Annotated in this window: 52 protein-coding genes (2 of these 52 only partly in view); 22 read left to right on the top strand and 30 right to left on the bottom strand. The window is 73.8% G+C overall.

From position 1 onward, the window contains the following. Positions 1-615, top strand: the 3' portion of a protein-coding gene (locus VQH23_RS09405; RefSeq protein ID WP_338666080.1) for an ABC transporter ATP-binding protein. 225 nt of this gene lie to the left of the window's left edge; the window shows 615 of its 840 coding nt (coding positions 226-840); the start codon falls outside the window, past its left edge; the stop codon is at positions 613-615. Further along, a complete protein-coding gene (locus VQH23_RS09400) occupies positions 612-1,847 on the top strand; it encodes an AMP-binding protein (RefSeq protein ID WP_338665376.1) in 1,236 nt (411 codons plus the stop codon). Before VQH23_RS09405 ends, VQH23_RS09400 begins: the two co-directional genes overlap by 4 nt. 276 nt (positions 1,848-2,123) lie before the next feature. Here VQH23_RS09400 and rpoD read toward each other — a convergent pair whose 3' ends face one another. Next, the gene (gene rpoD, locus VQH23_RS09395) at positions 2,124-4,043 is read right to left on the bottom strand and encodes an RNA polymerase sigma factor RpoD (protein WP_338665375.1); all 1,920 of its coding nucleotides are present in this window, start codon (positions 4,041-4,043) and stop codon (positions 2,124-2,126) included. A 306-nt stretch (positions 4,044-4,349) separates the two neighbouring features. On the opposite strand from rpoD, the gene VQH23_RS09390 reads away from it, so the two are divergent. After that, the gene (locus VQH23_RS09390; protein WP_338665374.1) at positions 4,350-6,674 is read left to right on the top strand and encodes a DNA topoisomerase; all 2,325 of its coding nucleotides are present in this window, start codon (positions 4,350-4,352) and stop codon (positions 6,672-6,674) included. Positions 6,675-6,774: 100 nt separating this feature from the next. Here VQH23_RS09390 and VQH23_RS09385 read toward each other — a convergent pair whose 3' ends face one another. The 7 genes from VQH23_RS09385 to VQH23_RS09355 form a co-directional block, all read right to left on the bottom strand. Next, positions 6,775-7,887 carry an SDR family oxidoreductase gene (locus VQH23_RS09385; RefSeq protein ID WP_338665373.1) on the bottom strand — a complete coding sequence of 371 codons (1,113 nt, stop codon included), beginning with the start codon at positions 7,885-7,887 and terminating at the stop codon, positions 6,775-6,777. Between the two features lie 131 nt (positions 7,888-8,018). Then, positions 8,019-9,377, bottom strand: coding sequence for an MFS transporter (locus tag VQH23_RS09380; protein WP_338665372.1), 1,359 nt, complete (start codon positions 9,375-9,377; stop codon positions 8,019-8,021). A gap of 103 nt (positions 9,378-9,480) precedes the next feature. Further along, positions 9,481-10,497, bottom strand: coding sequence for an SDR family oxidoreductase (locus VQH23_RS09375; RefSeq protein WP_338665371.1), 1,017 nt, complete (start codon positions 10,495-10,497; stop codon positions 9,481-9,483). Between the two features lie 150 nt (positions 10,498-10,647). Beyond that, the gene (locus VQH23_RS09370; protein WP_338665370.1) at positions 10,648-11,301 is read right to left on the bottom strand and encodes a hypothetical protein; all 654 of its coding nucleotides are present in this window, start codon (positions 11,299-11,301) and stop codon (positions 10,648-10,650) included. After that, complete coding sequence (locus VQH23_RS09365) at positions 11,298-11,636, bottom strand: hypothetical protein (RefSeq protein ID WP_338665369.1); 339 nt, start codon at positions 11,634-11,636, stop codon at positions 11,298-11,300. Before VQH23_RS09365 ends, VQH23_RS09370 begins: the two co-directional genes overlap by 4 nt. After that, a complete protein-coding gene (locus tag VQH23_RS09360; RefSeq protein ID WP_338665368.1) occupies positions 11,637-11,945 on the bottom strand; it encodes a hypothetical protein in 309 nt (102 codons plus the stop codon). 2 nt (positions 11,946-11,947) lie between these two features. Beyond that, complete coding sequence (locus VQH23_RS09355) at positions 11,948-12,184, bottom strand: hypothetical protein (RefSeq protein ID WP_338665367.1); 237 nt, start codon at positions 12,182-12,184, stop codon at positions 11,948-11,950. A 154-nt stretch (positions 12,185-12,338) separates the two neighbouring features. Here VQH23_RS09355 and VQH23_RS09350 point away from each other — a divergent pair, with 154 nt between their 5' ends. From VQH23_RS09350 to VQH23_RS09340, 3 genes are read left to right on the top strand one after another with little or no spacing between them, the layout of a single operon-like run. Then, positions 12,339-13,058: a response regulator gene (locus VQH23_RS09350; protein WP_338665366.1), complete on the top strand. Its 720-nt coding sequence runs from the start codon at positions 12,339-12,341 to the stop codon at positions 13,056-13,058. Then, positions 13,055-14,419, top strand: coding sequence for an ATP-binding protein (locus tag VQH23_RS09345; protein WP_338665365.1), 1,365 nt, complete (start codon positions 13,055-13,057; stop codon positions 14,417-14,419). Before VQH23_RS09350 ends, VQH23_RS09345 begins: the two co-directional genes overlap by 4 nt. 19 nt (positions 14,420-14,438) lie before the next feature. Continuing rightward, the gene (locus VQH23_RS09340) at positions 14,439-14,666 is read left to right on the top strand and encodes a hypothetical protein (protein ID WP_338665364.1); all 228 of its coding nucleotides are present in this window, start codon (positions 14,439-14,441) and stop codon (positions 14,664-14,666) included. A 33-nt stretch (positions 14,667-14,699) separates the two neighbouring features. On the opposite strand, the gene VQH23_RS09335 is transcribed toward VQH23_RS09340, so the two are convergent. Genes VQH23_RS09335 through VQH23_RS09320 form a run of 4 tightly spaced genes read right to left on the bottom strand, consistent with a single transcriptional unit; the run spans position 14,700 to position 19,571 of the window. Continuing rightward, positions 14,700-16,769, bottom strand: a complete 2,070-nt coding sequence (locus VQH23_RS09335) for an acetate--CoA ligase family protein (RefSeq protein WP_338665363.1) — start codon at positions 16,767-16,769, stop codon at positions 14,700-14,702. Continuing rightward, positions 16,766-17,599 (bottom strand): enoyl-CoA hydratase/isomerase family protein, encoded by an 834-nt coding sequence (locus tag VQH23_RS09330; protein ID WP_338665362.1) that lies wholly within the window; start codon positions 17,597-17,599, stop codon positions 16,766-16,768. Before VQH23_RS09330 ends, VQH23_RS09335 begins: the two co-directional genes overlap by 4 nt. Continuing rightward, the gene (locus VQH23_RS09325) at positions 17,596-18,585 is read right to left on the bottom strand and encodes a D-2-hydroxyacid dehydrogenase family protein (RefSeq protein ID WP_338665361.1); all 990 of its coding nucleotides are present in this window, start codon (positions 18,583-18,585) and stop codon (positions 17,596-17,598) included. Before VQH23_RS09325 ends, VQH23_RS09330 begins: the two co-directional genes overlap by 4 nt. Continuing rightward, the gene (locus tag VQH23_RS09320; RefSeq protein ID WP_338665360.1) at positions 18,582-19,571 is read right to left on the bottom strand and encodes a tripartite tricarboxylate transporter substrate-binding protein; all 990 of its coding nucleotides are present in this window, start codon (positions 19,569-19,571) and stop codon (positions 18,582-18,584) included. The genes VQH23_RS09325 and VQH23_RS09320 overlap by 4 nt, the downstream gene beginning before the upstream one ends. A 135-nt stretch (positions 19,572-19,706) precedes the next feature. On the opposite strand from VQH23_RS09320, the gene VQH23_RS09315 reads away from it, so the two are divergent. Further along, positions 19,707-20,585 (top strand): LysR substrate-binding domain-containing protein, encoded by an 879-nt coding sequence (locus VQH23_RS09315; RefSeq protein ID WP_338665359.1) that lies wholly within the window; start codon positions 19,707-19,709, stop codon positions 20,583-20,585. Between the two features lie 5 nt (positions 20,586-20,590). Here VQH23_RS09315 and VQH23_RS09310 read toward each other — a convergent pair whose 3' ends face one another. Then, positions 20,591-23,746 (bottom strand): efflux RND transporter permease subunit, encoded by a 3,156-nt coding sequence (locus VQH23_RS09310; protein ID WP_338665358.1) that lies wholly within the window; start codon positions 23,744-23,746, stop codon positions 20,591-20,593. Next, the gene (locus VQH23_RS09305) at positions 23,743-24,891 is read right to left on the bottom strand and encodes an efflux RND transporter periplasmic adaptor subunit (protein ID WP_338665357.1); all 1,149 of its coding nucleotides are present in this window, start codon (positions 24,889-24,891) and stop codon (positions 23,743-23,745) included. The genes VQH23_RS09310 and VQH23_RS09305 overlap by 4 nt, the downstream gene beginning before the upstream one ends. Positions 24,892-25,019: 128 nt before the next feature. On the opposite strand from VQH23_RS09305, the gene VQH23_RS09300 reads away from it, so the two are divergent. Then, positions 25,020-25,682 (top strand): TetR family transcriptional regulator, encoded by a 663-nt coding sequence (locus tag VQH23_RS09300; RefSeq protein ID WP_338665356.1) that lies wholly within the window; start codon positions 25,020-25,022, stop codon positions 25,680-25,682. Positions 25,683-25,981: 299 nt separating this feature from the next. On the opposite strand, the gene VQH23_RS09295 is transcribed toward VQH23_RS09300, so the two are convergent. From VQH23_RS09295 to VQH23_RS09270, 6 genes are all read right to left on the bottom strand, one after another. Further along, positions 25,982-26,962, bottom strand: a complete 981-nt coding sequence (locus VQH23_RS09295; RefSeq protein ID WP_338665355.1) for an ABC transporter substrate-binding protein — start codon at positions 26,960-26,962, stop codon at positions 25,982-25,984. Between the two features lies 1 nt (position 26,963). Beyond that, positions 26,964-29,111 carry a molybdopterin cofactor-binding domain-containing protein gene (locus VQH23_RS09290; RefSeq protein WP_338665354.1) on the bottom strand — a complete coding sequence of 716 codons (2,148 nt, stop codon included), beginning with the start codon at positions 29,109-29,111 and terminating at the stop codon, positions 26,964-26,966. Beyond that, the gene (locus tag VQH23_RS09285; RefSeq protein ID WP_338665353.1) at positions 29,108-29,599 is read right to left on the bottom strand and encodes a (2Fe-2S)-binding protein; all 492 of its coding nucleotides are present in this window, start codon (positions 29,597-29,599) and stop codon (positions 29,108-29,110) included. The genes VQH23_RS09290 and VQH23_RS09285 overlap by 4 nt, the downstream gene beginning before the upstream one ends. Continuing rightward, a complete protein-coding gene (locus VQH23_RS09280; RefSeq protein WP_338665352.1) occupies positions 29,599-30,576 on the bottom strand; it encodes a tripartite tricarboxylate transporter substrate binding protein in 978 nt (325 codons plus the stop codon). The genes VQH23_RS09285 and VQH23_RS09280 overlap by 1 nt, the downstream gene beginning before the upstream one ends. A gap of 22 nt (positions 30,577-30,598) precedes the next feature. Continuing rightward, complete coding sequence (locus VQH23_RS09275) at positions 30,599-31,597, bottom strand: tripartite tricarboxylate transporter substrate binding protein (protein WP_338665351.1); 999 nt, start codon at positions 31,595-31,597, stop codon at positions 30,599-30,601. Between the two features lie 114 nt (positions 31,598-31,711). Next, positions 31,712-32,635, bottom strand: coding sequence for a fumarylacetoacetate hydrolase family protein (locus tag VQH23_RS09270; RefSeq protein ID WP_338665350.1), 924 nt, complete (start codon positions 32,633-32,635; stop codon positions 31,712-31,714). Between the two features lie 94 nt (positions 32,636-32,729). Here VQH23_RS09270 and VQH23_RS09265 point away from each other — a divergent pair, with 94 nt between their 5' ends. Together VQH23_RS09265 and VQH23_RS09260 are read left to right on the top strand one after the other, a co-directional pair. Next, complete coding sequence (locus tag VQH23_RS09265; protein ID WP_338665349.1) at positions 32,730-33,404, top strand: FCD domain-containing protein; 675 nt, start codon at positions 32,730-32,732, stop codon at positions 33,402-33,404. 96 nt (positions 33,405-33,500) lie between these two features. Continuing rightward, entirely contained in the window at positions 33,501-33,746 is a 246-nt protein-coding gene (locus VQH23_RS09260; RefSeq protein ID WP_338665347.1) for a hypothetical protein, read from the top strand. A 342-nt stretch (positions 33,747-34,088) separates the two neighbouring features. On the opposite strand, the gene glk is transcribed toward VQH23_RS09260, so the two are convergent. After that, positions 34,089-35,030: a glucokinase gene (gene glk, locus VQH23_RS09255; RefSeq protein WP_338665346.1), complete on the bottom strand. Its 942-nt coding sequence runs from the start codon at positions 35,028-35,030 to the stop codon at positions 34,089-34,091. Then, a complete protein-coding gene (locus VQH23_RS09250; RefSeq protein WP_338665345.1) occupies positions 35,027-35,980 on the bottom strand; it encodes a 1-phosphofructokinase family hexose kinase in 954 nt (317 codons plus the stop codon). The genes glk and VQH23_RS09250 overlap by 4 nt, the downstream gene beginning before the upstream one ends. Positions 35,981-36,132: 152 nt before the next feature. Between VQH23_RS09250 and VQH23_RS09245 the strand changes: the two genes are divergently transcribed. The 3 genes from VQH23_RS09245 to VQH23_RS09235 all read left to right on the top strand — a co-directional run bounded on the left by VQH23_RS09245 (position 36,133) and on the right by VQH23_RS09235 (position 39,399). Continuing rightward, positions 36,133-37,761, top strand: a complete 1,629-nt coding sequence (locus VQH23_RS09245; protein ID WP_338665344.1) for an NAD(P)/FAD-dependent oxidoreductase — start codon at positions 36,133-36,135, stop codon at positions 37,759-37,761. Positions 37,762-37,936: 175 nt separating this feature from the next. Continuing rightward, on the top strand, positions 37,937-38,146 hold the full coding sequence (locus VQH23_RS09240; protein ID WP_338665343.1) for a hypothetical protein: 210 nt from the start codon (positions 37,937-37,939) through the stop codon (positions 38,144-38,146). A gap of 221 nt (positions 38,147-38,367) precedes the next feature. Further along, complete coding sequence (locus VQH23_RS09235) at positions 38,368-39,399, top strand: LLM class flavin-dependent oxidoreductase (RefSeq protein ID WP_338665342.1); 1,032 nt, start codon at positions 38,368-38,370, stop codon at positions 39,397-39,399. A 114-nt stretch (positions 39,400-39,513) separates the two neighbouring features. Here the strand turns inward: VQH23_RS09235 and VQH23_RS09230 are convergent, their stop codons facing one another. Both VQH23_RS09230 and VQH23_RS09225 read right to left on the bottom strand, forming a co-directional pair. After that, positions 39,514-40,524 (bottom strand): amino acid ABC transporter substrate-binding protein, encoded by a 1,011-nt coding sequence (locus VQH23_RS09230; protein ID WP_338665341.1) that lies wholly within the window; start codon positions 40,522-40,524, stop codon positions 39,514-39,516. 11 nt (positions 40,525-40,535) lie between these two features. Next, positions 40,536-40,922 carry an MAPEG family protein gene (locus VQH23_RS09225; RefSeq protein ID WP_338665340.1) on the bottom strand — a complete coding sequence of 129 codons (387 nt, stop codon included), beginning with the start codon at positions 40,920-40,922 and terminating at the stop codon, positions 40,536-40,538. A gap of 80 nt (positions 40,923-41,002) precedes the next feature. Here VQH23_RS09225 and VQH23_RS09220 point away from each other — a divergent pair, with 80 nt between their 5' ends. Beyond that, a complete protein-coding gene (locus tag VQH23_RS09220) occupies positions 41,003-41,596 on the top strand; it encodes a hypothetical protein (protein ID WP_338665339.1) in 594 nt (197 codons plus the stop codon). Between the two features lie 96 nt (positions 41,597-41,692). Here the strand turns inward: VQH23_RS09220 and VQH23_RS09215 are convergent, their stop codons facing one another. After that, entirely contained in the window at positions 41,693-42,823 is a 1,131-nt protein-coding gene (locus tag VQH23_RS09215) for an NADH:flavin oxidoreductase (protein ID WP_338665338.1), read from the bottom strand. Between the two features lies 1 nt (position 42,824). Then, a complete protein-coding gene (locus tag VQH23_RS09210; RefSeq protein WP_338665337.1) occupies positions 42,825-43,220 on the bottom strand; it encodes a RidA family protein in 396 nt (131 codons plus the stop codon). 132 nt (positions 43,221-43,352) lie between these two features. Here VQH23_RS09210 and VQH23_RS09205 point away from each other — a divergent pair, with 132 nt between their 5' ends. Together VQH23_RS09205 and VQH23_RS09200 are read left to right on the top strand one after the other, a co-directional pair. Then, a complete protein-coding gene (locus VQH23_RS09205; RefSeq protein WP_338665336.1) occupies positions 43,353-44,246 on the top strand; it encodes a LysR substrate-binding domain-containing protein in 894 nt (297 codons plus the stop codon). A 313-nt stretch (positions 44,247-44,559) separates the two neighbouring features. Further along, complete coding sequence (locus tag VQH23_RS09200; RefSeq protein WP_338665335.1) at positions 44,560-45,306, top strand: tetratricopeptide repeat protein; 747 nt, start codon at positions 44,560-44,562, stop codon at positions 45,304-45,306. 159 nt (positions 45,307-45,465) lie between these two features. Here the strand turns inward: VQH23_RS09200 and VQH23_RS09195 are convergent, their stop codons facing one another. Then, entirely contained in the window at positions 45,466-46,116 is a 651-nt protein-coding gene (locus VQH23_RS09195; protein WP_338665334.1) for a TetR/AcrR family transcriptional regulator, read from the bottom strand. Positions 46,117-46,279: 163 nt separating this feature from the next. Here VQH23_RS09195 and VQH23_RS09190 point away from each other — a divergent pair, with 163 nt between their 5' ends. The 3 genes from VQH23_RS09190 to VQH23_RS09180 are packed head-to-tail and all read left to right on the top strand — an operon-like array spanning position 46,280 to position 50,564. Further along, complete coding sequence (locus VQH23_RS09190) at positions 46,280-47,473, top strand: HlyD family secretion protein (protein ID WP_338665333.1); 1,194 nt, start codon at positions 46,280-46,282, stop codon at positions 47,471-47,473. Further along, the gene (locus VQH23_RS09185) at positions 47,470-49,080 is read left to right on the top strand and encodes a DHA2 family efflux MFS transporter permease subunit (RefSeq protein WP_338665332.1); all 1,611 of its coding nucleotides are present in this window, start codon (positions 47,470-47,472) and stop codon (positions 49,078-49,080) included. Before VQH23_RS09190 ends, VQH23_RS09185 begins: the two co-directional genes overlap by 4 nt. Then, positions 49,077-50,564, top strand: coding sequence for an efflux transporter outer membrane subunit (locus tag VQH23_RS09180; RefSeq protein ID WP_338665331.1), 1,488 nt, complete (start codon positions 49,077-49,079; stop codon positions 50,562-50,564). The genes VQH23_RS09185 and VQH23_RS09180 overlap by 4 nt, the downstream gene beginning before the upstream one ends. Before the next feature lie 62 nt (positions 50,565-50,626). On the opposite strand, the gene VQH23_RS09175 is transcribed toward VQH23_RS09180, so the two are convergent. Further along, a complete protein-coding gene (locus tag VQH23_RS09175; RefSeq protein WP_338665330.1) occupies positions 50,627-51,145 on the bottom strand; it encodes a hypothetical protein in 519 nt (172 codons plus the stop codon). A gap of 105 nt (positions 51,146-51,250) precedes the next feature. On the opposite strand from VQH23_RS09175, the gene VQH23_RS09170 reads away from it, so the two are divergent. After that, positions 51,251-51,793, top strand: coding sequence for a hypothetical protein (locus VQH23_RS09170; protein WP_338665329.1), 543 nt, complete (start codon positions 51,251-51,253; stop codon positions 51,791-51,793). Then, positions 51,790-52,332: a hypothetical protein gene (locus tag VQH23_RS09165; protein WP_338665328.1), complete on the top strand. Its 543-nt coding sequence runs from the start codon at positions 51,790-51,792 to the stop codon at positions 52,330-52,332. Before VQH23_RS09170 ends, VQH23_RS09165 begins: the two co-directional genes overlap by 4 nt. Before the next feature lie 66 nt (positions 52,333-52,398). Here VQH23_RS09165 and VQH23_RS09160 read toward each other — a convergent pair whose 3' ends face one another. Next, complete coding sequence (locus VQH23_RS09160; protein ID WP_338665327.1) at positions 52,399-52,683, bottom strand: hypothetical protein; 285 nt, start codon at positions 52,681-52,683, stop codon at positions 52,399-52,401. Between the two features lie 192 nt (positions 52,684-52,875). Further along, a complete protein-coding gene (locus tag VQH23_RS09155) occupies positions 52,876-53,421 on the bottom strand; it encodes a hypothetical protein (protein WP_338665326.1) in 546 nt (181 codons plus the stop codon). A gap of 274 nt (positions 53,422-53,695) precedes the next feature. On the opposite strand from VQH23_RS09155, the gene VQH23_RS09150 reads away from it, so the two are divergent. Then, positions 53,696-54,998: the 5' portion of a di-heme-cytochrome C peroxidase gene (locus VQH23_RS09150; RefSeq protein WP_338665325.1), read on the top strand. It continues 389 nt past the right edge of the window; the window shows 1,303 of its 1,692 coding nt (coding positions 1-1,303); it begins with the start codon at positions 53,696-53,698; the stop codon falls past the right edge of the window.

Here is a 54,998-nt window from a genome sequence, read left to right as displayed (position 1 = left end):
GGCGAGGTCACGCGCGGCGAGGTGCGCTTCGCCGGCGAGCGGATCGACGGCATCGACCCGCATGAGATCGTCCGGCGCGGCATCTTTCAGGTGATGGAGGGGCGCCGGATCATCTCCGACATGACCTGCCTGGAGAACCTCCGCCTCGGCGCCTACACGCGCCGGGACAACGAGGTGCGGCAGGACATCGAGAGGGTTTACGAGTTCTTCCCCCGCCTGAAGGAGCGCACCGGCCTCGCCGGCTATCTCTCCGGCGGGGAGCAGCAGATGCTGGCGATCGGGCGCGCGCTGATGGCGCGCCCGAAGCTCATCCTGATGGACGAGCCCTCCATGGGCCTCTCCCCCCTGCTGGTGAAGGAGGTGTTCGGCATCATTCGCCGCATCAACGCCGAGCTCGGGGTGACGATCCTGCTGGTGGAGCAGAACGCGCGCATGGCCCTCTCCGTCGCGGATTTCGGCTACGTCATGGAAGGGGGCAAGGTCGTGCTGGACGGCACGGCGGCCGACCTCGCCTCGAACGAGGACGTGAAGGAGTTCTACCTCGGCGGCCACGGCAAGGACCGTCGCTCCTTCCGGGGCCTGAAATCCTACAAGCGCCGGAAGCGCTGGCTGTGACCGGGCACTTCGACGACCTGGAGACCCGCCCGCCGGAGCGGCGCGAGGCAGAGCTGATGGAAAGCCTGCCCTTCCTGCTGGCCCGCGCCGCCGCCGGCTCCGCTCACGCGGCGCGCACGCTCTCCGGCTTCGCGCCGGAGGACATCGCCTCACGCGCGGCGCTGGCGGAACTGCCCGTCACCCGCAAGTCGGACCTGATCGCGGCGCAGGCGGCAGACCCGCCCTTCGCCGGGCTGAACGGCGTGCCAATCGGCAACCTCGCCCGCATCTTCGTCTCCCCCGGCCCGATCCACGAGCCGCAGGGGCGCGGCGCCGACACTTTCCGCTTCGCCCGCGCCCTGCACGCCACGGGGCTGCGGGCCGGCGACGTGATGCAGAACTGCTTCGCCTACCACTTCACCCCCGCCGGCTTCATGCTGGAAGGCGGGGCGATGGCGCTGGGCTGCCCCGTCATCCCCGCCGGTACCGGCAACACGGAAGCCCAGGCGGGCGCGATGGCCCGCCTGCGCCCCCGCGCCTGGTGCGGCACGCCGGACTTCCTGCGGATCGTCCTGGAGCGGGCGGACGCGATGGGGCTGGACACCTCCTCCCTCCGCTACGGCCACGTCTCCGGCGGCGCCTACCTGCCCGCCCTGCGGCAGTGGTACGGGGACCGCGGCCTCACCGTGCTGCAATCCTACGCCACCGCCGAGTGCGGCGTGATCGCCTACGAGAGCGAGGCGCGCGAAGGCCTGATCCTCGACGAGGAGGTGATCGTCGAGATCGTCCGCCCCGGCACCGGCGACCCCGTGCCGGAGGGCGAGGTGGGCGAGGTGGTCGTCACCGTCCTGAGCGAGGCCTACCCCCTCATCCGCTTCGCCACCGGCGATCTCTCCGCGATCATGCCGGGCCCCAGCCCCTGCGGCCGCACCAACACCCGCATCCGCGGCTGGATGGGCCGCGCCGACCAGGCCGCGAAGGTCCGCGGCCTCTTCGTGCGGCCTGAGATGGCGGCGGCACTGGCGCGGCAATTCCCGGGCCTCGGGCGGCTGCGCCTCGTCATCTCGGCGGGGGAGGACGGGGACCGGCTGGAGCTGCGGGCCGAGGCACCCGAGGACCCGGCGCTGCGGGAGGCGCTGTCCACGGCCCTCCGCACCGTCGCCGGGCTGCGCGGCGAGGTGTCGCTGGTCCCGCCGGGAACGCTGCCGAACGATGGGCGCGCGGTGGACGACACGCGGCCGGTTCCGGCCTGATCCTGCCGCGTCCGGTCCGTGGCCAGGGAGAGGAAGAAGGAATTCTTCCTCTCCCCGGACCCCTCACCATCATCTTTCTCTAGGAGTTGGTCTCTCTCGGCTGACGGTGCGCCTCGGGTCGATGACCCGAGGCGACTGCAAAGGCAGGAAGAGGCCCGTCACGCAGAGACCCCGTATCAGGACGGCGCGGCGGCAGCCGGATGGGGGTCCAGGGGCCTCAGGCCCTTGGCGGGGGGTTCCAGGGGGCAGCGCCCCCTGGTCCCGGACAGCGCCGTATCAGACCCCGTCGAGGAAGCTGCGGAGCTGCTTGGAGCGGGTGGGGTGCTGCAGCTTCTTCAGCGCCTTCGCCTCGATCTGGCGGATGCGCTCGCGGGTCACGTTGAACTGCTGCCCCACCTCTTCCAGGGTGTGGTCGGAGTTCACGCCGATGCCGAAGCGCATCCGCAGCACGCGCTCCTCGCGCGGGCTCAGCTCGGACAGCGCGCGGGTCGCCGCGTCGCGCAGGCCGGCATGGACCGCGACGTCGAGCGGCATGACGGCGTTGTCGTCCCGGATGAAGTCGCCGAGGTGGCTGTCCTCCTCGTCGCCGATCGGGGTTTCCAGGCTGATCGGCTCGCGCGCGATCTTCTGCGCCTTCACCACCTTGTCCACGGGCAGGCCCAGCTTGGCGGCCAGCTCGGCCGGCGTCGGCTCGCGGCCCAGCTCGTGCATCATCTGGCGGCTGGTGCGGTTCAGCTTGTTCACCGTCTCCGTCATGTGGACGGGCACGCGGATGGTGCGCGCCTGGTCCGCGATGGCGCGGGTGACGGACTGGCGGATCCACCAGGTGGCGTAGGTGCTGAACTTGAAGCCGCGGCGGTACTCGAACTTGTCCACCGCCTTCATCAGGCCGATGTTGCCCTCCTGCACGAGGTCGAGCAGCTGCAGGCCGCGGTTCGTGTACTTCTTGGCAATGGAGATCACGAGGCGCAGGTTGGCCTCCGTCATCTCCTTCTTCGCCCCGTTCATGTCGCGCTCGCCCCGCGCCACCACGGCCTGGACGCGGCGGAACTCGTCCACCGGCATCCCCGCATCGGCGGCGATGGTCAGGATCGCGGATCGGGCGGCCTCGGCCGCCTCGGCGTAGCGGGTGGCCAGCGCCATCCAGCCCTTGCCCTTGCGGTTGGCCAGCCCCGCGATGAAGTCGGGGGAGGAGCCGCTGGCGCGGTACACCGCCAGGAAGTCGTCGCGCTTCACGCCGGCGCTCTCCGCCACGCGGAGCAGCCGGCCCTCGGCGGCGGTAAGCCGCTTGTTGACCTCGCGCATGCGGTCCACGAGCTCGGCGATGCGGTTGGCGTGCAGGTGCAGCCGGCCGACGAGGGCCACCAGCTCTCCGCGCAGGCGGGTATAGTCCGCCGCATCCCCGCGCGAGAGGGAGGCACCCTCGGCATAGGCCGTCATGCGCTGGGCCTGGAGGCCGCGCAGCCCCTCATAGGCCGCCTCGATGGCGGCGAAGGCGGCCAGCGCCTCCGGCTTCACCTGCTGCTCCAACACGGAGGGGGAGACGGTGCCGGAGCTGCCCTCGGCCTCCTCGCCATCGTCCTCGCCGCCGCCGGCGGCGTCCTCCAGCGGTCCCTCGCCGGCGCCCGCGGTCGCCTCGAGGTCGAGCACGTCGCGGAGCAGCATGCGCTCCTCCCGCACGGCGGCGGCCCAGCCGAGGATGGCGTCCAGCACCAGGGGGGCCTCGCACAGCCCCTCGATCATCATGGCCCGCCCGGCCTCGATGCGCTTGGCGATCGCGATCTCGCCCTCACGGGTGAGAAGCATCTTCTCGCCCATGTCGCGCAGGTACATACGCACCGGGTCGGCGTTGATGCCGGTGTCGGCCTTGATGTTGCCGACGGCCTCCTCGTCCTCCTCCGCGGCCGCGCCCGGGCGGCTGGCGGCGGTCTCGCCTTCCTCGGCCTCCTCGGAATCCTCGCCCTCGGCCACCTCGACGCCGAGATAGGCGAGGACGCGCAGCGCGTCCTCGATGCGGTCAGAGGAGATCTGGTCGCTCGGCAGCGCGGCCTCGAGCTCGGCGTGGGTCACGTGGCCGCGGTTCCGGGCAATTTCCGCCAGCTGGCGCAGCGCCTGGCCCTCGGCCTCGGGCAGCGCGGCGAGGAGGGCCTCCTCGCGCTCATCCAGAACCAGTGCGCCCGCGTCCGTCGCCGCCATGCCAATCCCCTCCCGGAAACACCCGCAAAGAACACCCGCGCCCCCGGAGCACCCTGAGGAAGTGCTCTGCGCGGGAAGGCGCCCATCTGGGGCCTTCGCGCCCGAATGCCCAGACCTGTTTTGCGGCTCACCACCATTCCAGCCGCATTGCGGCCCCGCGCACTCTGCATTTGGGGCCGCTACCGGCGGTTGCGCCAGGGTAAATTTGGGGTGGCCGGGCGGTCCCAACAACCGCCCCGCAGGGAAGAAACGGCTGGGATTGGCAAGCCCGCTTCGGAACCTTTAGAGAACAGGCGAAGGGCTGCCATGACCGACCAGATCGTCATCACCGAGAAGACCAGCCAGGCGAAGGACGTGCGGGCCGCGGTGGGCGGCCGCTACGGCGCGATCCTGCCGGCGGAAGGGCATCTCTTCGATCTGGAAGAGCCGGAGGAGGTCTCCCCGGAGTGGAAGCGCTGGTCCCCGGTCCTGCTGCGGCCGGAAGGGCTCTACGCCACCAAGCCCGCCCGGGGCGGCAACAAGGCCTCCAAGCTCCAGGCCATCCGCGCCGCGCTGAAGGGCGCGAAATGCGTCTGGCTCGCCACGGACTGCGATCGGGAGGGCCAGCTCATCGGGCAGGAGATCCTGGAGCATCTGAAGTATCGCGGCCGGGTCATGCGGGTAATCTTCACCGCCCAGGATCCCCAGACCATCCGGGAGGCCTTCGCCCGGGCCAGGCCGAATGCCGAGTACGCCCGCCTCTACGCCGCCGCCGTGGCGCGACGGCAGGCGGACCAGATCTACAACCTCTCCCTCACCCGCACCGCCACCGTCACCCTGGCCCGCGGGGCGCGCACCGTGATCGGCGTGGGCCGGGTGAAGACGCCGACCCTGGCCATCGTGTGCCGGCGGGAGCTGGAGATCCGCAACTTCGTCCCCCAGGCCTATTTCGAGGTGGTGGCCACCGCCGAGGCCGCGGCCGCGGCCGGCCCCTTCCGCATGCGCCACGCGCCGAAGGAACGGATCCTGAAGCGCGAGGACGCGGAGGCGATCGCCGCGGTGGCGGAGAGCTTCGAGGGCCCGATCTCCGTTAAGGTAGAGGACAAGCGCCAGTCCCCGCCCCGGCTGCACGACCTGCCCTCGCTCCAGAAGCTCTGCGGCTCCCGTTTCGGCTGGTCCGCCGCGCGCACGCTGGAGGTGGCGCAGCAGCTCTACGACGGCGAGGGCAAGAAGGTCATCACCTACCCACGCGCCGAGACCCGCTACCTGCCGGAGAGCGCGATCCCCGACGCGCCGCGGATCGTGGCGGGGCTGCGCGCCGGGCGGTCCTTCGCCGAGGTGCCGGTGCCCGATCCGCCTGTGATCCGCCGCGGCGCCGGCGGCGCCTTCCACGACCGGGGCCTGGCCGGGGCCAGCCACCACGCCGTGATCCCCAACGTGAACACGGTGGAGACCCTGCGCGAGGTCTGGCCGCGCCTCTCGATCGACGAGCGCAAGCTGTTCGACGTGATCGCGCGCTCCTACCTCGCCGCCATGATGCCGGATTTCCGCTACCGCCAGACCACGGCGCTGCTGGACGTGCGCGGCCACGCCTTCCGGGCCACCGGGCGCCAGCCGATCGAGATGGGCTGGCGCGCCGCCTTCCCGAACTGGCAGCCGGCCGACGAGAAGGGGGAGGACGCCGCCCTCCTCCCCGCCCTGCGGGACGGGGAGGCGGTGCGCCTGCACGACGCCGCTGTGGAGGACAAGGAGACCCGCCCCCCGCCGCGCTACAACGAGGGCACGCTGATCGAGGCGATGCAGAACGCCTGGCGCTTCGTGGAGGACGAGGCGCTGCAGGAGCGGCTGAAGGAGGCCAAGGGCATCGGCACCCCCGCGACCCGCGCCGAGGTCATCAAGGGCCTCAAGGCGCAGGAGTTCCTGGCGATCGACGGCAAGAACATCGTGCCCACGGAGCGCGGCCTCTCCCTCCACGCCGTGCTGGAGCGCGCGGACCCGGCGCTGGTGGACCCCGGCGTGACGGCGCAGATGGAGCGCCTGCTGGACGAGGTGCTGGTCGGCCAGCAGGAGATGACGGGCGCGATCGACGCCGTCTGCGCCCAGGCCAGCCGGATCATCGGGCGGCTGCAGGAGGGGGCCGGGGCGATCGACCCCGCGCTGCTCGGCCCGGCGGGGGGCGGGGCAAGGAAGGCGCGCGGCGGGAAGCTGCCGCCCACCCCCGCCATGAAGCGCTTCGTGGAGAGCCTGGCCCGGCAGAAGGGGATCGAGCCGCCGAGCGGCTACGCCACCTCCGGCACGATCTGCCGCGCCTTCCTCGACCGGCACACCGGCAAGGCCGCCCCTTCCGACGCCGGCGAACCGGCAGGGACGGAGGAGAAGCCCCGCCCTCCCCGGCGGCGCGCCCCGGCAGGCCGGAAGAAGGCGGCCCCCGCGCAGGACGCGACGCGCCCCAAGAGGCCCCCGAGGCGTTCCCCGGCAAGGCCTGAACCGGCCACCCCCGCCACCGCCGTCGGGGAGGAGGAGACGCCGCTCCGCATCCCCTTCGGGAACAAGGAGGCGGCGCTGCGGCTGGGCGCGCGCTATCGCGCGGGCGGCTGGTACGCGCCGCCCGGCACCGAGCTGAGCGGCTTCCGGGAGCGCGGTTGGCTCTGACCTCCGGGGCCGGCGTTCCCTCCTCCGCGCGGCCGCCCCGGCCCGTCGAACCGGGGCGCGCCGTCATTCGGGCGGGACGGGCCTTGTCCGCCCGGCCGGCTCAGCCCCCGGCCGGAGGGAAGCGCGTGCCGGTCAGCTCCTCCGTGGCCGCCCATAGCCGGGCCGCGAGCGCCGGGTCGCGGGCGGCTGCCGGGACCGTTGCCAGGCCGAGCGGGCCGCTGATCTCGTTCGGCCCCGTCGGCCCGTAATAGGCGCCGCCCCGGGCCTCCGGCGCCGTGGCGGCGTAGAGGGTGGGCAGCGCGCCCTGGGCCGCGGTCTGCATCCGCTCCCGCATGCCCGACCACTGGCGCCCGGCCTCGCTGTCCAGCCCCGGCCCGCGCGCGACGAGTTCCGTCACCGCCACGCCGGGATGGGCCGCCATGCTCTGGACGCCCCAGCCCGCGGCCTCGCTGCGCCTCTGCAGCTCGATCGCGAAGATCAGGCAGGCCAGCTTCGACTGGGCATAGGCCGTGAAGCCGTCATAGGCCCGCGCGGATTGCAGGTCCTCGAGGTCGATCCTGCCGCGGTGGATGGCGATGCTGGAGAGGGTGACGACCCGGGGCGCGCTGCCCCTGCGGAGCAGGGGGAGCAGCCCGGCCGTCAGGACGAAGTGCCCGGCGTAGTTGGTGGCGAACTGCATCTCCATCCCGTCGGCGGAGGTGCCGCGCTCCGGCGGCGCCATGATCGCGGCGTTGTTGATCAGCCCGTCGAGCCGCGGCAGCGCCCCGCCGAGACGGGCGGCCAGCGCACGGACCGAGGCGAGTTCGGCCAGGTCCACCGCCTCGAACCCGAGCTCGGCCCCAGGGACCTCCTGCCGGATCCGGGCGATCGCCTCCTCCCCCCGCTGCGGGTTGCGCGCCGCGATCACCACGCGGGCCCCGGCGGCGGCCAGGGCCCGGGCGTCCTCGTACCCCATGCCGCTGGTCCCGCCCGTGACGAGGAAGATGCGCCCGCGCTGGGAGGGCATCTCGGCAGGGCTCCAATCGGGCTTCGGCGCGACCTGTGCCGCCGCGCCGCCCGGCGCGCCCTGTGCCATCGCGCCGCCCGGCGCGCCCTGTGCCACCGCGCCGCCCGGCGCGAGGCCGGCAGCCGCCAGCGTGCCGAGGGCGAGAAGGGCGGGCCGGCGCCCGAGGTGACGGGTCCGGCCGTCGTTCGTCAGCATCGTTCCGGTCATGGTGTCTGGTCCTCTGGAAGGGGTGTGTGCGGCGGGAGGGGGCGGGAGCTCGCCCACGCCGGTCGGCGCGGCTGTCCCTCGATCCCGGTCGGCACGGGGTTGCTCCGCCGCCCGCATGGGCGGCGGCTGCATCACGAAGCGGCCACGGCGCCGGCGTGCGTCGTCCGGTCCTCCGTCGCCGCGGCCGCCGGCGGCCCGGCGCGCCGCATCCGCGCGCGGCCGAGCCAGAGCCCGAGCGCGGCCCAGACCAGCGCCAGCGGCACGACCACGCCCACCAGCCCGGCAAGGGTGAGGCCCAGCCGCCCGAGCAGGCCCTCGGTCTGGGCACCGACGACGTCGCCGGCGCGGTAGACGAAGGTGTCGATCAGGGCCTTCGCCTTGTACTTGTCCTCGCGGTCCACCGCGGTGAATAGCGCCTCGCGCGCGGGCCGGGTAATGCCGCGCTGCACCGCGCGGGTAGTGGCCTCCAGCAGGACCAGCACCAGGAAGGACCCGTAGAGCGCCAGCCCGAGGAAGCCGAGCACGGTGACGGCGGGCAGGATCGCGAGCGCCGCGCCGAGGCCGAAGCGCCTGATGATCCGGCCGGTCAGGGTGAGCTGCAGCACCAGCACCGCGATCTGCGTCCACATGTCGATGCTGCCGAGGATCGCGGCGCGCGCATCGACGCTGTCCGACACCGCCGCGACCATCTGCAGGCGGGTGAAGTAGATGGTCGTCGCGACCACGGTCATCAGCAGGACATAGGCGGCGATGCCCGTCAGGTAGCGCGAGCGGAGCACCGCGCGCAGGCCGGCCCAGGCGCTGCCGCCGACCCGCTCGGCCTCGTCCGGGAAGGTGGGCGGGGCGGCCGGGTCGGGGCGGTCCGGGGACGATCGCACGAGCAGCCAGGCGGCCGCCACGGCGAGCAGCAGGAAGCCGGCCGCGAGGAGGAGCAGGCCGGGGGTGCCGAGCGGCCGCGCCAGCCCCGCCGTGAGCCAGGGCCCGAAGATGGCGCCGAGCGTGCCGCCGACCGAGATCGGGGCGAAGAGCCGCTCGCCCTGGTCGCGGGTGAAACGGTCCGCCATCAGCGCCCAGAAGACCATGACGACGAAGAGGTTGAAGACGCTGGACCAGACGTAGAACACCTGGCCGCTGCCCCGGCCGGTCGCCTCCGGCGCGAACATCAGCAGGGCCCAGAAGCCCGCGAGGCTCAGCGCGAAGAAGCCGTAGGTGGCGCCGATGAACTGCAGCCGCCGCAGGCGGCTGACGAGCCAGCCGAAGACCGGGTTCACCGCCAGCGTCGCCAGGGCGGTCCCGATGAACAGCCAGCGTATGCTCTCGATCCCGCGCTCCATCCCCAGCGCGTCCCGCGCGGGCCGCAGCAGCATCAGCGCCGTGAGCAGGAGGAAGAACAGCAGCCCGGCGAGCAGCACCGGCCCGGTCTCCCCTCGGCGGAGGTTGAGCAGGGCCGGCGGCAGGCCCGGCCAGCGCGGCGTCGTGGACGGCATCATGAAGCAGGGGTCCTCACCTGGGGCGGCCCGTTGGCCGGGATAGGCGTCGCGGGAAATCGGAGGCGGCCCGCGGGGCAGCCCCCCGCGGCGCGCGCCGGGCCGGCTAGCCGATGGCGGACGGGAAGCGCGCCCCGCTCAGCGCCTCGCTGATCGTCCAGAGGCGGGCGGCGGCCCCCCCGTCGGCCGCCGCCGCCGGCACCTCGGCGGCGCCGACGGCGCCGCGCGCCTCCAGGAAGCCGTTCGGCCCGTAGTAGCCGCCGCCCCGCGCCTCCGGCGCCGTAGCGGCGTAGAGCGTCGGCAGCGCCCCCTGCGCGGCCGGCTGGAACAACACCCGCAGGGCGCGGCGGAAGGGGCCGTGCCCGGCCTGCAGGTTGGTGCGCGAGAGGCCGGGATGGGACGCGATGCTCCGGATGCCCCAGCCCCCCGCCTCGCTGCGGCGCTGCAGCTCGAGCGCGAAGAGAAGGCAGGCCAGCTTCGACTGGCCGTAGGCGGCGGAGGCGTCGTAGCGCTGCGCGAACTGCAGGTCCTCGAAGTTGATGGCGCCGTAGCGGGCGGCGATGCTGGACAGGGTGACGACGCGCGGCGCCTCGGCCCGCCGCAGCATCGGCAGGAGCTCCGCGGTCAGCGCGAAGTGGCCGAGGTAGTTGACGGCGAACTGGGTCTCGTACCCGTCCGCCGAGGTGCCGCGCTCCGGCGGTTCCATCACCCCGGCATTGTTGAGCAGGCCGTCCAGGCGGGGCAGCGCCTCGGGGAGGCGCGCGGCCAGGGCCCGGACCGATGCGAGGTCGGCGAGGTCCAGCTTCTCGAAGCGCAGCCGCGCCCCGGGCACCTCCTGCCGGATGGCCGCGATCGCCTCCTCGCCGCGTTCCCGGCTGCGCGCCGCGATCACGACCTCGGCGCCCGCGGCCGCCAGGGCCTTGCTGCTCTCGTAGCCGATCCCGCTCGTCCCCCCGGTCACCAGGAAGCCTCGCCCGGCCTGCGGGGGCATGTCGGGCGGGCCCCAGCCCGGCCGGGGATCGCCGGCCGCGCCCGGGGCGCGCGCGGTGCAGGCGGCGACCGTCATCGCGCCCAGCCCGGCAAGGCAGGACCTTCTGACGATCGGGGCGTCGTGCGCACGCACGGATTGCGAAACATGCGCACGCACGGATTGTGAAACATCGGACATCTCTCGGTTCTCACCATGGGCTTGGCCTGCGGTCGGCGTGGGGGGTCGGCGTGGAAGGATTGGTATGGGTTCGGACGAGCGAATTTCCGGGCCCGGACCCGCTGGTCAGTCGCGGGCGCGCGTCCCGGGATCGTTGTCCTGGCCCGTCGCGGCCGGCCACGCGCCCTCGCCCAGCGGGCGAGGCTGGCGCTGGCGGATGCGGTACACCGAGGCGGGCGGCACGTTGGCGAGGGTGCCGCCGATGCGCGTGGCCTTCAGCCCCAGGCGGTCCAGGATCGGGCGCGGGATGGGGCAGGCGGGCCCGTAGGTGAACTGGTAAAAGGCGCCGCCCGGCCGCATCTTCGCGAAGCACCCGTCCAGGATGGCGATCACCCGGCGGGGCGGCATGGAGAGCACGGGAAGGCCGCTCACGACGGCGCCGGCCTGGCGGCCACCGAAGAGCTGCACCCCGTTGAGGCGGGACGCGTCCAGCCAGATCGTCTGGGCGCGCGGGTAGCGCAGCTTCAGCGCCGCGGCGAATTCCGAGCCGTACTCGATGAGCGCGAGGTCCTCCTCGCGGACGCCGCGGCGGAGGAGGGCGCGGGTGAAGGAGCCGGTGCCCGGGCCGAGCTCGATGACGGGCCCGGTCGCGGCCGAGATCTCCGCCGTGATGGCCTGGGACAGGGCCTGCCCGGAGGGCACGACCGCCGCGACGCGCAGGGGGTTGACGAGCCAGGCCCGGAAGAAGCCGAAGGTCTCGCTGATGGTGGCTTGGTTCATGGCAGCTTGTCCTGGAGGTTGTGGAAGGGGGGCCGGCCGGCGGGCCGGCGGAGACGCCGCCAGGCGAGAGCCGCGAGGGCCTCGGTGACGACGAGGCCGACGAGGAGCTGGAGGGCGAGGGCGGAGACGTTGATGTCGGAGGCGAGCCCGGCGGCGAGGAAGCCGATCCCGACGAAGAGCCCGTTCCAGGCCGCGATGCCCGCGGCGCTGGCGAGAAGGAAGGTGCCCGGATCGGCCCGGAGGAGGCCGGCGATCGCGGGGGTCATCAGGCGGACCGTCGGCACGAGCTGGGAGCCGAAGGCGATCAGCGCCTGGTGCTCCCGGCAGTGCTCCACCTAGTGGGCGAGCCGGACCGGGGAGAGGCCGAAGAGGCGCGCGCTCCGTTGCAGGAACCGCTGGGCCATCGCCTCGCCCAGCGCCGCGACCAGGGCGTAGAGGGACAGGCTCGCCGCCGCGCTGCCCAGCGTGAGCGCGAGGACCGCGAGCGGGGCCGGCCACAGGCCCTCCGCGGCGCCGATCCCGATCGCCACGAGGAGCCCGTAGGACGGCAGGACCGGCGCGATCCGCTCCACCGCGCCGAGGGCAAGAAGGCCCACGAGGCCGAGGGGGGCCGCCCAGGCGATCAGGTCACCCAGCGGGTCCATCGTCACGCCGCCCGCCCGGCGGTCGCGGGGGATCGCGCGGCGCCGGCCGGGGCTTCCCCGCCCCCGTCCGCGGACTGGCCCTCACGGGCGGCCGCCGGGTAGCCTGCCGGGGGGAGGCGCGCGATGCGGGCCGCGCACCATTCCCCCCAGAGATTCACCGATAGGTTCGGCGCCAGGTTCGGCAACGGGCCGGGTGCCTGGAACGGGCGGGGATCGAGGGCGTGGGAGTGGAGGAACACGGCGGGGCTCCGGACTGGTCGAAGCGACGCTAGCGGGGCCGTGCGTCCCGCTGATGAGCAGTGGTTTGCCGTGCGGACACCCTGTGTCCCGGGCGAAACAAAGGGGCCTCAATACCTGTCATAACGGGGAGGGGCCGAGGTGATATGGAGGGCCATGACCCCGATGCCGCACGTCCTGCTCGTGGATGACGACGAGGATATCCTCACGCTCCTCACCCACTTTCTCCAGAACCACGCCTGCCGCGTCTCCGTCGCGCGGGACGGCGCGGAGATGTTCGCGGTGCTGGAGGAGCGCGGGGCAGACGTCGTCGTCCTCGACGTGATGCTTCCGGACGAGAGCGGGTTCGACCTCTGCCGCCGGCTCCGCGCCACCTCCTCGGTCCCGGTCATCATGCTCACCGCCGTGAGCGACCACACGGACCGCGTCGTCGGGCTGGAGATCGGGGCGGACGACTACCTCACGAAGCCCTTCAACTCCCGCGAGCTCCTCGCCCGGATCAAGGCCGTGCTCCGCCGCGGCGAGGGCGGGTCCGCCCCCCGGCCGAAGGACACGCGGCCGATGCTGTCCTTCGGGCGGTGGCGCCTGGACATCACCCGGCGGGAGCTGCGGTCGGACGACAACACGCTGGTCCCGCTCTCCACCGGCGAGTTCGACCTGCTCCTCGCCTTCGCCGAGCACCCGCAGCGGGTGCTGACGCGCGACATCCTGATGGATATCGCGCGCGGCGAGAGCCACGCGGCCTTCGACCGCAGCATCGACGTCCAGGTCAGCCGCCTCCGCCGCAAGCTCGAGGATTCGCCGAAGAGCCCGGAGCTGATCCGCACCATCCGCAACGGCGGCTACATCCTCATGGTCCCGGTGTCCCGGTCATGAGGGCGCGCCGCTGGCTGGGCGACACGATGGCGCGCCGCTTCGGCCTGACGATCCTCCTCGCCATCGCCGCGACGCTCCTCATGAACGGGATCTTTGTCGCCCTGGCTGGGGTCTGGGCCCGCCCCTCCTTCGACCGGAGCGGGCTGGTGGACGCGGGCGCGGCGACGGTGCGGATCATCGAGGCGCAGCCGCCGGGGATCCGCCCCGCCCTCGCCGCCTCGGCGGGCACGGCCGACTACAGCGTCGCCTGGAGCGCGGAGCCGCCGGTGGAGCCGAGCGCGCGCCTCGAGGGCGCGTACCGGGCCGGAACCGCGGCGTTCCGCAGGGTGCTCGGCGATCCCTCCCGGACTCTCCTGTTCTTCCACATCGACAACCCGGAGGTCAGGGCGTCCCCCCGGGCGGAGGAGCTGCTGCGCGGCGGCATGCGGCTCTTCATGAGCGTGCGGCTGACCGACGGCAGCTGGCTGACCTTCTCCGCGGCCCAGCGGAGCTGGGGCATCGCCAAGCCCCTCCGCTACGTCCTGATCGGGCTCTTCGCCGGGCTGTCCACCATCATCCTGGCGACCGCCGCGGCCTGCGCCACGGCGGCGCCGGTGGAGAGGCTGGCGGCCGGCGTGCGGCGGTTCGGCGCTGACCCGCGGGCGCCGGCGATCCCGCTGCAGGGGCCGGCCGAGCTGCGCGAGACGATCAGCGCCTTCAACGACATGCAGGCGCAGATCCGCCGCTTTGTGGAGGACCGCACCACCATGCTGGCCGCCATATCGCACGACCTGCGCACGCCGCTGACCCGCATGCGGCTGCGCGGCGAGTTCATCGACGACCCCGTGCAGCAGCGGAAGCTTTTCCAGGACGTGGAGGAGATGCAGGGCATGGTCGATTCCGCGCTCGCCTTCTTCCGCGACGATGCGGGGTACGAGGAGCCGACGAGCTTCGACCTGGCGGAGCTGCTGAAGACGGTCGTCGACAACTACGGCGACCAGGGCGTCGAGATCGGCTACGAGGGCCCGGCCCATGCGCGCTGGACCGGCCGGCCCGGCGCGCTCCGCCGGGTCTTCGCGAACCTCGTGGAGAACGCCATCAAGCACGCCACGGCGCCCAGGATCCTCCTGCGGATGACGGAGCGCGGCGCCGAGGTGACGGTCCTCGACCGCGGCCCCGGGATCGACGACGACAAGCTGGAGCAGGTGTTCCTGCCCTTCCGGCGCCTCAGCAAGGCCCGCCAGCCGAGCACGGGCGGGATGGGGCTCGGCCTCACCTCGGCGCGCAGCATCGTGCGCGCCCATGGCGGCGACCTCACGCTGCGGAACCATGCCGATGGCGGGCTGCAGGCCCTGGTCGTGCTGCCGCAGGCGGCGGCATGACCGGCCGGGCCCGTTCCGCGTGACCGGCGCCGAGGAGCTGCGCGCCCGCCTGCTGCGATCCTTCTCGCCCCTCACCTGCGAGGTGCAGGTGTGGGAGAACGGGCGGCGCCTGCGGCTGAGGGTGCGCGACGAGAGCGGGCAGGTCCTGATGGACCTCTCCAGCCTGTCGCTCCCGGCAGGGGCCGACGGGGCGGTGCTGGACGGTACCATCCGCCATCTCCGCGCGCTCTGCCGGCCCGGGGCATGATCCGTCCGCCGGGGTGGCGCCGGCCCCGCGTGCTCAGCCCAGCACGGCCAGCCCGTCCACCGCCCGCGCGCCCTGCCCTTCCGGCAGCACGAAAAGCGGGTTGATCTCCGCCTCCAGCAGCCGCTCCCCCGCCGCGCCGGCCATGGCCGCGAAGGCCATCACGGCATCGATCAGGGCGGGAACATCGGCCGGTGCCGCGCCGCGATAGCCGCGCAGCAGGGCGGCGGCCTTCAGCTCCCCCACCATCGCCTCCGCGTCCGCGCGGGTGACGGGCAGCAGGCGCAGGGCAGTGTCCTGGAACAGTTCCGCCGCGACACCGCCGGAGCCGAGGAGGAGGACCGGGCCGAGCTGCGGGTCCCGGTGGAAGCCGAGGATCATCTCCACCCCGCCGCGCACGCGTTCCTGCACGAGGAAGCCTTCGGGCGCCGGGGCGCCGGCGGCGCGGAGCCGTTCCAGCATCGCGGCGCAGGCAGCGGGGACCTCCTCGGCCGTGAGGCCGACCTTCACGCCGCCCAGGTCGCTCTTGTGGGCAATGGCCCGGGACAGGATCTTCAGCACCACCTCTCCGCCCAGGGCGCGCGCCGCGGCCTCCGCGCCCGCGGCGTCGGGGGCGGCTTGCTCCCGCGTCACCGGCACGCCGAAGCGGGCGAAGAGGGCCTTGCTCTCGGCCTCGTTCAAGTTGCCGGAAGGAAGGCCCGCCAGCACGGAAGGGTCTTCGGGGGATGCGGGCGCGGCGGGCGGGGCCTCGCGCCGGCGCAGCGCCCGCAGGACGGAGGCGCTGCTCTCCGGCGTCGCGAAGGCGGGGATGCCCTTGCCGTTCAGCAGCCGCACGAGGTGCGGCGCGTGGGGGCTGACATAGGCCAGGATCGGCTTCCCGCTGCGCGCCTGGCAGTCGAGGATGGCGCCGGCGACGATGTCGGGCGTGGCGAGGGCGGAGGAGCCGATGACCACCATGACGGCGTCGTAGGAGGGGCTGTCCAGCAGCGCGTCGATGGCGCCGCGGAACAGGTCCGGCCGCAGCCCGGCCAGGGTCACGTCCACGGGGTTGCGCCCGATGGCCGCCGGGTCCTCCTTCAGCAGCGCGGCGAGGCGGTTCGTGGTCGCCTCGTCCGGCACCGGCACCTCGATGCCGGCCAGGCCGCAATTATCGGCCAGCAGCGTGCCGGCGCCGCCGGTGGAGGTGAGGATGGCGACGCGCCCGCCCTCCATGAGGCGGCCGGGCACCAGCGCGGCGGGGATGTCCAGCAGGTCGGTGAAGCTTTCCGCCCGGATCACGCCGTACTGGCGGAACAGCGCGTCATAGACCCGGTCCGCGCCAGCCAGGGCGCCGGTGTGGGAGGTGGCGGCGCGGGCGCCGGAATCGGAGCGGCCGACCTTGTAGACGACGATCGGCTTACCGAGCTCCGCCGCGCGGCGGGCGGCGCGCTTGAAGGCCTCCGGGCGCCGCAGCCCTTCCATGTACACGGCGATCACGTCCGTCGCCTCGTCCTCGACGAGGTGCTCGATCATGTCGCTGCTGTCGATATCGGCCTCGTTCCCCGTGGAGACGAGCTTGGCGAAGCCGATGCCGCGGTCGGCGGCGCGAGAGAGGAGGGAGCCGAGGATGCCGCCGCTCTGCGACACCACGGAGATTCGTCCGGCGGGCAGCGCGCCCACCTCCAGCGCCCCGGTGGCGGAGAGCATCATCCCGTCCGTCAGGTTGACGAGGCCGATGGTGTTGGGGCCGAGCAGGCGCATCCCGCCCGCCGCCTCCTTCAGCGCGGCCTGGCGGCGCGCGCCCTCCTCGTTCGCCTCGCCGTAGCCGCTGGCCAGGACGATGGCGGCCTGGCAGCCCTTGGCCGCGAGGTCCCGCACCGCCGCCTCGGCGCGATCCGGGCCGAGCAGCACGATGGCGGCGTCCGGCGCGCCGGGAAGGGACGCGACGTCGGGATAGCAGCGCAGCCCCGCGATGCTCTCCGCGCGCGGGTTCACCGGCCAGATCTCGCCGGTGAACCCGTATTTCTGCAGGTAGCCGACGGGGCGGCCCGTCATCTTGCCCATGTCGGCGGAAGCGCCGACGACCGCGACGCTGCGCGGCCGCAGCAGGGCGCCAAGGGCGCTCACGGCGCCTCCCCCTTCTCCTTGGCGGCGCGGCGCTGGGCCACGCCCTCCAGGAAGGCGGCGACGGATTCCTGGTGCTCGCGGGAGCTGTAGCAGATGGCCTGAGCCTGGCTGCCCATGGCGAAGACCTGCTCCACCGGCAGCTCGAAGGTGGCGTCCAGGATGCCCTTGCTCAGCGCGAGCGCCGCGGGCGCCCCCTTGCCGAGTTCCGCCGCCCAGGCCTGGGCATCCGCCACCAGCGTCTCCGCACCCGTGACGCGGTCGATCATGCCGAGGCGGAGCGCCTCCTCCGGCTCCACCGTGCGGCCGGTGAAGATCAGCTCCTTCGCCTTCGGCAGCCCCACGCGGCGCGGCAGGAAGTACATGCCGCCGCCATCGGGGATCAGGCCGCGCAGGATGTAGGTCATGGCGAAGCGCGCCTCCTCGGAGGCGATGATGAAGTCGCAGCACAGCGCCACGTCGCAGCCCAGCCCGGTGGCCGCGCCGTTCACCGCGGCGATGGTGGGCTTCGGCAGGGCGTGCAGCATGGAGATGGCGTGGTGCGTGCGCTGCTGCCGGCGCCAGCCGTTCAGCGCCACCTCGCCCGGCGGCACGGAGAGGCGCGCCTGCATCGATTTCACGTCGCCGCCCGCGCAGAAGCCCTTCCCGGCGCCGGTGATCACCAGCGCCTTGACGGAATCCGTGCGCGCCACGTGGTCCAGCGCGGCCATCAGGTCGGCGCGCATGGCGTCGTCGATGGCGTTGCGCGCCTTCGGGCGGTTCAGCGTCAGCGTGGCGACGGGGCCCTCCGCCTCCAGCAGGATGGCGTCGGATTCGGGATTGGCGGGGGTCATGCGTCGGCTCCTCGCGGTTGGCGTGCGGCGTCGTTCAGCGGCCGCGGCAGGGGGGCGCCGCGGTTCCAGGCGTGCAGGCAGTCCACCGCGCCCTCGAAGTAGAGGCGGAAGTTCTGCCGGGTGACGTAGCCGAGATGCGGCGTCAGGATCGTGTTGGGCGCGCGCCGGATCGGGTCGTCCGGCGTCATCGGCTCCGGCTCGTGCGTGTCGATGGCGGCGCCGCCGAGATGCCCGCTCTCTAGCGCAGCGATCAACGCCGACTGGTCCACCAGCGGCCCGCGCGCGGTGTTCACCAGCAATGCGCCGCGCCGCATGGCACCAATCTCCACCGCGCCCACGATGCCGCGGGTGGAGGGGCCGAGGCCGAGATGCAGGGTGACGATGTCGGAGCGCCCGAAGAGCCCGGCCTTGTCCACGAGTTCCGCCCCGGCCTCCCGCGCCGTCGCCTCCGTCATATTCGGGCTCCAGGCCAGCAGCCGCATACCGAAGGCGCGGCCGATGGCGGCCACCCCCGCGCCGATGCGGCCGAGCCCGGCGATGCCGAGCGTCGCGCCCTCCATCCCCAGCCCGGCGCCGCGCTGCCAGCCGCCCGCGCGCAGCAGCGCCTCCTGCGCCGGGATCATGCGGGCGAGCGCCAGGATCAGCCCCCAGGTCAGCTCCACCGTGGGCGAGCCGCGGGAATCCGTGCCGCACACGGCGATGCCGCGCGCCTCGCAGGCCGCCATGTCCAGCACGCGGTTCCGCATTCCGGCGGTGACGACGAGGCGCAGCGCCGGCAGCCGCGCGATCAGAGAGGCGGTGAGCGCCGTGCGTTCCCGGATCAGGACGATCGCGTCGGCATCGGCCAGGCGCCTTGCCTGTTCCTCCTCCGCCGGGTGGTCGTGGAGGAACTCGACGGGAAGGCCTCCCCAATCCGCCGAATCCCGCGCGGCATCGCCGAAGTCGTCGAGGACGACGATGCGCCGCAAGGGCAGGGCGGCGCTCATTCGGCCCGGATGTTCGCGCGGGTGACCACATCCTGCCAGCGCGCCTTCTCCTCGGCGATTAGGCGGGCGAAGTCGGCGGGCGCGGCGCTCGGCTCAATGTCCACGCCCTCCTCGGCCAAGCGCTGCTTCGTCGCGGCGTCCGCCAGGGTGGCGCTCAGCGCGCCGTGCAGCGCGGCGATCCGGTCGTCGGGCGTGCCGGCGGGCACCAGCAGCCCGTACCAGGTGGAGGAGATGACGCCGGGGAAGCCAGCCTCCACCGTGCTCGGCACCTCCGGCAGGATCTCCAGCCGGCGCGGCGCCGCCACGGCCAGGGCGCGCAGCCCGCCGGAGGCGATGTGCGGCCGCAGCGGGGCCGCCGCGTTGGTGAGGATGTCCACCCGCCCCGCCAGCACGTCCGTGATGGCCGGCCCCGTCCCGCGATAGGGGATGTGCTCCATCGGCGCCTCGAAGGTGAGGGAGAGCAGCGCGCCGAGCGTGTGCCCGGTGGTGCCCACCCCAGGGCTGGCATAGGAGAGCGGCGGCCTGGATCGGCGGGCGAGGTCGCGCAGTTCCGTCAGGTTCCGCGCCGCCACCTTCGGGTTCACCGTGATGACGTTCGGCGCGCTGCCGACGAAGCCCACCGGCGCGAAGTCCCGGATGATATCGTAGGGCACGCGCGGCTGCACGAGGCTGCTGATGAGGAAGCTGCCGCTGCCGCCGAGCAGGACCGTGAGGCCATCCTTCGGCGCCTGCGCCACGATCTCGTTCCCGAGGATCCCGCCGGCGCCGCCGCGGTTCTCCACCACGATATTCTGGCCGAGCCGCGCGCCCATGCCCTCCGACAGGACGCGGCCGACGATGTCGTTGCTGCCCCCGGCGGCGAAGGGGATGATCAGGCGCAGAGGGCGGTCCGGAAAGCGGGGCGCCTGCGCCAGGGCCGGGCGGCCGAGCGGCGAGAGGGCCGCGAGCGCGGGCACGAGCCGCAGGGCGGCGCGACGGTTCATCATGGCCACGGATCCTCCAGGGGGTGTCGTTCCCCGTTCTGCGCGGGGTCTTGCGGGAGGCATGGTCCTGCGGCGCACCGGCCCTGAGAAGTCCTAGAATTCCTTGCCCCACCCCAACGCGCGGTTATGCTGGCGGGCATGCGCCGAACCCCTCCCTTGGAAAGCCTCTGGGCCTTTCACGTCGTCGCGGAGACCGGCAGCCTCACGGCGGCCGCGGCGGCGCTGGGTGTCACCCAGCCGGCCGTGAGCAAGCGGCTGCGGGACCTGGAGGCCCTGCTCGGCTGCGCCCTGGTCCGGCGCGGCGCCAACGCGCTGAGCCTCACCGAGCGGGGGCGCCGCTTCGCCGCCGAGCTCGGGGAAGGCTTTGCGCGGGTTCAGGCCGCGACGGAGCGTCTGGGCGCGGAGGCGGCGCCGCTGCGGATTCGCGCCTACACCACCTGGGCATTGCGCTGGCTGATCCCGCGCCTGCCGGACTTCCGGCAGCGCCACCCCGGCTTCGAGGTGGAGGTGGGCACCTCCACCGCCGCGGTGGACCTGGCGCGGGAGGGCGTGGACGCGGCGGTCAGCACGGCGCCCTGTGGCGCGCCCCCCTCGCCCTTCGCGCGGCGATTGCAGCCGGTGGCCGTGGCGCCTTTCGCCACCCCGCCCCTTGCCCGCTCCTGGCGCTCCGAGCGGCGGGAGCAGCAATTGCTGGGCAGCAAGGTGCGGCAGGGCGACTGGCCGCTATGGCTGCGCGAGAACCGCATCCGCTGGGAAGCCAAGCCCCTGCTCTTCGAGAGCACGACGCTCGCCATCCAGGCCGCGCTGGAGGGGCTGGGCGCGGTGATCTGCGCGCCGGGCTACGTGCGCGCCGAACTCGGGGATGGCCGGCTCCTCCCCCTGCCCGGCCGGGTGCTGAGGACGGGGGACTGCTACTGGCTGACCCTGCCCGGCGGGCGAATCGACGGCGCGCTGCAGGCCTTCGCCGACTGGCTGATGGAGCAGGCCGCCGCGGAGGAGGCGCTGACGGCGGCCTGAAGCCCCTACCCCGGCAGGTGCAGGGGGCCGGCCCCGGCACGCCCCCCGGCGGGCGCGCGCAGGCGGCCGAGCAGGGCGCCAAGATCGTCCAGCACCGCGTAGACCACGGGCACGACGACGAGGCTCAGCAGGGTCGAGGTGACGAGCCCGCCGATCACCACCAGCGCCATCGGCGCGCGGAACTCGGAATCCGCGCCGACGCCCGCCGCGATATGCGCCATGCCCGCCGCCATCGCGATCGTCGTCATCACGATCGGCCGCGCCCGCTTGCGCGCCGCCTCGATCAGCGCCGTGTTGCGCGGCATCCCCGCGCGCCGCGCCTCGATCGCGTACTCGACGAGGAGGATGGAGTTCTTCGCGACGATGCCCATGAGCATCAGCACCCCGATCACCGCGGAGATGCCGAGCGCCTTCTGCGCCAGCAGCAGCGCCATCAGCGCCCCGCCGAGCGAGAGCGGCAGGGAGGACATGATCGTCAGCGGCTGCAGAACCCCGCCGAATAGCAGGATCAGCACGACATAGACGAGGCCCACCCCGGTCAGGAGCGCGACGACGAAGCTGCCAAACAGCTCCTGCATCACCTCCGCGTCGCCCGTCGTGCGCTCCCGCACCCCCACCGGAAGGTTCCGCATGATCGGGAGGGCGGCCACCAGCTTCGTCGCGTCGCCAAGGGCCAGGCCGTTCAGCTCCGCCTCCACCGTCGCCTTCCGCACGCGGTCCAGCCGCTCGATCTGGGCCGGGCCGGCGCCGTGGCGGATCTCCGCCACCGCGCCCAGCGGCACGGCAAGGCCGGCGCGGCCCTCCACGCGGAGGGAGCGGAGGGCGGTGAGATCGCCGCGCGCCGGTTCGTCCAGCATGACGCGGATCGGGATCTGCCGGTCCGGCAGGTTGAAGCGGGCGAGGTTCTGGTCCACGTCGCCGGTGGTCGCGATCCGCGCCGTGGTCGCGATGGCGGCGGGGGAGACGCCGAGCTCCGCCGCGCGCGCCTCGTCCGGCACGATCTGCAGCTCCGGGCGCGAGAGGGAGGCGGTGGAGCGGGCGTTGGAGAGCTGGGGGATGCCCCGCACCTGCCGCTCCAGCTCGCGCACCGCGCCCGCCAGCGCCCCGGCGTCGTCGGAGACGAGGGTGACGGCGAGCTTCGCGCCGCTCTGCCCGTCCGCCCCGAAGCGGAAGCGCGCGCCGGGGATCCGCTCCAGCGCCGGGCGCAGCTCCGCCTCGATCCGCTGCTGGGACAGGGCCCGCTGCCCGCGCGGCACGAGGGTGACGATGAAGCTCGCCAGGCGCGGCTCCCCCTCCCGCGTGCTGGTGCCCAGCGCCATGCCGCCCGCGCTGCGGGTGCCGAGCGAGGTGAAGACGGAGGCCACCTCCGGCCGCGCCCGCAGGATCCGCGCCACCTCGGCCGCCGCCGCCTCCGTGTCCGCCAGCGTGGCGCCGGGCGCCAGCTCCATCGCCAGCGAGGAGCGGCCGCGGTCGGCCGCGGGCACGAAGTCCTGCGGGATCAGCGGGATCAGGGCGACGGAGAGGGCGAAGAAGCCCGTCGCGCCGGCGAGCGTGGTCCAGCGGTGCCGCAGGCACCAGCCGAGGAGCGAGAGGTAGCGCCGCCCCACCGCGCCGTCCCCGACCTCCTCCGACCCCGCATGGGCCTTCGGCTTGAGGAGGTAGGCGCCGAGCAGCGGCGTCAGCATCCGCGCGACGACGAGGGAGAAGAACACGGCTGTGGCCACGGTGAGCCCGAACTGCCGGAAGAACTGCCCGGGGATGCCCGGCATGAAGGCCACGGGCACGAAGACCGCGAGGATGGTCGCCGTGGTCGCCACCACCGCCAGCCCGATCTCGGCCGAGGCGTCCAGCGCCGCCCGCATGGCGCTGCCGTCCCGGCGCGCGCGCAGGTGGCGGACGATGTTCTCGATCTCCACGATCGCGTCGTCCACCAGCACGCCGACGACGAGGGTCAGTCCCAGCAGGGTGATGTTGTTGATGGAGAAGCCGAGCAGCTTCATCACGAGGAAGGTCGGGATGAGGGAGAGCGGCATGGCGAGGGAGGCGATGGCCGTCGCCCGCCAGTCCCGCAGGAAGGCCCAGACGACGAGCACGGCGAGGCCCGCGCCGACCAGCAGCGCCTCGATCGCGCCGTGGTAGCCGGCGAGAACGAAGCCCACCGTGTCCGCCACCTTCACGATCGTCACGCCGGGATGGGCCGCCGTCAGCTCCGCGACGCGGGCCGCGACGCCCTCCGCCACCCGCACCTCTGAGGAGCCGCGGGTCCGCAGCACCTCGAAGGCGACCACGGGGCGGCCGTCCAGGCGCGCGGCGCTGCGGACCTCGGCCGTCGCGTCCGTGACCTCGGCGATGTCGCCCAGCCGGGCGGTGCGGCCGCCCGGCAGGATCACCGGGCGCTCGCGCAGCGCGGCCACGCTCGGGGCGGAGCCGAGGGTGCGGATCGCCTGCTCCCCCTCGCCCAGGTTTCCCCGCCCGCCGGGCAGGTTGACGTTGAGGGCGCGCAGCTGCTCGTTCACCTGGCCCGCCGTGAGGCCGAGCGCGGCCAGCCGGTCCGGGCGCAGCGCCACGCGCACCTCCCGCGTCACGCCGCCCACCCGGTTCACCTCGGCCACGCCGGGGACGGAGAGCAGCGCCTTCGCCACCGCGTCCTCCACGAACCAGGAGAGCTCCTCCTCCCCCATCCCGGGCGCGGCGACGGTGTAGGTGAGGATGGCGCCGCCCGTGGCCTCCACGCGGGTGATCACGGGATCGCGGATGGCGGCCGGCAGGTCGGCGCGGATCTGCGCCACCTTGTCCCGCACGTCGTTCGTCGCGCGGTCCACGTTCGTGCCCACCGCGAACTCGATCGCGGTGGTGGAGGCGCCGTCCACCACGGTGGAGGTGATGTGCTTCACGTCGCCGAGGCCCGCCAGCGCGTCCTCCACCCGCCGCGTCACCTGCGTCTCCAGCTCGGAGGGCGCGGCGCCGGGCTGGGCGACGGTGACGACCACCGCCGGCAGGTCCAGGTCCGGCGTGTTGTTGATCCGCAGCGAGGGAAAGGCGATCAGCCCCGCCAGGGTGAGCACGACGAAGAGCACCATCGTGGCCACGGGGTTCCGGATGGACCAGGCCGAGAGGTTGCGGTGATCCGCGGAGGAGAGGGTCTGCACGGGATCGCTCATTGGCCTGCCACCCGCACGCGGTCGCCGTCGCTCAGGAATCCGGCCCCCGTGGCGACGACGCGCTCGCCCTCCGCGAGACCGGAGGTGACCTCGACCACCCCCTCCCCGCGCCGGCCGGTGGTGACCGGACGAAGGGCCACGCGCTCGCCGTCCAGCACGAGCACGGCGGGGCGGCCATCCCGGAACAGCAGGGCGGATTGCGGCACGGTCAGGCCCGGGGCCTCGCCGGGGCTGATCTCAGCGCGGGCGAACATGCCGGGGCGCAGGCCGGAACCGGCGGGCAGAGCGACATGGACCACGCCCAGCCGCGCCTCGGCCAGCACGGTCGGCGCCACGGCCCGCACCGTGCCCTCCACCACCCGCTCGCCATGGGTGACGCGGACGGGCTGGCCGGGCCGCACGGTGGCGAGGTCCAGCTCCGGCACGCGCGCATCGAGCTCGATCCGGCCGTCGCGGATCAGGCGGATCATCTCCTGCCCGGCGGCGGTGACGTTGCCCGGCAGCGCGCTGCGGCGGGAGACGACGCCGTCCGTCGGTGCCAGGATCCGGGCCTGGGCGAGGCGGGCCGCCACCTCCTCCTGCCGCGCGGTGGCGGAGGCGACACGCGCCTCGGCCTGCAGCGCCGCCGATTGCCGCAGCTCCAGCGTCTGCCGCGGCGCGTTGCCGCTGCGCGACAGGTCGGCGGCGCGGGCCAGGTCCTGGCGGGCGTTGCGGAGCGCGGCCTGCGCCTCCGTCACCGCCGCCTCCGCCTGGCCGAGGACGGCGCGGAGAAGGGTCTCGTCCATGCGGACCAGCGGCTGGCCGGCGCGGACCGTGTCCCCCTCCTCCACCGCAACCTCGATCACGCGCAGGCCGCCCGCCTCGGCCCCGATCACCAGCTCCTGCCAGGGCACGACGGAGCCGTCGCCCACAACCGTGCGGGCCAGGGGGCGGGGGGTGGCGGCGGCCACGGCCACGGTCAGGGCGGGCGGGGGCTCGGCAGGGGCCTGGGCCGCGGCCGGCGCGGGCGGGCGCAGCCGGGACGCGATCTCGCCGCGCATGAGAAAGGCGCCGCCGAGCGCGACCAGGGCAAGGGCCGCCAGGGCCCACCGGCCGCGCCGGGCCGGGGCGGGCCGGCCGGTCGCGGCGGTCGTCTCCGGGATCATGAGATTATGGTCAGGCATGACGAAGGGGCGCCCCAGGGCCTTGCTTATCGACCAAATGGTCAATAACTGAGGGGATATAGTCTTGTTGACGGTCCGGTCAATTGCCGGCGGCCCCGGGGAGGCGAATCTTGCGCGACGAAGCGGCGGAACGGACGCAGACGGCCAGGGCTGCCCCGCGCCGGCGCCTCACCCCGGCGGAGCGCCTGCCGCAAATCCTGGAGGCGGCGCTGGAGGAGTTCTCAGAGGGGGGCTACGGCGGCGCGAGCATGGCCGGGGCAGCAGCCCGGGCGGGCGTCGCCAAGGGTTTGATCTACCACTACTTTCCCGGCAAGGCGGAGCTGTTTACCGCCGTCGTCCGCTCCTGCATCCAGCCGGTCTTCACGGAAGCGGAAAAGCTGGTGGCGGCCCATGCCGGGTCCAATGCCGAGCTGTTGCGGCAGCTGATCGGCCTGGCCTACCTCCGGGTCGGCGAGGATGTACAGGACGGCGTGCTGTTCAAGCTGCTCCTGGCCGAGGCGGACCGCTTCCCCGAACTCGGGGATTTCTACCACCGGGAGGTGCTCTCGCGCGGGCTCGCCCTCGTCACCGGGGTGGTGCGCGCGGGGATCGCCGCCGGGGAGTTCCGTGCGGACGCCGCGGAGCAGCCAGGGCTGGCGGCGGTGCTGATGGCGCCGGTTGCGATGGCCTCGGTCTGGCGCGGCATGCTCGGGCCGGACCGCGCCCCCTCCCCTGAAGCGATGCGCGAGGCGCAGGTGGACCTCGTCCTGAGAGGACTGGCGCGGGAGGGTTGAACGGGCCCTCGCTCGCGCCCTTGCGGGACTGGAGAGGGCGCCGCCCTCTCCAGACCTCTCCCGCCAAGGGCCTGAGGCCCTTGGATCCTCGTCTGGCTGCCGCGGAACCGGCCTGAACCGGTGCGTTGAAGCCTATTGCACCCGATCCTGCCCTTGCAGTCGCCTCGGGTCGGGGACCCGCGGCGGATTGTCAGCCGGGTTCGAACCAACTCGAAGAAGATGATGGTGGGAGGTCCGGAGGGAGGAAGAATTCCTTCTTCCTCCCTCTGGCCACGGAGGCTGAACGGAGGACCGGAACGTCAGAGCACGCTGGGGTGGAACAGCGCCTCCGGCGCGATCCTCTCCGCGGCCAGCCCGTCCGCCACGGCGAAGCGGATCATGGCCGCGATCTCGTCGCGGTTGCGCGCGAAGCCGTAGGGCCAGGGATCGCCGCCCATGAAGTCGATCTGCCTCTGCGCCTCCGCCGCAATCCAGGGCAGGGAGGCGCGCAGCACGTTCACCATGGTCAGGTCCGCCACCGCCATGGCGCGCGCCTTCGCGAAGGCACGGAACAGCTCCTGCGGCAGCCAGGGATGCGCCGCCGCCAACTCCTTGCGCAGCGCCACGCAGTGCATGATCGGGAAGAAGCCGGTGGCCTTGTAGTACGCCTCCTCCTCCGTCCGGAAATCCGGGTAGAGCCGGTCCACCGGCGCCGTGCGCCCGACGAAGCAGGAGGGCGGGCGCGGCCCGACCACCGCGTCCAGCTCGCCGGCGGCCAGCAGCCCGTTCAGCGTCTCGGCGGGGCCGATGGCCTGCACATCCATCCCGGGCGGCAGCTTCAGCGCCACGCGCTCGCCGAGCCCCGTCTCCTCCATGCCGCCCGTGCGCCAGGCGATGCCCTGGGTATCCACGCCGTAGTATTCCCGCAGCGCCCCGCGCACCCACAGCGCCGCCGTCTGCTGGTATTCCGGCAGGCCGATGCGCTTCCCCGCCAGGTCCTTCGCCGTGCGGATGCCGCGATCCGTCCGCACGTAGATCGCCGCGTGGCGGAAGGAGCGGGAGGGGAAGACGGGAATGCCGATATAGGGCGCGTCGCCCCGCGCCGTGGTGACGATATGGCTGCCCATGGAGAGCTCCGTCACATCGAAGGCGCGGTCGCGGAGCGCGCGGCGGAAGATGTCCTCCGGCTCCCCCGGCAGCACGGTGAGGGAGACGCCCTCCACCTCCACCCGCCCGTCGATGATGGGGCGCGTCCGGTCGGAACTGGAGCAGGCGAGGGTAAGGCGGAGCGTCTCGGGCAAGTCAGGCTTCCATCGCGGCGGAGAGGTTGTCGGGCGTGAAGGGCATGGCGCGCGGGCGGACGCCGAGGGCGGCGTGGATGCCGCCCGCGATGGCGGCGATCGTCGGCCCGAGCGAGGGCTCCCCCGCGCCCAGCGGCTTCGCGTCGGGAGGGGCGATCAGCCGCAGCTCCACCGCCGGCACCTCGGAGAAGCGGAGGATCGGGTAGCTCTCCCAGCGCGTGCTGGTGACGTTCGCACGGTCGAAGCGCACCGCCTCCTTCAGGGCGATGGACACGGCCTGGATCGCCCCGCCCTCCAGCTGGTTCGCCACCCCGTCGGGGTTGATCGCTTCCCCCACGTCGGCGGCGATCCAGAGGCGACGGCAGCGCACCACCTCGGCCGCCTCCACTTCCGCGGCCACGGCGCACCAGGCACCGGTGCCCTTGTAGCGCGCGACCGCGATGCCGGTGCCCACCCCTTCCTCCGCGGAGGCGCGCAGCCAGCCGCACATCGCGGCGGCTTCCCGCAGCACGGCGGCGGCGCGGGGATCCTCCTCCAGGTGGCGCAGGCGGAAGGCCACGGGGTCCTGCCCGCTCGCCTCCGCCAGCTCGTCCATCACGGATTCGATGGCCCAGACGTTGAGCAGCGCGCCCAGTCCGCGCAGGGCGGAGGAGCGCAGCGGCATCTCCAGCAGCCGGTGCATCGTCACGTCCAGGGACGGCACGGCATAGCCCGGCACGGCGTTGCGCTGCCCGCCGCCGCCTGCCGCGATCGGGGCGTCGATCGCTACCGGCCAGGGCTGTGGCGGGTCCAGATAGGGCGCGGCGAGCAGGGTGGGCTGCTTCGCCCGCCCGGGGCGGGATGAGTGGCCGTTGCCGCGCAGCACCGTGCGCCAGCGGCAGAGCATCCCATCGGCGTCCACCGCCGCCTCGATCTCCGCGAGGGCAGCGGGGGAGAGCGGGCCCCAGCCCAGCTCCTCCTCCCGGCTCCACAGCAGGCGCACGGGGCGGCCGGGGTGGGCGCGGGCGACAAGGGCGGCGTCCAGCGCCACGTCATCCGCGCCGTTGTGGCCGTAGCAGCCCGCGCCCTCCATGTGCCGCACGGTGACGGCTTCGGGCTGCAGGCCGAGCACGAGGGCGAGGTCGGCGCGCAGGTTGTAGACGCCCTGGCTGTGCGTCAGGACCTCCAGCGCGCCATCCTCCCAGTGCGCTACGGCGCAGGAGGTGCCGATGGAGGCGTGGGCGACGAAGGGGCGCTGGAAGCGCGCGGTGACCTCGTGCGCGGCGGGCGGCGCCGGATCGTCGCGCCGCGCCACCTCACCCACCTGGGCGGGGGTGGCGGCGAGCCATCCGGCCAGGGCGCCCTCGTCGGGCAGGCTGTCCCGCACCTCCCACTCCGCGCGGGCGGCCACGCGCGCGGCGGCCGCCTCGGCCGCCCACTCGTCCGGGGCGACCACGGCGAGGAAGGACCCGTCCCGCACGATTCCGGCACCACCGGGCAGCGGCCCCTCCCGCAGGCCCAGCAGCCGCGCCGCCCGCGCCGGCGCCCGCACCGCGCGGGCGTGCAGCATCCCCGGCAGGCGCAGGTCGTGCAGGTAGCGCGGGGTGCCGAAGACCTTGTCCGGCAGGTCCAGCCGCGGCAGGGACGCGCCGGCCACGCGGCGATCGGCCGCGGGCTTCGGCGCCACGTCGCCGCGCGACTCCACCTCCAGGGGCGCGCTCTCCGCCTGCGCCCAGTAGGAGCCAATCTCCGCCCCGTCCGGGGCGAGGAAGGTGCCGTCTTCCACCCGGATCGCCTCCACCGGCACGCCGCTGCGCCCGGCGGCGAGGCCGAGGTGGATGGCCCTCGCCTCCGCGCTCGCCTGCCGGATCGCCGCCCCGCTCTCCTGGACGGAAAGGCTGCCGGAGGTCACGCCCTCGTCCGGGCTGGTTCCCGTCACGGCCGGCAGCACGCGCAGCCGGGCGGGCGCCACGTCCAGCTCGTCGGCCGCGATCTGCGCCAGCGCCGTCAGGATGCCCTGCCCGATCTCCACCTTGCCCGGCGTCAGGGTCACCGTGCCGTCCGCGGAGAAGCGCAGCCAGCGCGACAGGCGCGGCTCCGCCCGCAGGCTGCCCGGCAGGTCCGGCGCGTTGCCGCCTTTGCCCATTGCAAAGGTGTAGGCGAGGTTCACGCCGCCACCCCCGCCCCCGATCCCAACCGGGCGGCGCGCAGCACCGCACGGATGATCCGGTTCTGCGCGCCGCAGCGGCAGAGATGCGGCTCCAGCGCCGCCCGCACCGCCGCCTCGTCCGGGTCCGGGTTCCGCCGCAGCAGCGCCGCCGCGCTCACCAGGATACCGGAGAGGCACCAGCCGCACTGCCCGGCCTGCTCCGCCAGGAAAGCCGTCTGCAGCGGGTGCGGCGCCTCCGGCGTGCCCAGCCCCTCCACCGTGCCCACGGCGCGCCCGGCCGCCATTTCCACGGGCATGGCGCAGGAGGGGCGCGCCTCGCCGTCCAGCGTCACCATGCAGCTCCCGCAGGCCTCCTGCCCGCAGCCGAAGCGCGGTCCGCTCAGCCCCAGCGGGCCGCGCAGCGCCTGCAGCAGCGTCATGCCCCCGCTGCTGTCATCCGGCGCCTCCACCTCCACGGCGGCGCCGTTCAGGGTGAAGGCGACGGGCATCAGTTCACCACGATCCTTGCCATCCGGATGAACTCCCGCTGCCTGTCCACGTCGCGCCGCAGGAAGGCGTCGAACTCCGCCACCGGCATGGGCATGGGTTGCGCGCCCTGCTTCGCCATCGCCGCGCGCGTCGAGGGCCTGCCCAGCCAGTCATTCACGGCGGCATTCAACCTCTCGACGATCGGCTTCGGCATCTGCACGGGGGCCATGAGTCCGAGCCAGATGGAGGCCTCGTAGCCCGGCAGGCCGGATTCGGAGACGGTGGGCAGGTTCGGCAACAGCGGGTCCCGCTGCGGCCCCGTGGTCGCCAGCGCCCTCGCCCGCCCGCCCGCCACGTGCGGCTCCATGGTGGGGATGGCGTCGAACATCATCGGCACCTGGCCGGAGATGAGCGCCGTCCGCGCCTCGCCGGAGGAGCGGAAGGGGATGTGCTGGATCTCGATCCCCGCCATGGCGCGGAACACCTCTCCCGCGATGTGGTAGGGCGTGCCGGGGCCGGAGGAGGCGTAGTCGATCGTGCCCGGCGCCGCCTTCGCCTTCGCGATCAGCTCCGCCACGCTGCTCACGCCGAGGGAGGGGTGAACCGCCAGCACGTGGTGCGCCACGTTCACCGCCGCCGCCGCCGCCAGGTCCCGCATCAGCACGTAGGGGCGGTTCGCGATCAGCGTCTCGTTCGCCGTGTGCGTGTTGGACATCATCAGAATCGTGTAGCCGTCCGGCGCGGACTTCGCGACGAGGTCGGTGCCGATCACCGCGCCCGCGCCGGGCCGGTTCTCCACCACGAAGGGCTGGCCCAGCCCCTGGCTCAGCGCCTCCGCCACGTTGCGCGCCGCGATGTCGGCGGAACCGCCGGCCCCGAAGGGAACCACGATGCGCACCGGACGGGCCGGCCAGCCCGCCTCCTGCGCGATCGCGGGCGCGGCGAGCGCGCCGGCAGCGAGCGCCCCGAGCCCGCGCCGCGTGATGCGATGGTCCATCCTTCCTCCCTTCCGGCGGCCGTTAATCGACCTTGCCGATACGCTGCACCGCGCGGACCAGCCGCGCGCTGTCCTCGTTGAAGAACCGCTCGAAGGCCGGGCCGTCGAGGTAGGCGATGGGGCTGCCGGCCGCGTCCAGCGCGCGCTTCAGCGCCTCGTCCGTCTCGCAGACCTGGCGCGAGGCCTGGCGCAGCCGCTCCTGGATCTCGGCGGGCGCTGCCGCCGGCAGGAACAGGCCGGTCCAGATGTAGAACTCCACGTCGGAGTAGCCGAGCTCCTTGAAGGTCGGCACCTCCTCGAAGCCCGGGATGCGCCCGCTGCCCCAGTTCGCCAGCGCCCGCAGCCGGCCCTCCTTCACGTGGACCGAGGCCGGGCCGGGGCCGGAGGCCAGCGCGTCCAGCGTGCCGGAGAGCAGCGCCGTCAGCGCCGGCCCGCCGCCCTGGAAGGGCACGTGCAGCAGGTCGAGATCCGCCGCCCCCGTCAGCATCGCCATGGCGACGTGGAGCGTGGAGTAGTTGCCGGCGGAGCCGTAGGTGATGACGCCCGGCCGCTTCTTCGCGTCCGCCACGAACTCCGCCAGAGTCTTCCAGGGAGAGCTTGCCGGCACCAGCAGCACGGTCGGGTCCGCCGTGAAGCGGGCGATCGGCGCGAACCCCTCCACCGTATAGGCCGGCGTGCGCCCCTGCAGGCGCTCGCTCTCCGGCAGCATGGCGTGGGAGGAGAGCGCCATCAGCGCCGTGTAGCCGTCCGGCGCGGCGCGCGCGACACTCGCCGTGCCGACGATGCCGCCCGCGCCCGGCCGGTTCACCACCGGAAGGGGCTGGCGCAACACCCGCTCCAGCGCGGCGGAGACGGGGCGGGCCGTGACATCCGCCTGCCCGCCCGGCGGGAAGGGCACCACCACCTGCACCGCCCGCGTGGGCCAGGATCCACCCTGGGACGTTCCTTGGGCCAGCACCGCCCCCGCGGGCAGCGCGCCCGCCGCACCCAGGGCGGCCAGAAGATCACGACGAAGCAGCACGCACGCCTCCCGCGGGCGCCCGGCGCCCGGCTTCCCGAACCACGGGGCGGCGCGGCGTTGTGCCGTCATCCCGCCCCCATCCTCTCGTGCCGCGCGCCGTCCGGCGCGCCGGCGTCAGATAGTGCTTCGCGCCGCGTCAGGCGCCGCCGGATCCACCTTGCGCAAGGTGTTGCGGATGGCCCCGATCCCCTCGATCGCGCACTCCACCACGTCCCCGTCCCGCAGGAAGCGCGGCGGCTTGAAGCCGATGCCCACGCCCTCCGGCGTGCCGGTGGCGATGATGTCGCCCGGCAGCAGCGCCATGGAGAGGGAGATCGTCTCGATCAGCGTGGGGATGTCGAAGATCAGGTCGGCGGTGCTCGCGTCCTGCCGCTTCTCGCCGTTCACCGTGCAGGTCACGCGCATGCCCCCCGCATCCAGCTCGTCCGCCGTCACCAGGAAGGGGCCCATGGGGCAGAAGCCGTCGATGCCCTTGCCCAGCAGCCACTGCTTGTGCACGCCCTGCAGGTCGCGCGCCGTCACGTCGTTCACCAGCGTGTAACCGAAGACATGCGCCATGGCCTCCGCCTTCGGGATGCAGCGCCCGCCGCGGCCGATCACCACGGCCAGCTCCGCCTCGTAATCCACCTCAGCGTCCAGGCCCGGCACCATCGGGATGTCGTCCCAGGGGCCGGAGATGGAGGTGTAGGGCTTGGTGAAGATGATCGGCGCCTTGGGGATGGCGTCCGCGGCGGAGGTGGAGGAGGAATCGTAGCCGCTGCCGGCGAACTCCCGCGCGTGCGCATGGTAGTTCTTGCCGACGCAGAAGATGTTGCGCGGCGGCCGCGGCACGGGGGCCAGCAGCATCGCCTGGTCCAGCGCCTCGCCCTCGCCCGTCGGCTCCGGCACCGTGGCACCGCCGGAGAGTGCGGCGATCAACGCCGTCATCTCGCCGGGTAGGCCCGGCGCCAGCGCCTCGATCGGCCAGAAGCGCCGGCCGGACGCGTCCACCCGCACCAGCTTCTCACCGCCACCTGCCCGCAGCCTCGCCAGCTTCATGCGACCCGTCCTATACCAATCTTGTCAGATACTGAACCAATAGGGCAGTATGGTTCTCTCATTGGTTGCCCCGGTCAAGGCCTAAGTCGCGAGAATGGATCAGACCCCTTTCGATTCCGTTGCGGGCGCCGAGGCGCTGCGGGCCGCGCTGGAGCGGGACCTGCGCGCCGGCCGCTGGGCGCCTGGCGAGAGGCTGCCAACCGAGCGGGAGCTCGGCGCGCGCCACGGGATGGCCCGCAACACCGTGCGCCGCGCGCTGGACGCGCTGGAGGCCGAGGGGCTGATCCACCGCCACGTCGGGCGCGGCACCTTCCGCTCCGCCCCCGCGACCCCATCGGCCGAGGAGGTGCCCCTCAGCCCCTCCGACGTGGTGGAGTGCCGGCTGATACTGGAGCCGGAGACCATCTCCCTCGCTGTCGCGCGCGCCACCCCCGCCGACATCGCCCGGATGGAGGAGTGCCTGCGCGGCACCGACGCCGCGGCGGAACTGGCGGATTTCGAGCACTGGGACGCGGCCCTGCACGACGCCTTCGCGCTCGGCACCCATAACGGCGCCGTCATCGCCATGTCCCGCTCCCTCGCGAGGGTGCGGGAGAGGACGGACTGGGGCCAGCTGAAGGCCCGCGGCCAGACCGCGGACCGCCGCGCCGTGCTGCAGGCCCAGCACCACGCCATGGTGGCGGCCGTGCGGGCGCGCGACCGCGCGGAGGCCCGGCGGGTGATGCGCGAGCACATCCTGTTCATCCAGGGCTACATGTTTGGGGATTAGGGCGGCCACTCCTCACGCGGACGCGACAAGCCGGCGGATGACATCGCCCGACGGCTGGTCCTAAGCTTCCCGCCAAGAATGAACGAGGAGGCGAGCGTGGCCCAGCACGTCCAGGACTACCCGACGAGCGAGAGCGACTACCTGCCGCACGTCATCAGCCGCTGCGTCGAGAAGGCGAACCGCCACGGCGTGCCCCACCGCTTCCGCCTGAACGGCGCCGAGGTCGTCGTCCGCCCCGGCAAGACGGCGGAGGAGGTGAACGAGGAGGTGCAACGGCAGTGGCAGGCCGCCCGGTCCTGGCCCACCGCGCCCGCGGGCGAAGGCACCCCGGCACGGCTGTAGCGCGGCCGGCAATGCCTTTCCTGTAGGAGAGCCATAGGGGCGAGCCCCTGCTCCGGTCTTTCGCGTCCGGTCTGTCCCGGGGAGAGGAAGAAGGAATTCTTCCTCTCCCCGGACCCCTCTCCATCATCTTCTTCTAGGCTTTGGGAATACCCTGCTGACGGTGCGCCTCGGGTCCATGACCCGAGGCGACTGCAAGGGCAGGAAGAGGCCCGTCACGCGGAAACCCCATCTCAGGACGGCGCGGCGGCAGCCAGATGGGGGTCCAGGGGCCTCAGGCCCTTGGCGGGGGTTCCAGGGGGCGGCGCCCCCTTCCGGACCTGTCAGAACCAGGGCCCGAGCGCATCACCCCTCGATATGCCAGGCCGCCGCCCCCAGCAGCCCGGAATGGGGCCGCATCACCTGGGTTACCGGCACGCCCTCCAGGTATCCGGCGAAGCGCCCCTTGCCGGTGAAGCTCGCGCGCATCGCCTCCACGTCCAGCAGCGGTCCGAGGTTCCGGCACAGGCCGCCGGTCACGAAGACGCCGCCATCGGCCAGCACCGTCAGCGCCAGGCTTCCTGCCGCCGCGCCCAGCACGGCGGAGAAGACGCGCAGCGCCTCCCCGCAAGCCGGGCAATCTCCTGCCGCTGCCCGCGCCGAGACGTCGGTCGGGGATGCCAGCTCCACCGGCCGGCCCTGCACCTCGCCGATGATCCGCGCCAGATGCAGCAGGCCGGGGCCGGACAGCACGCGCTCCAGCGAGACGTGCCCGCCATGGGTGACGCGCAGCCGCCGCAGCACCTCCTCCTGCAGCGCGTCCTGCGGCGCGAAGGAGGCGTGGCCGGCCTCGCTCGGCAGCACCCGTGCCCCGCCGCCGGCATGGATCAGGAAAGCCACGCCCAGCCCCGTTCCCGGTCCCAGCACCACGCAGGGCGCCCCTGCCGTGGCCCCGCCCCCCTTCAGCTCCCGCGTCTCGCCCGGTGCCAGGTGCGGCACGGCGGAGGCCTGGGCGACGAAGTCGTTGATGATCGCGAGCCTGCCCACGCCCAGCCGGCGCTTCGCCTCCTCGATGGAGAAGCGCCAGGGGCTGTTGGTGAAGGCCACCTCATCCTCCAGCACGGGGGTGGCGACGGCCAGCACCGCCTCCTCCACGGGGCGGCCGGCGAGGTAGGCCTCGGCCGCCTCGATCGGGCCGGGGAAGTCGGCGCCGGGCAGCTTCGCCTCCCCGTAGGGCGCCCCGCCATTCTCGGAGAGGGCGAAGCGGGCATTGGTGCCGCCGATGTCGCCCACCAGACGCAGGGTCATGCCGCCACCTCCTGCAAGGAGGCGTCCGGGATGCGCTTCCGCAGCGCCTCCACCTCCGCGCGCTTCGGGTGCGCCGTGCCGGCGTTGGAGACCGCCGCCGCGCCCGCCGCCATGCCCCAGGCAAAGGCCTCCGCCGCCGGCCTGCCGTCCGAGAGCGCCATGGTCATGGCCGCCAGGAAGCTGTCCCCCGCCCCGACAGCGCCTTTGGCCTCCACCGGCAGGGCGGGCAGGCGCAGCGCGCCCTCCGCCGTGGCCAGCATCGCCCCGTCCCGCCCCAGCGTGACGGCCAGGATCCCGACCTTGCCGGAGCGCACCAGCTCCACCGCCGCCCGCTGCTGGTCGCCGGCCTCCTCCAGCTTGCGGCCCACCAGCGCCTCGAACTCGCCGAGGGAGGGCTTGGCGAGCGCGATCCCGCCCGCCTCCACCGCCGCCCGCAGCGCGGCGCCGGAGGTGTCCAGCACGAAGGGCACCCCGCGCTTTCCCGCCACTGCGGCCAGGCGCGCGTGAAAATCCTCCGGCACGCCCCGCGGCAGGCTGCCGCTGCCCACCATCCAGTCCGCCTCCACCTCCTCCATGAGGGTGAGGGCGGCCTTCCACTCGTCCTCCGTCACCTCCGGCCCCTCCGGCACGAAGCGGTATTCCTGCCCGCTGCTCGTCTCCATCACCGTCTGGCTGATCCGCGTGAGGCCGGAGACGGGCACGCCCCGGTGCGGCACGCCGCCCTCCTCCAGCAGCTCCTCCAGGAAGCGTCCGGTGACGCCGCCGGAGAGCACCACGGCCAGGGCCCGCCCGCCCAGCTCCTGCACCACGCGGGCCACGTTCACCCCGCCGCCGCCGGGATCGTGCCGCTCATCCGTGGTGCGGATCTTGTGGATCGGCCGCACCTTCTCCGCCTCGCAGGCCAGGTCGATGGTCGGGTTCGGCGTCAGCGTCGTGATCAGTCCGGGCATTCCGCGTGTCCGCTCCTCTGGGCCGCCCCGCGGGGCATCCGTTCAGCCGCCCCATCGGGGCCAGGGCCATATGGGGCAGGGAACGCGCCGGGGCCACCGAGGTCGCCCCGCGCGTATCATTCAGCGGAAAGCAACCCTATATCCCCGCCGCCATGCTTCGCCTGACCGAGATCAAGCTTCCCCTGGACCACGAGCCGGACGCGCTGCGCGACGCCGTGCTCGCCCGCCTGCGCGTCGCGCCGGAGGAGGTGCTGGACATCACCGTCTTCCGCCGCGGCCACGATGCCCGCCGGCGCGGCGCCATCGCCCTCATCTACACGCTGGACGTGGCGCTGCGGGACGAGGCGGCGGTGCTGGCCGGGCTGGCGGGGGAGCGCCACGTGGCGCCCACGCCCGAGACCGCCTACCGCCTGCCCCCTGCCCCGCCCGCGCCGCGGCTGCGCCCGGTGGTGATCGGCGCCGGCCCCTGCGGCCTGTTTGCCATGCTCGTCCTCGCCCAGCTCGGCCTGCGCCCGATCCTGGTGGAGCGCGGCACGGCCGTGCGCCAGCGCACGCAGGACACCTGGGGCCTCTGGCGCCGCTCCGTCCTCGCCCCTGAATCCAACGTGCAGTTCGGCGAGGGCGGGGCGGGCACCTTCTCCGACGGCAAGCTCTATTCCGGCATCGGCGACAACGCGAACCGCATCCGCAAGGTGCTGGAGGAGTTCGTGGCGGCCGGCGCGCCGGAGGAGATCCTCTATCTCTCCAAGCCACATATCGGCACCTTCCGCCTCGTCTCCATGGTGGAGAAGATGCGCGCCGGGATCGAGGCGCTGGGCGGGGAGTACCGCTTCGGCACGCGGGTGGAGGATTTCGAGCTCGGCCCGGACCGCGCCCTGCGCGGCCTGCACCTCTCCGACGGCACCTTCCTGGAGGCGGACCGCGCGGTGCTCGCGGTCGGCCACTCCGCCCGCGACACCTTCGCCGCCCTGCACGGGCGCGGCGTGTTCATGGAGGCGAAGCCCTTCTCCATCGGCGTGCGGATCGAGCACCCGCAAGGACTGATCGACCGCTGCCGCTTCGGCCCTCAGGCCGGCCACCCCACCCTCGGCGCCGCGGACTACAAGATCGTGCACCACTGCAAGACCCCCGCCGCCGAGGGCCGCGCGGTCTATTCCTTCTGCATGTGCCCCGGCGGCCAGGTGGTGGCCGCGGCCTCCGAGCCCGGGCGCCTCGTCACCAACGGCATGAGCCAGTACTCGCGCGCCGAGCGCAACGCGAATGCCGGGATCGTCGTCTCCATCACGCCTGAGCGCGACTATCCCGACGGGCCGCTGGCCGGCCTCGCCTTCCAGCGCCACTGGGAGGAGCGCGCCTTCGTCGTCGGCGGGTCCAACTGGAACGCCCCCGTGCAGCGCGTGGAGGACTTCCTGGCCGCCCGCCCCTCCACCGGCCTCGGCGAGGTGGTTCCCTCCTACAGGCCCGGCGTCACCCCCACCGACCTCTCGGCCTGCCTGCCGTACTTCGCCACCGCCGCTATCCGCGAGGCCCTGCCCGCCTTCGACCGCCAGATCCGCGGCTTCGCCATGGGCGACGCGGTGATGACGGCGGTGGAGACCCGCACCTCCTCCCCGCTCCGCATCCGCCGTGACGGGACGGGGCAGAGCCTCAACACGCCGGGCCTGTTTCCGGCCGGGGAGGGCGCGGGCTACGCGGGCGGCATCCTCTCCGCCGGGGTGGACGGCATTCGGGCGGCCGAGGCGGTGGCGGCCAGCCTTTCCGCCGGCGCGCTGGTGGCCTGAACCGCCCGCCGCCGCCCACCCCTATTCCGGCGAGGCGTTCGGGCGCGAACCGGTTTCATCCACGGCGCGAATGTCAGATATCCATCATGCGCGTTGGGCAGAGCCGCCCGCAGGGCCCATCTCCCTGCCAACGAAGGGCGGCACCCTGCCGCTCATTCACCCAGGACATGCCATCGTGATCAACTTCCGCGCCCTCGCCCTTGCCGCCGCCCTGATCGGCTCCGCCGCCGCCCCCGCCCTTGCCGACCAGGTCAGCGTCCCCGGCGGCGCCACTGCCTCCGGCGCTTGGACGCAGTCGGGCGGCCGCACCTCGCTCGCCGGCAATGGCGGCCAGTCCTTCCTCGACATGAGCGGCGCCACCGGCGGCGGCGGCCAGCAGAACTGAGGTTCCGGGACGGGTCCGCCCTCCGGGGCTGACCCCGATCGATCCGAAGCCCCAGGGCCTACCCGGCCCCGGGGCTTTTTCGTGGGGGCTTTTTCGTGCGCCACCGGGCCGGATGGCCCTGCCCCCATCACCCGCCCTGATGAGCGCCATTGACGCCCCCTGCTCGACGTCCGGTCCGCGTCCGCCCACTTCTCCCCGCGAACGAGACCGAGGAACTTCGCGTGACCACCCCCATCGAATTCGCCCTGGACACCTTCGGGGACGTCACCGCCGGCCCGGACGGCGCTCCGCTGCCGCACGCCCAGGTCATCCGCAACCTCGTCGAGGAGGCCGTGCTGGCCGATGGGCTGGGCATCGACTTCTTCGGCATCGGCGAGCACCACCGCGACGACTTCGCGGTCTCCGCGCCCGAGGTCCTGCTCGGCGCCATCGCCGCGCGGACGGAGCGCATCCGGCTCGGCACCGCCGTCACCGTGCTGTCCTCGGACGATCCCATCCGCGTCTTCCAGCGCTTCTCCACGCTGGACGCCCTCTCCAACGGGCGGGCGGAGGTGGTGCTGGGCCGCGGCTCCTTCACCGAGTCCTTCCCGCTCTTCGGCTTCGACCTGAACGCGTACGAGACGCTGTTCGAGGAGAAGCTGGACCTCTTCGCGGAGCTGCTGAAGGGTGGGCCGGCGAAGTGGCAGGGCAGCATCCGCCCGGCGCTGGACGTGCCCGGGGTCTTCCCGCCGATCGAGAACGGCGCGCTGAAGACCTGGGTGGGCGTTGGCGGCAGCCCGCAATCCGTGGTGCGCGCGGCGCATTACGGCCTGCCCCTGATGCTCGCCATCATCGGCGGCGATCCCGCGCGCTTCCGCCCCTATGTGGACCTCTACCACCAGGCGCTGGAGAGGTTCGGCAAGGCGCCCCAGCCGATCGGCGTCCACTCCCACGGCTACGTCGCCGAGACGGAGGCGGCGGCGAGGGAGGAGCTGTGGCCGCACTGGAAGGCCGGCCGGGACCGCATCGGCAAGGACCGCGGATGGCCCCCGGCGCAGCGCGCGGATTTCGAGCGGGAGATCGAGGGCGGCTCCCTCTATCTCGGCACGCCCGAAACGGTGGCGCGGCGCATCGCGGGCACGGTGAAGGCCCTCGGCCTCGCCCGTTTCGAGATGAAGTACAGCGCCGGCACCCTGCCGCACGAGCGGATGATGCGGAGCATCGAGCTCTACGGCACGAAGGTGGTGCCGATGGTGAGGGACATGCTGGCCTGAACCCGGCCGGAGCCCCCGGGACGGTTCCAGGGCGTCGCGCCGGGGCGCCAGGGGTCCGGGGGAGAGGAGGAATTCCGTCCTCCTCTCCCCGGCACATCCTGTCGGCTCAGGACCTCACCGGAACGGCACCGCGTACATCAGCCCGCCCGCGTTCCACAGCCCGTTCAGCCCGCGCGGCAGCTTCAGCGTGCTGCCCTGCCCGACGTTCCGCTCGAACACCTCGCCGTAGTTGCCCACGGCTTTGATCGCCTTCAGCATCCAATCGTTGGAGAGCCCAAGGCGGGAGCCGAACTCGCCGCTGGTTCCCAGCAGGCGCTGCGCCACGGGGTTCTGCCCGCGCGCCATCTCGTCCGCGTTCGCCGCGGTGATCCCGGCCTCCTCGGCCTCCACGAGGCCGTAATGCACCCAGGCGACGATATTGCTCCAGGCGTCGTCGCCGTTGCGGGTGAACGGGCCCAGAGGTTCCTTCGAGATGGCTTCGGGCAGGACCATGTAGTCCGCCGCGCTCGGCGCCACGGTCGCGATCGCGCCCGCCAGCGCGGAGGCGTCCTGCGTCATCGCGTCGCAGCGGCCGGAGAAGAAGGCTTGGTACATCGTGTCCACCCGCTCGAAGACCACGGGCTGGAAGCGGATGTTGCGGGCGCGGGAGATGTCGCCGAGCGTGACCTCATGGGTGGTGCCCTGGGCCACGCAGACGGTCGCGCCGTCCAGGCCCTTCACGTCGCGCACGTTCGCGTCGCGCCGTACGGCGAAGCCCTGGCCGTCGTAGAAGTTCACGGGGCCCTGGTTCAGGCCGATGGAGGCGTCGCGCAGGAAGGTCTGCGTGGAGTTCCGCAGCAGCACGTCCACCTCTCCGGACTGCAGCGCGGTGAAGCGGTTCTGCGCGGTCAGGCCGACGAAGCGCACCTTCGTCGCATCGCCCAGCACGGCGGCGGCGATGGCGCGGCAGTAATCCGCGTCCAGCCCGCGCACCTCGCCGCGCGAATCCGGCACGGAGAAGCCGGCGAAGCCGGTGGAGACGCCGCAGGCCAGCGTCCCGCGCTGCCTCACCGTGTCCAGCGTCGCCGCCTGGACCGCGCCGGAGATGCCGAGAGCCGCGCAGGCGGCCAGCAGAAACCTCTTCATGGTCGTCCCTTTCAAGAAACAGCCGCGATGATGCCGGCGATGGCCAGCACGGCAAGGGCCAGGAAGGTCAGTGCCATCCCGGCGACACGGAGCCGCATCCGGTGGATCCTCCCGCCGATGGAGAGCGCGTGGCACAGGCGCCCGAGCAACAGCGCGGTCCCCGCCCCGTGCAGCAGCGGCGCGGGAGCCCCCGCCAGCTCGTTCGCCAGCATCAGGACCAGCACCAGCGGAACGTACTCGGCGAAGTTGCCGTGGACCCGCATCGCGCGCTGCAGCGCCGCGTCATCCCCCGTGCCGAGCGAGACCTGCGCCCGCGCCCTCGCCCGGATCACCCGCCAGGACAGCCAGAAGAAGGCCAGCCCGAGCGGCCCCGCGTAGAGAAGCGTCACCCGCGCCATCGCCCGTCCCCCGCGTCTTGCCCGGCCCAGTCCGCCTGACTAGCGTGCGCCCGCACCGAGCGAAGGGGAACCCTGGCACCATGCGGCACGGCCACACCCTCGTCGCCGCGGCGCTGGCCGCGGCCTGGCACCTTCCGGCCGGCGCCCAGACCCAGACCGCCGGCGGCCCGGGCTGCGCGGAGCTGGCGCGCATCGTCCAGCTGCTGCCCGGCGGCCCGCAGGTCTTCCCGACGGAGGCCGCGCCCATCGGCGCCCCGGCCGCCCCGAACGGACCCCCGGCGCCCCCCCGCGGCCCCCAGCCGGGCGGCCCACCCGGCCCGGCAGCTGCCGCCGCGGCGCCCGCCGGCCCGGTCCGCACCACCCTCCTCCCACCCGGCGCGCTGCGCGCCACCGTCTCCGCCAACCCGGCCGAGGCGCGCTATGTCGCCGAACTCGCCGAAGGGAACGGCCGCCGCGGCGGGGCCGATCGCAGCCCGCAGATCCTGCGCGGCGCCGCGGAGCGCGTGTCGGCCTGCTACCGCGGCATCCGCCCCACGCGGGAATCCAACGGCACGGCGGAGGACAACATCCGCTTCACCGTCGCCCCGGGCACCGAGATCGCGGTCCTGCTCGAGACCGGGTCCGCGGGCGCCAGCACGGTCAGCCTCGTCGTCACCCGCCGGACCCGGCGCTGACGGGGCGGGCCGGAGGGGCGCGGTCCTCTGCAGCCATCCCTGAGCCGGCGTGATGAGATCCCGTTCGGGTGAACGGTCTGATCCTCGGGCGGCCCATCACAGGGACAGCTCCCTGTCCTTGATGTCGGCGATGGGGCCGAGGATGGCGGGATCGAACTCCCGGAGGGGCGACCGCGCGGCCAGCCGGCCCGGCAGGTCGGGGTTGGCCAGCGCGCCGCGGCCCAGGGCCACGATGTCGGCGCCGTCCTCCAGCGCGAGGACGGCCCTCCCGGCGTCGTGAAGGCTTCCGTTGGCGATGATGACGGCGCGCGGGGCGTGCTTCCTCGCCAGATGGACCAGAGTCGGGCCGGTGTCGCTGAAGGCGGGCCGCCACGCCTCGAACTCCGTGACATGGATGTGGTTCACGCCGGCATCAGCCAGGCTGCCGAAGACCGCCTCGGCGTCCGCCTCACCGTTCCGCCACTTGTGGAAGAAGTCGTTCACCTTGCCCTGGGAGATGCGGACGCCGACCGGCACGGCGGCCCCGATCCGGCCGCGCACCTCTTTCAGCACCTCGAGGATCAGCCCGACGCGCCTTCGCGTGTCGCCGCCCCACCGGTCCTCGCGGGCGTTCGTGCCCTCGGTCAGGAACTGGTCGAGCAGGTAGCCGTTGGCGCCGTGGATCTCAATGCCGTCGAACCCTGCCATCCCGACCGCACGGGCGGCGGCGGCGCCGAATCCCGCGATGGCGTCGGCGATCTGCCCGTCCGTCATGGCGGACGGCACGGGATAGCTGTCCCTGCCGTAGTAGAAGGCCATCTGCCTGCCCTTCGGCTGGACGGCCGAAGGGCCCACCGTGCCCTCGCGAAAGCGGTTCCCCTGGCTGATGGCGCCGGCGTGCATGAGCTGGGCCACGGCAAGGGCGCCGTGCGCCCGGACGCCGCGCACCACCGGCCTCCAGCTCTCCGCCTGCCCATCGTCGCTGAGGCCGGGCTGGAACCTGTACCCCTGCGAGTACTCCTGGTCCGTGTAGAGGCCTTCCGTCACGACCATGCCGAAGCCACCGCGCGCGAAACGCTCGTAGTAGCGGGTCATTCGCTCGGTCGCGTGGCCGTCCTCGCCGGCGCTGACGCGGGTCATCGGTGCCACGGCCAGGCGGTTCGGCAGGATCAGTCCGCCGAGCGCCAGCGGCCGGAACAGAGGGGCTGCCGCCTCCGTGGCGGGGAGGGCTTGGCCTGCGGCGGGCATCTCACGCCCTCCCGGCGAGGCGGACCGCCGCGATCGCCTCGATCTCGATCAGGGCCGCCGGATCGTAGAGCGCCTTGATCTCGGCGATCGTGTCGGCGGGGTAGGGGTGGGAGAAGAAAGCCCGGCGAAGCTCCACCACCTCCCCGAAGTTGGCCATGTCGGTGACGAAGATCGTCACCTTGATGACGTCCCTCAGGCTCGATCCCCCCGCTTCCAGCGCCCGGCGAAGATTGGCGAAGGCCTGCTCCCCCTGCGCCCGGAAGCCGCCCTCGACGATCCGGCCGTCGTCGCCGGCTCCGGCCTGGCCGGAGATGAAGAGAAGGTCGCCGAACCTGATGCCCTGCGACAGCAGGAAGGGCTCGTAGTTGTCGGGATGGGTGACCACGCGTTCCAGCATCTTCTCACTTCCTCTAGCGAGACGAGCCCGGCTCATCTCGGCATTGTCTGCTGGCCCGGAGATGTTCGCTGCGGCCGGGCACGACAAATGGTCATTTGTCATCTGTCGGCTGAGGTGTACTCATCCGTGGTGATGCGCCGCCTTCCCCCCCTGTCCGCCCTCCGGGCCTTCGAGGCGGCCGCCCGGCAGGGCAGTTTCAAGGGGGCGGCCAGGGAGCTCGCCGTCACCCCGACCGCGATCAGCCACCAGATCCGCCTGCTCGAGGAACAGGTCGGCCTGAGGTTGTTCGACCGCGCCGTGCGGAAGGTCGTCCTGACCGAGGCCGGCGCGCAGCTCTTCCCGGTGCTGCGGGACGGCTTCGACGCGTTCCAGGCGGCCTTCGAGAGGCTGGCGCAGGCCAGGCGGCGGCCGCAGGTCACCATCTCCGCCACCGTGGCCTTCACCTCGCGTTGGCTGGTCCCGAGGGTGGCGGACTTCCAGGCCCGCCACCCGGGGGCCGACCTGCACCTGCACGCCTCGGACGAGGCGGTCGACCTCGCCGCCAGCGGCATCGACCTGGCCATCCGCTACGGGCGCGGCCCCTATCCCGGCCTGACCGCGGAGCCGATGTTCGCGGACAGGTACGCGCCGGTCGTCAACCCGGCGCTGGGCGTCGCGGCGCCGGAGGACCTCGCGGGGGTTCCCCTCATCCACTTCGAGTGGCGGCGGAAACACCCGCTGAACCCGACCTGGGAGCGCTGGCTCGCCTCGGCGGGGCTGGAGCGGCCGGTGCCGTCCGCGCAGCTTCGCTTCTCCGACGAGAGCCACGCGATCCAAGCCGCCGTGGCGGGGCAAGGGGCCGCGCTGCTCAGCCTTGCCCTGGTGGAGGCCGAACTGGCCGCGGGCCGCCTGGTCCAGCCATTCGGCCCGAGGATAGACGGCCACACCTACCACATCGTGCATCGTCCCGGGCGCGATGCCGGCGCCCATGTCCGGGCAGCGGCCGACTGGCTCCGCTCGCAGGTGGGTTCCGCCGCTCCGGGCTGATCGTGCGGGCCGCGATGGGAGCCGGACCGATCACGGCCCGCCGCGCCATCGAAGTCCCGCATCCCGCGCCATCATCCCGCCCCCCGGTCGAGCGGGATGGTCCGGGGTCCGGGGCTGGCTCGCCTTCCCTGCAGGGCCGGGTACGAGCCCTGGCCTGGAGCAACGGGCAGGTGGTCTCCCGGGAGAAAACTGCCGGGAGGGAAAACTGACTGTGATCGCGTCACCGATGGAACGGCGCCTGCCGTTGGTGGATACCGTTCCACGTTGGGACGGATGGCGTGGGGAAAGCGCCGCATCGAAGGAGAACGGTCCAGTGATCCGAACGGGCAGCAGCGCGCCAGCTCTGGGCGCGATCCTGGTTCTCGGGGTTCTGGCGGGGGCGCCGGCCCTCGCGTCCGACGCCGACGGGCTGGAGCGGAAGAGCGGGCTCCGCGTGCCGGACTTCACCGAGTGCGACCACCTGGCGCAGCCGACCCGGGCCGCCATGGGCAACCTGCCGGCGCTCGTGGACGGGGTCAGCCTCGCCGAGCTGCGCTGGCCCGCCGCCCGCGCCGCCTGCGCCCGCGCCATGGAGGAGGCACCGAGCGAGGTCCGCTTCGTGGCCTTCGCCGCCCGCGCCGCGGACAAGGGCGGCGATGCCAGGACCGCCGCCCGCCTCTACCGCGCGGCGGCGGATGAGGGTTACCCCCTGGCGCAGGTGAATCTCGGCGTGATGTACGAGAACGGCGAGGCCGGGCTCGGGCGCAACGACCGGGAGGCGGCGCGCCTCTACCGGCTGGCGGCGGACCAGGGCTTCCCGGCGGGCCAGGCGAGCCTCGGCACCTTCCTCCTCACCGGCCGCGGCGGCCTGCGGCGCGACGAGGCGGAGGCCGCCCGCCTGTTCCGTCTGGCCGCGGATTCGGGCAACGCCCAGGCGCAGAACAACCTCGGCAAGCTCTACGCCGAGGGGCGGGGCGGGCTCCGGCGCGACATGAACGAGGCGACGCGGCTGTGGCGCCTCGCCGCCGAGGGCGGGGTGACCGAGGCGCGCAACAACCTGCGCCGGGCCGGGCGGAGCTGACGCCCGGGAAGGGGGTGATGGCCTGACGGGCACACCTCCTCTCGCGCCCCGCCCCTCCTGCCGGAGGGGGGCCTTCCCGCTCAACCCGGCACGGGGGCAGGACGGTCCCCGGCGGCGATGGGGCGAGCGCGTGCGCGGGCACGGCCGGTTGCGCGGACATCAGGCGGCGCGCAGGACGCCCTGCGCCGTCAGCATGGCGACGACCAGCGCCACATCGCGCGGCGCCCGCTCCCGCAGCTCGCGCAGGTCGGCGCCGCAGAGGGCCCGCATCTGCAAGGGGGTGATCGCGAGCTCCACGAAGCGGGTGGCCGATGGAAGGGCTGCGGCGATCCCCTCCTCAGACCCGGCGATCACGCGGGCGACGCCCTGCACGCTGTCGCCGAAGCCGATGCGGTGGGACTGGCGCGCGAGCTCGGGGAAGTGGCCGGCCTCGGCGATCGTCGCCCGCATGAGGGCGACGACCTCCGTCGTCAGGGCCTCGTTGGCCAGCATGATGCCATAGGTGGTCAGGCGCTCCCCCAGGGTGGGCCCGTCCGGATGGCCTCCCACCCGCGCCAGGACGCGCGCCACGCAGCGCTGCACGACGGCGATGAAGAGGTCCTGCTTCGAGGGATAGCGCGCGTAGAGCGTCGCCTTCCCGGCGCGCGCCGTCTCGGCGATCTGCTCGAAGCTGGACCGGCTGAAGCCCTCCCGCAGGAACACCGCCGTCGCGGCGTCCAGCACGCGCTCCTCCACCAGGCCGCTCTGGTCCGCCCGGGGGCGTCCTCGGCGGGTTGCTGCGGCGGGCGGTCCGGGTCCGGTGTCGGTCATCCGTCGACACTCTTTCACCGATCCGGCACGAGAAATAGACGCCACCGTTCATTTACGCCGGGAGGATGTCCTGGCAGACTGCCTGGGCATGGGGGGCGTAAGGACATGACGCTGGCCGACCAGGGGGTGCGCGGTCCCTGCCGCCTGCCCGGGGCGTGCCCCCTTGGCTGAGCGCGAGGACGCCGGACCGGAGGACACCTCCGCCACCGTGGCCGTCGACCACCCGCCCCCCTCTGGCCTGAAGATCCGCCGTCCCCGGCAGGAGGGCGAGCGGAAGGACGGCAAGGAGGCGGATCAGGGCGACGGGAAGGAGGGCAAGCCGCAGGGCCCGCCCCGCTGGGTCCTCATACTCATCCTGGTGGCCATCCTCCTCGGCGGCGGCTGGTGGGGCTGGCGCTGGTGGTCGCATTCCCGCCTGCACGAGGTGACCGACAACGCCTACGTCGAAGCACCGGTCGCGATGATCGGCCCGCGCGTGCAGGGCCAGGTGCTGCGCGTGCACGTCGCCGAGAACGCCGAGGTGGCGGAGGGCACTCCCCTGTTCGACCTCGACGCGCGCGACTTCGAGGCCTCCCGCGAGGCGGCGGGCGCCGCCCTCCGTGCCGCCGAGGCGCGGATCGCCCAGGCGCAGGCGCAGCAGGCGGTGGCCGCGGCCGGGATCGGCGAGGCGCAGGCCCAGCTCGCGGTGGCCGAGGCGGAGGCGGCGCGCGCCGCCAGCGACGCCGCGCGCTACCGCGGCCTGTCCACGGCCGCCGTGGCTGCGCAGGAGCGCGACCGGGCCGGCTCCGAGAGCCGCGCCGCCCAGGCCCGCGCCCAGGCCGCGCGCACCCGCGTGGCCTCGGCCGAGGCGCAGCGCGGCCAGGCCCAGGCGGCGCAGCGCGCCGCGGAGGCCGAGGCCGCCCAGGCCGAGGCGCGGCTGCGCGAGGCGGAGCTGAACCTCTCCCACACCCGGATCGTCGCGCCCTTCCCCGGGCGCGTGACCAACAAGCGGGTGGAGCCCGGCGACCATGTCCGGCCGGGATCCTCGGTCATCGCGCTGGTGGGGACCGAGCGCTGGGTGGAGGCGAACTTCAAGGAGAGCCAGCTCACCGACATGCGGCCCGGCCAGCCCGTGACCCTGACGGTGGACGCCTTCCCCGACGCGGTGATGACGGGGCGGATCGAGAGCCTGCAGCGCGGCACCGGCTCGCGCTTCGCGGCGCTGCCGCCGCAGAACGCCACGGGCAATTGGGTGAAGGTCGTCCAGCGCGTGCCGGTCCGGATCGCGCTGGACGAGGCCTGGCAGCGCCGCGCCGCGAGCGGCGAGCTGCCGATCGCGCCCGGCATGTCCGCCGAGGTGGAGGCGCGCGTCCGATGAGCGCCGCCGCCGAAGCGGCCGACGACACACCGCCCGGCCTGCCGCGTTCCGCCGCCGGGCGGCACAGCCCCTTCCTGATCGCGGGGATCGTCGCCGCCGGCACGCTGATGGAGGCGCTGGGCGCCACGGCGCTCTCGGTGGCCTTGCCGCAGCTCTCCGGGAACCTCGGCGTGTCCACGGACGAGGCGGACTACGTGCTGACGATCTACCTCGTCGCGCAGGCGGCGATCATGCCGATCAGCGCCTTCGCCGCGAACACCTTCGGGCGCAAGCGCTTCTACATCGCCTGCATCATCGCCTTCACCGTCGCCTCCTTCCTGTGCGGCATCGCGCCGAGCCTGGAGCTGCTGATCTTCTTCCGCGTCCTCCAGGGCGTCGCCGCGGCCGGGAACTCCGCTTCCGAGGCCTCCATCATCGCGGACAGCTTCCCGCCGGAGACGCGCGGCGCGGGCTTCGCCATCTACGGGCTGGCCGTGGTGGTCGGGCCGGTGGCGGGGCCCGTGCTCGGCGGCCTCTTCGTGGACTCGCTGGACTGGCGGTGGATCTTCTTCATCAACATCCCCGTCGGCATCCTCTCGGTCGCGGCCAGCCTCTACTTCCTGCAGGACAGCGCGGTGCTGCGGCAGGAGCGGGCGGAGCGCTGGCGGCGCGGCATCCGCTTCGACTACCTCGGCTTCGCCCTCGCCGTGGTCGGGCTGGGCGCGCTGGAGCTGGTGCTGGACGAGGGGCAGCGCGAGGACTGGTTCGACAGCGGCTTCATCACCTTCTGGGCGGTCGTGGCCGGCCTCTCGCTCCTGGCCCTGCCGCTGTGGGAGCTGACGCGGAAAGAGCCGGTGATCGACTTCCGGCTTCTGGCGAACCTGAACTTCCTGGCCTGCTGCCTGGTGATGTTCGTGGGCTTCGGCAGCCTGTTCGGCTCCACCAACCTGCTCCCGCTCATGCTGCAGCAGGTGTTCGGCTACAACGCCTACTGGGCCGGGCTGGTGCTCACCGTGGGCGGCCTCTCGACGCTGGTGCTGATGCCGGCCTCCGGGTGGCTCACCTCCATCGTGCCGGCGAAGTGGCTTCTCGTTGTGGCCTTCGTGTTCAGCGGCTGGGGGCTGATGCTGCAGTCCGGCTTCTACGAGGGCTACGGCTTCTGGCAGCTCGCCGCGATGCGCGGCGTGCAGACCATCGCCTTCGCCTTCCTCTTCGTGCCCCTGCAGGCGCAGGCCTATGTCGGGCTGCGCCCGCAGGACAACGAGCAGGCCAGCGCCCTGCTCAACGTCGTGCGCAACCTCGGGGGCAGCGTCGGCGTCACCCTGGCCACCGTCATGGTGGAGCGGCGCGGCCAGCACCACCAGAGCGTGCTGGCCGAGAGCACCGACCCGTCCAACCCCGCCTGGGCCGACTACCTCGCCGGGCTGCAGGCCGGGTTCGGCAACATGACCGACGCCGCGGACGCCGCCCTGGCCGTGGCCTATCAGTCCCTGGTCACCCAGGCGCAGACCCTCGCCTACAACGACGTGTACTGGCTCTTCGCCATGATCTCCTTCGCCAGCATCGTGCTGGTGCTCCTCATGCCCGCCGGCAAGCCGGGCGAGGGCGCGGAGGCGGGACCGGGATGAGGCACCCGGCCGCCCTGCCCGGCGCCTGGGCCCTCCTGCTCCTCGGCGCCTGCGCCCCGGTCGGGCCCGACTATGCCGGGCCGCCCGCGGTCGAGCGCGCGTCGCGCTTCTCCGCCCTCGACGAGCCCTCCACCGCCCCCGGGGCGGTGCGCGCCGTCGCGGTGCCCACCGCCGACCTGGCCGAGTGGTACCGCGGCTTCGGCGACCCGTTGCTGGACTCCCTCGTCGCGCGCGGGCTGGCCGGCAGCCCGGACCTGCGGCTGGCCGCCGCGCGGGTGTCCGAGGCGCGGGCGGCGGGGGCCGGGGCGCGCGCGGCGCTGCTGCCGACGCTGGACGCCAATGCCAGCTTCACCCGCCAGCGCCAAGCCGAGCGCTCCTTCGGCAACTTCACCTTCCCGGCGGGCTCGGGCATCTCCTTCCCGACGCCACTGGGCGCGCCGGGCACGGAGTTCGACCGGTTCGAGGCCGGCTTCCAGGCCGCCTGGGAGCTGGACCTGTTCGGCGGCGTGCGCCGGAGCGTGGAGGCCGGGGAGGCCGAGCTGGCGGCGGCTCAGGAGGCGGGGCGCGACACGCAGGTGGCGCTGCTGGCCGAGCTGGCCCGCACCTATTTCGAGCTGCGCGGGGTGCAGCGGCGGGCCGGCATCGCCCGCGACAACGCGGCGTCCCAGCGCCGCACCCTCGCCCTGGTGCGGGAGCGGAGGGCGGCGGGGCTGGCGAGCGACCTGGACGCCGAGCGGCTGGCGGCGCAGGTGGAGGCGACCGAGGCGCGGCTGCCGGAACTGGCCGCGGCGGAGCGCGCCGCCGCCCACGCCTTGGCCGTGCTGCTCGGCCGGCCTCCCGGATCGCTGGCCGCGGAACTCTCCGCCCCCGCGGCATCGCCCCGCCTGCCGGCCGAGATCCCGGTGGGCACCCCCGACGACCTCCTCCGCCGCCGCCCCGATGTCAGGCAGGCCGAGCGCGCCGTCGCCGCGAGCACCGCCCGGATCGGGGTCGCGACCGCCGAGCTGTTCCCGCGCGTCTCGCTGAACGGCAGCCTCGGCCGGTCCGGGTTCTCCTTCGGCGACCTCGGCCATCCGGCGAACACCTTCTTCACCGCCGTGCTGCCGCAGATCCGCTGGCGCATCCTCGACGGCGGGCGGGTGCGCGCGGAGATCGACGCGAACCGCGCCCGCGCCGAGCAGGCGGCCGCCCAGTACGAGATCATCGTGCTGCGCGCCCAGCGCGAGGCGGAGGACAGCATCAGCCGCCTGGCGCGCGAGCAGGACCGGCGCACCCGGCTGGCGGCCTCGGCCGCGCGCGCGGCCCGCGCCACGGCCCTCGCGCGCGAGCAGTACGGGCGCGGGCTGACGGCCCTGCTCGAGGTGCTGGACGCCGAGCGCAACCAGCTCGCCGCCCAGGACAGCCTGGTGTCGAGCGAGACGGCGGTCTCGACCGGGGTCGTCGCCCTCTATCGCGCGCTGGGCGGCGGCTGGCGGGCCGATTAGGGGATGGCGGCCACCGGTCCCCCCGCCGGCGCGGAACGGTGCCCTGGCCGGTCCCGACCCACTTAGCCCCCGCCGCGGCGAAAGCGCGCGCCGTCCCAGCGCCACGCCACCGTCCGCAGCCCGTCGCGCGCCCCGCCGAGGCGCTCGCTCGTGGTCACGGTCATCCGCCCCCGGCCGTCGAGCGCGACGCCGGGGGCGCCGCGGCTGGTCGCCTCCAGCACGGGGCGCACGCCCCGCGGGGTCAGAAGGTGGGCACGGACGACGTAGACCGAGGTGGCGGCCCAGGTGGAGAGCAGCAGCCCGTCCCCGTCCCAGAGCTGGAACAGGCCAAGCGGCACGTCGCCGAAGCTCTCGGCGTGCTCGACGGGGGCGGGGCAGCCGCTCTCGCAGCGGATGACGAGCCGGTAGCCGTCCGGCTCCCTCTCGATCCGGGCGCGCATGACCGCCTCCCCCGGGACGAGCACGCGCAGCTCCGCCGCGGCCGGCTCCGCGGCCGAGGCGGGCAGGAGGCACGATGCGAGGAGCGCGATGAGGGCGAGCGCGACCGCACGGCCGTGGGAGGCGCCGGGGTTGAGGGGCATCAGGGTTTCCCGATGAGGGGCCAGGAAGCGCTGGCGGAGCAGCGGGCGGGCAGCGTAGTGGATTGTCGTTGGTTTGCCGACGATGGACAGGGAAGGAGGCACCCGATGCGCGAGCGCGCGGATGCCCCCCGCAGCGGGAACCCTTCGTCCCGCGCCGCGGCGGCGGGCAGGACCGCGGCCGGCGGCCACCCCGCGCGTTCCGGCGCCGGGCGGCGGCATGTCGCGTGGCTTCTCGCCGCCGCCGCGGTCCTGCCCGCCCCACCCGCGACGGCCCGGCGCATCGGGCTGCGCGCCGCCCTGCGTGCCCGGATCCCCTTGCTGGTCATCGTGTACCCCTACGACCGGCCGGGGGCCGAGACGGACGCGGCCGGCGCCCCGCTGCCGCACCTCGAGGCCGCGCGGCACGGCCGGCCGGACTGGCTCACCGGCGCCCGCGCCACGCGCGCCGCGTTCCGCGACATCTTCGCCGAGCCGGCGCTGCGCGAGGCCTTCGCCGCCCTGTTCGTGCGGCCGGACCGCGCGGCGCTGCTGCACGAGGGGCCGGTGCCGGACCCGGCCGTCTACCAGGCGGGCTTCGCCTTCCTGCGCGACGGGACGGCCCCGCCCGACGGCCTCGGCCTCGTCGCCGTGCGGGTGCGGCCGCGTTGAGCGCGCGGCCCTCACCCGGACGACGCGCGGCCCTGTGGCTCGCCGCGATCGCCCTCGCGCTCGCCGCGCCCCGGGCAACAGGGGCCACCATCCGGGAGGGCAGGACGGCTACCCTGCCCGCGCCGTCCGGGCGCCTGGAATGGGCGGCCTGGACCGAGCGCGGCCGGTCTGGCCGGGCCGTGATCCTCGCGCTCCGCGTGCCCGGTCGCGCCGGAGGGCGGCCGGTCTGGAGCACCGCCTGGCGGGACGCCTACGCGCCGGCGCTGCGGGCGGTGCCGGGCTGGCGCAGCCGCGGGCGCCCGCTGGTCGCGCTGACGCTGAGCTATGGCGCCGCCGCACAGGAGGTGCTGCTGTTCGCCGCCGAAGGCGCCGGCCCGCCGCGGCAGGTCGCCGCCCACCTCGCCTCGGCGATCGAGTGGCGCGCGGGGCCTCCGGGCGGGACGGTGCTCGTCGCCTACGAGCGCGACGCCTCGGACGCGGTGCCCCGGTGCCGGAACTGGAACGGCAGCGCCCTGGTCCCGGTGGTCTGCCCGGGTTGACGGCCGCGGCGGCTCCGGGCGGGACGTGACGATCCAGCGCAGCCCGCGATCGCCGGCCTCCCTGCCCTAGCCGTCGGACGCCTCGCCGGGTCCGAGCACGTGCGGGGAGTGCCGCCTGTCCCACTCGTCGGGCCGGAACAGCACCTTTCCCCATTGCAGGACGCGGTCCCCGTCCCGGTATGCCCGGCCCTGGAGAGGAACCTCGCCCAAGCCTTCCGTCTGCAGGTGGAAGTGGTCCCTCTCGGCGCTGAGGCCCTGGAGTTCCTTCACCAGGAGGTCGCGCCCCGCCTCGTTCAGCCAGACCTCCAGCTCGCCTTCCCCGTTCGTGCTGATGGTGATCCGCGGCTTCATGGCGATCACGCTCGCACGCGCCGGTTCAGCTTGGAAAGCCCGCGGGAGGGGGCCTGCCACCGGTGCCGGTGGGGTGCCGGCCGCTGATCGCGCCGTCCCTGCCGGCCGAAGCGGGAGACGGTGGCGCGAGCCTCCTTCGCCCTCAGGGCGAGGCGCGCGCAGGGTTACCGCTGCCCGGAGCGGAAAGCGGACCTAGGGGGTCTCCCAGCGCCGCGGGGGGAACGGGACGGAGCGCAGGTGGACGAGCCTGTCGCCCTGGATGCGGTAGTAGTGCGCGCCGATGTCGGTCCCCCGCTCGTCCGTCATGCCGAGGAGGACGAGGAGGGAGCTGTCCTGCCGGAAGGCGACCATCTCCTCGGTGCCTTCCGGGGCCTCGCTGAAGCAGCAGGTGGTGAAGGGCAGGAACGTCACCCGCCCCGTGCGGAGGTTGACCGCCGCGCCGTAGACGCACTCCGTCCCGCAGCCCCAGGTCGTCAGGACGTAGTGGCCCGCGAAGTTGGGGCGCTCCGCGGCGGCGGCCCGCAGGCGTGTCCGGTACCGCCGGTCCGGCGGGGTGAGGATCAGGGGAGCGGTCCGCGCGGGTGGGCCGGCCGTGGCCGGAAAGTTCTCGAAGCGGGGAATGCCGGCCACCGCGGCGCCTCCCGGCGGGGGCGGGGCGGAGGCGGGCCGCGCCGGCTGACCCCCCGCGCCCGCCATCAGTGCCATGATGGCCGTGGCGGCGAGAAACATGACCCGCATGCGTGACCTCCTCGTCGCGCTCGTCGGCGCTGCCCGGACGGATCCCGCGCCAGCTCCCGCCCCGCCTCGCCGCGGGCGTCATAGAAGCTGGGAGGCTCTTGCGCCATCCCGGCAGCAGGCGTTGCTGGTCTCCAAGCGGGCCGCGTTTCGAGAGCGGCGGATGATCTCCCGGAGTGCGGCGTCAGGTCAGCCCCGCCACCCTCCTTCTAATTCGATAGCGCAACAGAAGCGGTGGGCCTACCGTGCTCGCCATCGACGGGGAGGATGGCCGGCGATGACGGGATATCGAGGTGCCGGTGTGCTCGCGGCGGTGCTCGTCGCCACGGTGCTGGGCTGCGCGAGGCTGCCCGACCACAGGCCGGCCGGGGAACTCGCCTTCGCCGAGCAGAACTGGACCGATGCGCAGCGCCGCTGGTTCTATCACGCATCCCAGGGCACGCGGCTCATGCCGATGTCCTGGTTTCTCGCGCTGGAGCAGCCGGTGCTCAGCCTCACCGGCGCCCCACCCTTCGCCGCGCCGGATCACCTCGGGCGGTTCGGCTTCCTTCCGGACCCACCCTCGGCGTCCAACCCGCACGGCCTGCCGGTCGGCTTCGCGCCGGACGACCGATTCCCGGACGAGGAGGGGAAGCCCGAGACCATCGTCGGGCTGACCTGCGCGGCCTGCCATACCGGGCAGATCGAGCGCGGCACCCGCGGGATCCGCATCGACGGCGGGCCCGCCATGACCGACACCGGCGCCTTCCAGCGGCAGATCGGCATCGCCCTGGTGCTGACCCGGCAGTCCGAGGCGCGCTTCGCGCGTTTCGCCGCCGCGGTGCTGGGCCCGGAGGACTCCTCCGCCGCGCGCGAGCGCCTGCGCGCGCGGCTGGATCGCGCCATCGCGGCCGGGCAGGACGAGGCCGGCATCGCGCGGCAGGACCGGCTCTACCCGGTCGCGGAGGGGTTCGGACGCCTCGACGCCCTCGGCCGTGGCGGCAACTTCGTGTTCGGCACGGTGCTGGACGACCGGCGGAACTTTGCCGTGGCCGACGCGCCGGTCAGCTACCCGGCGTTGTGGGACGCACCCTGGTTCGACTGGGTGCAGTACAACGGCGCCATCCGGCAGCCGATGGGCCGCAACGTTGCCGAGGCCATGGGCGTGCGCGCGGGGACGAAGCTCTCGGGCCCGCCCGAGGAGCTGTACCGGTCCACCGTGCGGATCGAGACGATCCACGAGATGGAGCGCCTGCTCGCCGGCCCCGCACCGCGCGCCGGGCTGCGCCCGCCATCCTGGCCGGAGGATCTGCTGGGCCCGATCGATCGCGCGGCCGCGGCGCGCGGGGAGGCGCTGTACCGTAATCTCTGTGCCGGCTGCCATGAGGGGCGCTGGGCGACGGTGGCGGGTGTGCCGGAGCGGCAGGAGCTGCGCGTCAACATGGTTCCGCTGGACCGCATCGGCACGGACCCGAAGGCCGCGATGAACTTTCTCGGCCGCCGTGCCTACCTGGCGGCGGACGCCCGGGCGCCGGTTTCCGCGGCCGAGGGGCTCCAGCGCGTCACGACCGCGGTGATCCGGACCTGGTACGAAGGGAACG

This window comes from Pararoseomonas sp. SCSIO 73927 (genome assembly GCF_037040815.1).
Taxonomy (GTDB): Bacteria; Pseudomonadota; Alphaproteobacteria; order Acetobacterales; family Acetobacteraceae; genus Roseomonas.
The sequence above is the reverse complement of the archived record's forward strand: the minus strand, read 5'-3'. Positions and strand labels throughout refer to the sequence as shown.

Excerpts from the sequence above, each read along its gene's own strand:
- rpoD (WP_338665375.1), bottom strand. The coding sequence starts at position 4,043 with ATGGCGGCGACGGACGCGGGCGCACTGGTTCTGGATGAGCGCGAGGAG.
- VQH23_RS09390 (WP_338665374.1), top strand. The coding sequence starts at position 4,350 with ATGACCGACCAGATCGTCATCACCGAGAAGACCAGCCAGGCGAAGGAC.
- VQH23_RS09385 (WP_338665373.1), bottom strand. The coding sequence starts at position 7,887 with ATGACCGGAACGATGCTGACGAACGACGGCCGGACCCGTCACCTCGGG.
- VQH23_RS09380 (WP_338665372.1), bottom strand. The coding sequence starts at position 9,377 with ATGATGCCGTCCACGACGCCGCGCTGGCCGGGCCTGCCGCCGGCCCTG.
- VQH23_RS09370 (WP_338665370.1), bottom strand. The coding sequence starts at position 11,301 with ATGAACCAAGCCACCATCAGCGAGACCTTCGGCTTCTTCCGGGCCTGG.
- VQH23_RS09360 (WP_338665368.1), bottom strand. The coding sequence starts at position 11,945 with ATGGACCCGCTGGGTGACCTGATCGCCTGGGCGGCCCCCCTCGGCCTC.
- VQH23_RS09350 (WP_338665366.1), top strand. The coding sequence starts at position 12,339 with ATGACCCCGATGCCGCACGTCCTGCTCGTGGATGACGACGAGGATATC.
- VQH23_RS09345 (WP_338665365.1), top strand. The coding sequence starts at position 13,055 with ATGAGGGCGCGCCGCTGGCTGGGCGACACGATGGCGCGCCGCTTCGGC.
- VQH23_RS09330 (WP_338665362.1), bottom strand. The coding sequence starts at position 17,599 with ATGACCCCCGCCAATCCCGAATCCGACGCCATCCTGCTGGAGGCGGAG.
- VQH23_RS09325 (WP_338665361.1), bottom strand. The coding sequence starts at position 18,585 with ATGAGCGCCGCCCTGCCCTTGCGGCGCATCGTCGTCCTCGACGACTTC.
- VQH23_RS09320 (WP_338665360.1), bottom strand. The coding sequence starts at position 19,571 with ATGATGAACCGTCGCGCCGCCCTGCGGCTCGTGCCCGCGCTCGCGGCC.
- VQH23_RS09315 (WP_338665359.1), top strand. The coding sequence starts at position 19,707 with ATGCGCCGAACCCCTCCCTTGGAAAGCCTCTGGGCCTTTCACGTCGTC.
- VQH23_RS09310 (WP_338665358.1), bottom strand. The coding sequence starts at position 23,746 with ATGAGCGATCCCGTGCAGACCCTCTCCTCCGCGGATCACCGCAACCTC.
- VQH23_RS09305 (WP_338665357.1), bottom strand. The coding sequence starts at position 24,891 with ATGATCCCGGAGACGACCGCCGCGACCGGCCGGCCCGCCCCGGCCCGG.
- VQH23_RS09285 (WP_338665353.1), bottom strand. The coding sequence starts at position 29,599 with ATGCCCGTCGCCTTCACCCTGAACGGCGCCGCCGTGGAGGTGGAGGCG.
- VQH23_RS09280 (WP_338665352.1), bottom strand. The coding sequence starts at position 30,576 with ATGGACCATCGCATCACGCGGCGCGGGCTCGGGGCGCTCGCTGCCGGC.
- VQH23_RS09270 (WP_338665350.1), bottom strand. The coding sequence starts at position 32,635 with ATGAAGCTGGCGAGGCTGCGGGCAGGTGGCGGTGAGAAGCTGGTGCGG.
- VQH23_RS09265 (WP_338665349.1), top strand. The coding sequence starts at position 32,730 with ATGGATCAGACCCCTTTCGATTCCGTTGCGGGCGCCGAGGCGCTGCGG.
- glk (WP_338665346.1), bottom strand. The coding sequence starts at position 35,030 with ATGACCCTGCGTCTGGTGGGCGACATCGGCGGCACCAATGCCCGCTTC.
- VQH23_RS09250 (WP_338665345.1), bottom strand. The coding sequence starts at position 35,980 with ATGCCCGGACTGATCACGACGCTGACGCCGAACCCGACCATCGACCTG.
- VQH23_RS09245 (WP_338665344.1), top strand. The coding sequence starts at position 36,133 with ATGCTTCGCCTGACCGAGATCAAGCTTCCCCTGGACCACGAGCCGGAC.
- VQH23_RS09230 (WP_338665341.1), bottom strand. The coding sequence starts at position 40,524 with ATGAAGAGGTTTCTGCTGGCCGCCTGCGCGGCTCTCGGCATCTCCGGC.
- VQH23_RS09225 (WP_338665340.1), bottom strand. The coding sequence starts at position 40,922 with ATGGCGCGGGTGACGCTTCTCTACGCGGGGCCGCTCGGGCTGGCCTTC.
- VQH23_RS09220 (WP_338665339.1), top strand. The coding sequence starts at position 41,003 with ATGCGGCACGGCCACACCCTCGTCGCCGCGGCGCTGGCCGCGGCCTGG.
- VQH23_RS09215 (WP_338665338.1), bottom strand. The coding sequence starts at position 42,823 with ATGCCCGCCGCAGGCCAAGCCCTCCCCGCCACGGAGGCGGCAGCCCCT.
- VQH23_RS09210 (WP_338665337.1), bottom strand. The coding sequence starts at position 43,220 with ATGCTGGAACGCGTGGTCACCCATCCCGACAACTACGAGCCCTTCCTG.
- VQH23_RS09205 (WP_338665336.1), top strand. The coding sequence starts at position 43,353 with ATGCGCCGCCTTCCCCCCCTGTCCGCCCTCCGGGCCTTCGAGGCGGCC.
- VQH23_RS09195 (WP_338665334.1), bottom strand. The coding sequence starts at position 46,116 with ATGACCGACACCGGACCCGGACCGCCCGCCGCAGCAACCCGCCGAGGA.
- VQH23_RS09185 (WP_338665332.1), top strand. The coding sequence starts at position 47,470 with ATGAGCGCCGCCGCCGAAGCGGCCGACGACACACCGCCCGGCCTGCCG.
- VQH23_RS09180 (WP_338665331.1), top strand. The coding sequence starts at position 49,077 with ATGAGGCACCCGGCCGCCCTGCCCGGCGCCTGGGCCCTCCTGCTCCTC.
- VQH23_RS09175 (WP_338665330.1), bottom strand. The coding sequence starts at position 51,145 with ATGCCCCTCAACCCCGGCGCCTCCCACGGCCGTGCGGTCGCGCTCGCC.
- VQH23_RS09170 (WP_338665329.1), top strand. The coding sequence starts at position 51,251 with ATGCGCGAGCGCGCGGATGCCCCCCGCAGCGGGAACCCTTCGTCCCGC.
- VQH23_RS09160 (WP_338665327.1), bottom strand. The coding sequence starts at position 52,683 with ATGAAGCCGCGGATCACCATCAGCACGAACGGGGAAGGCGAGCTGGAG.
- VQH23_RS09155 (WP_338665326.1), bottom strand. The coding sequence starts at position 53,421 with ATGCGGGTCATGTTTCTCGCCGCCACGGCCATCATGGCACTGATGGCG.